At 49.5% G+C, this 42,654-nt stretch carries 35 protein-coding genes; 14 read left to right on the top strand and 21 right to left on the bottom strand.

Annotated features, from left to right (window positions below):
* Positions 1–326: 326 nt before the first annotated feature.
* Together Q0R57_RS11685 and Q0R57_RS11690 are read right to left on the bottom strand one after the other, a co-directional pair.
* Complete coding sequence (locus tag Q0R57_RS11685) at positions 327–2,048, bottom strand: hemin receptor (protein WP_294747802.1); 1,722 nt, start codon at positions 2,046–2,048, stop codon at positions 327–329.
* A gap of 62 nt (positions 2,049–2,110) precedes the next feature.
* On the bottom strand, positions 2,111–3,160 hold the full coding sequence (locus tag Q0R57_RS11690) for a hypothetical protein (RefSeq protein ID WP_294747805.1): 1,050 nt from the start codon (positions 3,158–3,160) through the stop codon (positions 2,111–2,113).
* A gap of 134 nt (positions 3,161–3,294) precedes the next feature.
* Here Q0R57_RS11690 and prmA point away from each other — a divergent pair, with 134 nt between their 5' ends.
* A complete protein-coding gene (gene prmA, locus Q0R57_RS11695) occupies positions 3,295–4,158 on the top strand; it encodes a 50S ribosomal protein L11 methyltransferase (protein ID WP_294747808.1) in 864 nt (287 codons plus the stop codon).
* 3 nt (positions 4,159–4,161) lie between these two features.
* Here prmA and Q0R57_RS11700 read toward each other — a convergent pair whose 3' ends face one another.
* From Q0R57_RS11700 to Q0R57_RS11750, 11 genes are all read right to left on the bottom strand, one after another.
* A complete protein-coding gene (locus Q0R57_RS11700) occupies positions 4,162–5,133 on the bottom strand; it encodes a F0F1 ATP synthase subunit gamma (protein WP_294747811.1) in 972 nt (323 codons plus the stop codon).
* A gap of 6 nt (positions 5,134–5,139) precedes the next feature.
* Entirely contained in the window at positions 5,140–6,726 is a 1,587-nt protein-coding gene (atpA, locus tag Q0R57_RS11705) for a F0F1 ATP synthase subunit alpha (RefSeq protein ID WP_294747813.1), read from the bottom strand.
* 37 nt (positions 6,727–6,763) lie between these two features.
* On the bottom strand, positions 6,764–7,303 hold the full coding sequence (locus tag Q0R57_RS11710) for a F0F1 ATP synthase subunit delta (protein WP_294747816.1): 540 nt from the start codon (positions 7,301–7,303) through the stop codon (positions 6,764–6,766).
* A 12-nt stretch (positions 7,304–7,315) separates the two neighbouring features.
* Positions 7,316–7,813: a F0F1 ATP synthase subunit B gene (gene atpF / locus Q0R57_RS11715; RefSeq protein ID WP_294747818.1), complete on the bottom strand. Its 498-nt coding sequence runs from the start codon at positions 7,811–7,813 to the stop codon at positions 7,316–7,318.
* A 43-nt stretch (positions 7,814–7,856) separates the two neighbouring features.
* On the bottom strand, positions 7,857–8,093 hold the full coding sequence (gene atpE / locus Q0R57_RS11720) for an ATP synthase F0 subunit C (protein WP_248615232.1): 237 nt from the start codon (positions 8,091–8,093) through the stop codon (positions 7,857–7,859).
* 52 nt (positions 8,094–8,145) lie between these two features.
* Entirely contained in the window at positions 8,146–9,195 is a 1,050-nt protein-coding gene (gene atpB, locus Q0R57_RS11725) for a F0F1 ATP synthase subunit A (protein ID WP_294747823.1), read from the bottom strand.
* Positions 9,196–9,487: 292 nt separating this feature from the next.
* Positions 9,488–9,721, bottom strand: a complete 234-nt coding sequence (gene atpC, locus Q0R57_RS11730) for an ATP synthase F1 subunit epsilon (RefSeq protein WP_294747826.1) — start codon at positions 9,719–9,721, stop codon at positions 9,488–9,490.
* 16 nt (positions 9,722–9,737) lie between these two features.
* The gene (atpD, locus tag Q0R57_RS11735) at positions 9,738–11,264 is read right to left on the bottom strand and encodes a F0F1 ATP synthase subunit beta (protein WP_294747829.1); all 1,527 of its coding nucleotides are present in this window, start codon (positions 11,262–11,264) and stop codon (positions 9,738–9,740) included.
* Positions 11,265–11,389: 125 nt separating this feature from the next.
* Positions 11,390–12,004, bottom strand: a complete 615-nt coding sequence (locus Q0R57_RS11740) for a DNA alkylation repair protein (protein WP_294747832.1) — start codon at positions 12,002–12,004, stop codon at positions 11,390–11,392.
* A complete protein-coding gene (locus tag Q0R57_RS11745; RefSeq protein WP_294747835.1) occupies positions 12,001–13,953 on the bottom strand; it encodes a dihydrofolate reductase in 1,953 nt (650 codons plus the stop codon). The genes Q0R57_RS11740 and Q0R57_RS11745 overlap by 4 nt, the downstream gene beginning before the upstream one ends.
* Positions 13,953–14,411 carry a helix-turn-helix domain-containing protein gene (locus Q0R57_RS11750; protein WP_294747838.1) on the bottom strand — a complete coding sequence of 153 codons (459 nt, stop codon included), beginning with the start codon at positions 14,409–14,411 and terminating at the stop codon, positions 13,953–13,955. Before Q0R57_RS11750 ends, Q0R57_RS11745 begins: the two co-directional genes overlap by 1 nt.
* A 174-nt stretch (positions 14,412–14,585) precedes the next feature.
* On the opposite strand from Q0R57_RS11750, the gene purU reads away from it, so the two are divergent.
* The 10 genes from purU to Q0R57_RS11800 all read left to right on the top strand — a co-directional run bounded on the left by purU (position 14,586) and on the right by Q0R57_RS11800 (position 24,409).
* Positions 14,586–15,449: a formyltetrahydrofolate deformylase gene (gene purU / locus Q0R57_RS11755; protein WP_294747842.1), complete on the top strand. Its 864-nt coding sequence runs from the start codon at positions 14,586–14,588 to the stop codon at positions 15,447–15,449.
* 24 nt (positions 15,450–15,473) lie between these two features.
* Entirely contained in the window at positions 15,474–16,061 is a 588-nt protein-coding gene (gene hisH, locus Q0R57_RS11760) for an imidazole glycerol phosphate synthase subunit HisH (protein ID WP_294747845.1), read from the top strand.
* Positions 16,058–16,792 (top strand): 1-(5-phosphoribosyl)-5-[(5-phosphoribosylamino)methylideneamino]imidazole-4-carboxamide isomerase, encoded by a 735-nt coding sequence (gene hisA, locus Q0R57_RS11765; protein WP_294747847.1) that lies wholly within the window; start codon positions 16,058–16,060, stop codon positions 16,790–16,792. Before hisH ends, hisA begins: the two co-directional genes overlap by 4 nt.
* The gene (hisF, locus tag Q0R57_RS11770; protein ID WP_294747849.1) at positions 16,759–17,517 is read left to right on the top strand and encodes an imidazole glycerol phosphate synthase subunit HisF; all 759 of its coding nucleotides are present in this window, start codon (positions 16,759–16,761) and stop codon (positions 17,515–17,517) included. The genes hisA and hisF overlap by 34 nt, the downstream gene beginning before the upstream one ends.
* A 39-nt stretch (positions 17,518–17,556) precedes the next feature.
* Complete coding sequence (gene hisIE, locus Q0R57_RS11775; RefSeq protein ID WP_294747852.1) at positions 17,557–18,204, top strand: bifunctional phosphoribosyl-AMP cyclohydrolase/phosphoribosyl-ATP diphosphatase HisIE; 648 nt, start codon at positions 17,557–17,559, stop codon at positions 18,202–18,204.
* A 76-nt stretch (positions 18,205–18,280) separates the two neighbouring features.
* On the top strand, positions 18,281–19,009 hold the full coding sequence (locus tag Q0R57_RS11780; RefSeq protein WP_294747855.1) for an ATP-binding cassette domain-containing protein: 729 nt from the start codon (positions 18,281–18,283) through the stop codon (positions 19,007–19,009).
* Entirely contained in the window at positions 19,006–20,322 is a 1,317-nt protein-coding gene (locus tag Q0R57_RS11785; protein WP_294747858.1) for an aspartate kinase, read from the top strand. The genes Q0R57_RS11780 and Q0R57_RS11785 overlap by 4 nt, the downstream gene beginning before the upstream one ends.
* Before the next feature lie 21 nt (positions 20,323–20,343).
* Entirely contained in the window at positions 20,344–21,501 is a 1,158-nt protein-coding gene (lysA, locus tag Q0R57_RS11790; RefSeq protein ID WP_294747860.1) for a diaminopimelate decarboxylase, read from the top strand.
* Positions 21,498–22,448: a hypothetical protein gene (locus Q0R57_RS11795; RefSeq protein ID WP_294747863.1), complete on the top strand. Its 951-nt coding sequence runs from the start codon at positions 21,498–21,500 to the stop codon at positions 22,446–22,448. Before lysA ends, Q0R57_RS11795 begins: the two co-directional genes overlap by 4 nt.
* Positions 22,445–24,409: a fructose-1,6-bisphosphatase gene (locus tag Q0R57_RS11800; RefSeq protein WP_294747866.1), complete on the top strand. Its 1,965-nt coding sequence runs from the start codon at positions 22,445–22,447 to the stop codon at positions 24,407–24,409. Before Q0R57_RS11795 ends, Q0R57_RS11800 begins: the two co-directional genes overlap by 4 nt.
* Before the next feature lie 134 nt (positions 24,410–24,543).
* Here the strand turns inward: Q0R57_RS11800 and dapA are convergent, their stop codons facing one another.
* Positions 24,544–25,431, bottom strand: a complete 888-nt coding sequence (gene dapA, locus Q0R57_RS11805; RefSeq protein ID WP_294747868.1) for a 4-hydroxy-tetrahydrodipicolinate synthase — start codon at positions 25,429–25,431, stop codon at positions 24,544–24,546.
* Positions 25,432–26,028: 597 nt separating this feature from the next.
* Between dapA and Q0R57_RS11810 the strand changes: the two genes are divergently transcribed.
* The gene (locus tag Q0R57_RS11810; RefSeq protein ID WP_294747870.1) at positions 26,029–27,408 is read left to right on the top strand and encodes a hypothetical protein; all 1,380 of its coding nucleotides are present in this window, start codon (positions 26,029–26,031) and stop codon (positions 27,406–27,408) included.
* 43 nt (positions 27,409–27,451) lie between these two features.
* On the opposite strand, the gene Q0R57_RS11815 is transcribed toward Q0R57_RS11810, so the two are convergent.
* The gene (locus Q0R57_RS11815; RefSeq protein WP_294747871.1) at positions 27,452–29,359 is read right to left on the bottom strand and encodes a PAS domain-containing sensor histidine kinase; all 1,908 of its coding nucleotides are present in this window, start codon (positions 29,357–29,359) and stop codon (positions 27,452–27,454) included.
* Between the two features lie 30 nt (positions 29,360–29,389).
* Positions 29,390–31,324: a PAS domain-containing sensor histidine kinase gene (locus Q0R57_RS11820; protein WP_294747873.1), complete on the bottom strand. Its 1,935-nt coding sequence runs from the start codon at positions 31,322–31,324 to the stop codon at positions 29,390–29,392.
* Between the two features lie 174 nt (positions 31,325–31,498).
* On the opposite strand from Q0R57_RS11820, the gene Q0R57_RS11825 reads away from it, so the two are divergent.
* Positions 31,499–32,122 (top strand): flavodoxin family protein, encoded by a 624-nt coding sequence (locus Q0R57_RS11825; RefSeq protein WP_294747874.1) that lies wholly within the window; start codon positions 31,499–31,501, stop codon positions 32,120–32,122.
* 9 nt (positions 32,123–32,131) lie between these two features.
* Here the strand turns inward: Q0R57_RS11825 and Q0R57_RS11830 are convergent, their stop codons facing one another.
* Genes Q0R57_RS11830 through Q0R57_RS11840 form a run of 3 tightly spaced genes read right to left on the bottom strand, consistent with a single transcriptional unit; the run spans position 32,132 to position 37,625 of the window.
* Positions 32,132–33,469, bottom strand: coding sequence for a TolC family protein (locus tag Q0R57_RS11830; protein WP_294747875.1), 1,338 nt, complete (start codon positions 33,467–33,469; stop codon positions 32,132–32,134).
* A gap of 36 nt (positions 33,470–33,505) precedes the next feature.
* A complete protein-coding gene (locus Q0R57_RS11835) occupies positions 33,506–36,589 on the bottom strand; it encodes an efflux RND transporter permease subunit (RefSeq protein ID WP_294747877.1) in 3,084 nt (1,027 codons plus the stop codon).
* 16 nt (positions 36,590–36,605) lie between these two features.
* Complete coding sequence (locus Q0R57_RS11840; protein ID WP_294747880.1) at positions 36,606–37,625, bottom strand: efflux RND transporter periplasmic adaptor subunit; 1,020 nt, start codon at positions 37,623–37,625, stop codon at positions 36,606–36,608.
* A gap of 161 nt (positions 37,626–37,786) precedes the next feature.
* Between Q0R57_RS11840 and Q0R57_RS11845 the strand changes: the two genes are divergently transcribed.
* Positions 37,787–38,665, top strand: coding sequence for a helix-turn-helix domain-containing protein (locus tag Q0R57_RS11845; RefSeq protein ID WP_294747882.1), 879 nt, complete (start codon positions 37,787–37,789; stop codon positions 38,663–38,665).
* Positions 38,666–38,686: 21 nt separating this feature from the next.
* On the opposite strand, the gene Q0R57_RS11850 is transcribed toward Q0R57_RS11845, so the two are convergent.
* Both Q0R57_RS11850 and Q0R57_RS11855 read right to left on the bottom strand, forming a co-directional pair.
* The gene (locus Q0R57_RS11850) at positions 38,687–40,780 is read right to left on the bottom strand and encodes a hypothetical protein (RefSeq protein ID WP_294747884.1); all 2,094 of its coding nucleotides are present in this window, start codon (positions 40,778–40,780) and stop codon (positions 38,687–38,689) included.
* Positions 40,781–41,182: 402 nt separating this feature from the next.
* A partial coding sequence (locus tag Q0R57_RS11855; RefSeq protein ID WP_294747886.1) for a DUF3987 domain-containing protein occupies positions 41,183–42,654 on the bottom strand: 1,472 nt, incomplete at its 5' end.

Raw genomic sequence — 42,654 nt, forward strand, 5'->3', positions numbered from 1 at the left:
TTTCTTGTTTCATTTTACGTTGACTTTGTGTCAACTTTTTCTAGCGTAAGACACCAAGGTGTAGCCAAGGTGTAGCCAAGCTAAAAAGGCTGACATTACCTTGGATAGAACCAGAGTACTGTTTGAATAGAATATGGATAGAATGAAGAAATAAGTCTGTTTCTCTGAAATGTTAAAATTACCGATGTTAAAAAAAAAAGGAATCGCATCACTGCGACCCCTTCCCTTTGAATATCCCTCTTTTAGATATTCTGAACGTAAATAATTATCGTAAATTACCAAATGCAATTCTACAATATAAATCGTTTATTATCAATTATATATTTTTAAAAAGTATATCCAACAGTAAACAACAACTGGTGACGATTAAAGTTCACATCGCTTGGTGTACAGATATTGGTTTCGTCAATAATGTTACCATCAACATTTGGAACGATGTCTTTAAATGTCATGTCTGGCTGGAACGGATAAAACGTGCCCTTAGTTGCGCTGTACTGATAAGCCACGTCGAAATTCCAACCTTCATATTTATAGCCGAGACCACAAGTGATGCGATGTGTAGCATCCCAGTTTGTATAATCAGCTGTTGATGAATACCAGTTTCCCATACTGTTAAGACGTGTGTCGCGGACACCGTTTTTCTCATACATTGGCGAAAGGTAATTATAACCCAAACGTACAGCAAGACTGGGATCGGGTTTGAACTCAGCACCAAGACGGAATGTAGAAACACCTTTTAGCGTATGCTCTGTGTGGTTGTTCATCACATTATCACTATAGCTATCAGGATTGCCATAAGAATCGTAACCATCATTGACGCGATTATCAGCAGTACTATAGTCGGTGTATTCAAAACCAGCACCCAATGCCAGATAATCATCAATAGTGTGGCCTAAACTTAAACCAAACTTCCAAGGTGTATAGTATTTAAATTCATATGTCTCTCCACTGTAGTACTCGTCGTAGCCCCAATTTTTAAATGTGGGATGAGAAGCGGCATAGTCAGTTGCATTAATCATCACAGAAGTGTTTTCTGACTTCAGATCATACCATGTAGGAGTCTGAATAGATACGCCAAAACGAAAGGGAGAATCTTCAAAAGGACGTACAATGGCACCTACCTTGATATCTGCACCAGTACCTGTGATTTTTCGCTCGTCGGCTAAAACTACATTACCTATACCCTGCCCCATACGGTCAACGAGGAACTCCTGATACTCGCTATAGCCCTTATAGTTGACGCTGTGAACACCAACGGTAATACCCAGGAACACACGATTGTTGATGTTTCCACTTAGCGTAAAATCATAGTCAGCAATCCATCCACTGTGTGCACGATCGAAATTATAATCAGAAGCCTCGAAGAAGGTGTTCCAGAAATAGATATCATTTGGGTCATAATAAGGCGAATTGACATCGTCAGGAGCCGGATCATTCACAGCATCCCACAATACACCATTCGTATAGAGATAATCCCATTGTGTGAAGGTATTAGCACGAATTTTTCCAGAACCATTCTGGTAACCATCCGCTTGTTTGCCATCATCTATAATATAATAACCGCCTTTATTCACATTACCAAGCGTGCTTTTGCCATAGGCTAACTTACCTAGTGAAGCACCTTGTCCATTATGACGGACCATGTTTTGATTGGCTATTGAGAGTATCTGATTAAAATTACGACTCTTATGATAGTTGAACGCAAAATTTAGGAAAGAATTGCGGGCCGTCTGTGAGGAATAGACAAAACCAATTTGATCAAAGCTTAGGTTTGTCTTACCCACTTTGTCAAACTTGTGGACATCATCCTGGTTGACAATACCAAAAGATGCACTGACAGTATTGCGGCGGAAAAGTCCGATACCAGCAGGATTGGTACCTGTGAGCGAGATGTCGGCTCCCAAAGCATCGAGTGCGCCACCCATACCCACATAGCGGGCAGTACCATTCAAGTCGCTACCCAGTAGACGGGCATTCTCGTAAGTATCTTGTGCAGCTGCTGGCAGCATAGCCAGTGAGAGGGCTGCAAGGAACAAATATTTCTTCATAACTCTCAGATAATATTTTGTATTCAAAAACTCATAACTCAATCTCCTAAATAGTAGTCGGCTTATCTGCGCCCACCACCAGAGCGACCGCCACCACCGGCACTACCACCTCCACGGCTTCCACCACCGCCTCCACCGAAGCTACCGCCTCCGCTACTACGGCTGCCACCGCCTCCTCCGAAGCTACCTCCACCTGAGCTATTACTATAGCTGCCACCAGTATTACCATTATAGACAGGTGTGGTGTTAGTATTGGATCTAACGGTAGAGCGATTAGTATTACGGTTGACACTAGTGCGAGTTGTTGATGCAGATGACGAACGTGAGTTCACCCCACCACCTGAAGATAAGCGTCCGCTATTGCCGTTGGCAGCACGTTGACGTGCACTGTCAAAACGACTGCTACTACCATAAGCTGTAGCGCGATTACGATTATAATTGGAAGTGCGAGCCATATCGGAATAACGACGCAAGGTGCCGGTATTTCCATTGGCATAATAACGTCCACCACCGCCATAATAGGTATAACCATAGTATGGACGATAGTAATACCATGAACGCCAGCCATAGCCCCAACCATAATCATAGTACCAAGGACTATACCAAGGGTCGTACCATCCATACTGCCAATACCAATGGTCGTACCATGGGTCGTACCAAGGATAGAGCCAAGAATGATACCAGGGCGAATGCCACATAACTTCATCAAGGCGACCATCAGCATATCCAGCCCAGTAGTTATCGCCTGGTACGTAGTCATCATACTGTACCATTTTCTGAGTCAACTGGAAGTCGCTAACAGAATCGGGATATACGCCTTGGATGGGATCGAACGAAATAATATCGCCCGTATCAGCAGGCAACGTTTCATAACTACTACCCATACGGTTGTACTCATCTACAGAGCGCTTGGAACCGACATAGTAGGTTGGAATCTCAGACTCACGGACTTGACGGAACCGTTCTCTGGCCTGAGCCCTTGCCTGCTCTTCGGCCTTAGCCTTAGCCTTTACCTTTTTGCTGGAAGCAAAGTACATGTCATCATCGTCCTGAGCCATCAGCGAGAGCGGCATCAGAGCGAAAACCAATGAGAAAAACATCCACTTCTTCATATGCTAATTACGTTTAGTTATTCTTTCACGATGCAAAAATAGTACATATTTTCATGCAAAGGTACGGAAAAACCCTAAAACGTGGTAGGATTTTCCCTATTTTTAGTAATTTTGCAGATAAAATTAACAATGACATGAAGTACTACGAAGTGATTTTTACAATAGAGGCGCCCCAAGAGCTGATGCAGGACACTCGTGATGTGCTCTCTGCACTGGCTGGAGAGGCAGGTTTTGAATCTTTTGAAGATACTCCTGATGGCGTCAAAGGTTATGTACAGCAAGCATTATATGAAGAGTCCCTACTCCACCAGTTGATAGGGGAGTTCCCCCTACCCTCGTGCAAAGTCACTTTTAGTGTGGAAGAGGCTGAAGACAAGGACTGGAACGAGCAATGGGAGCAGGAGGGTTTTGAACCTATTGTGGTCAACGACAAACTCGTCATTCATGATGGTCGACATCTACCATCAAACATCTGCCCTCAGACATCCATAGAAATCGACGCCCGTCTGGCTTTTGGTACTGGCACCCATGAAACAACTCGTATGATGGTGAGTCAGCTGTTGAATCTCCAATTAATAGGCTGTCGTGTATTGGATTGTGGCACAGGTACAGGAATCTTAGCAATTTCTGCGTTAAAACTGGGTGCTAGTGAGGCTGTGGGTTACGATATTGACGAATGGAGCGTAGACAATGCACGCCATAATGCTGTCATCAACATGGTGGACAGCCAGTTTACATCGCTGCTGGGCGATGCCTCTATATTAAAAGATGTGGAGGGTACGTTCAATGTTGTGCTGGCAAATATCAACAGAAATATTCTGCTCAACGATATGGAAGCCTTTGTAGAAAAGATGGCCCCCCACTCCACTTTGTTGCTCAGCGGTTTTTATCAGCAGGATATCCCGCTGCTGGAAGAGAAAGCCCTTACGTTAGGACTCATAAAGAAAGCCCAGCAGCACGATGGCGACTGGGCTTGCTTAAGATTCGAAAAGAGTTAAACGTCAGTTGTTCACCGAACCACCAACAATATCAAGAAGCTCGCTGGTGATAGCTTGCTGACGACTCTTATTATATTGCAGGTTCAATTGGCGTAGCAACTCATCGGCATTGTCGGTAGCAGTCTGCATAGCCACCATTCGAGCGGCATGTTCTGAAGCAACGCTATCGAGCAATGCGGTGTAGAGCATCAGATGACCCATCTTTGGAATGAGCTGCGACAGCACAGTGTGCATATCAGGCTCTACAATGAAGTTATCGTTTAGCGGGGCAACTTCGTTCTCCTGCACCTTCTTTGTTTTGCGACCTTTCTTCTTCAGATAATCCTGCACCTGCTTCGTCACTACATTCGATGTCAGGTCACGCTCATGGTCGGCATTCAACTCTGACTCAATGTCGATTGGCAGGAAGGTCTTATGCGTGAGAATCTGTGAGCCGGCACTCTTGAAGTGGTGATAAATCAGCTCCACCTTGTCAATCTCATTGTTGGCAAAGCGCTCGCCTAACTCCATAGCCAAGTCGATACATTGCTTCACGTTGGGATGGTCCACCAAATCAGCTAGGTCGCATTTCACATTATAGCCTAGTTTGCTGGCCTTCTCAGCCACCTTGCGACCTATGGGATAAACCTCCACATTGTCCTTGCCCAATTCGTTGGAGATCGCATCAACGGCCTTGGTCATTGTCTTAATGATATTTGCATTAAAACCACCACAGAGTGACGAGTTGCTACTGAAGACCACAAGGGCAACACGCTTCACAGGACGCTCCTGGTCGTAAATGGTCTGAGAACCCACCTCAGCTGCAAGAAACGACTTAAGGATATGCTCCAACATGGACTCGTAGGGCAGCATGTTCTGGATGGCCACCTGCGCATGGTGTAGCTTTGATGAAGCCACCATTTTCATAGCAGAGGTAATCTTTCGCGTGCTGTTAACCGAGGCTATGCGGCCTTTAATTTCTTTCAAACTTGGCATAAGCTATCAGGCATTATATGTTCCTGCAATATCGGCCATTACCTGTTCTATCTTTTCCGTGGTCTCGTTATCGATCTTTCCACTGGCAAGTGTCTCGATAACCTCAGGATGAGCTGAGCGCAACTTGTCAAGGAACTGATCCTGACATTGACGAACCTTGTCGATGGGCACCTGGCGCATCAGACCATTCACACCACAATAAAGTATGGCAACCTGCTCACCTACTGGCATCGGGCTGTACTGTGGCTGAATCAGCAACTGATTGTTCTTACGGCCCCTATCGAGGGTCATCGCAGTCACGGCATCCATATCGCTAGAGAACTTAGAGAAGGCCTCCAACTCACGATACTGTGCTTGGTCAATCTTCAGCGTACCAGCCACCTTCTTCATACTCTTGATCTGAGCCGAACCACCCACACGAGATACCGAGATACCTACGTTAATAGCGGGACGGAAGCCCTGGTTGAAGAGGTCGCTCTCAAGGAATATCTGACCATCGGTAATAGAAATCACGTTAGTGGGAATATAGGCCGATACGTCGCCTGCCTGTGTCTCAATGATTGGCAGGGCGGTCAACGAGCCACCACCACGTACGTGGCCCTTCATACACTCGGGAAGGTCGTTCATCTTCTCTGCCACCTCTTGCTGTTCGTTCATCTTAGCGGCACGTTCCAACAGACGAGAGTGCAGATAGAACACATCACCAGGATAAGCCTCACGTCCAGAAGGACGACGCAGAATCAGCGACACCTCACGATAAGCTACGGCCTGCTTCGACAGGTCATCGTAGACTACCAATGCTGGCAGACCACGGTCACGGAAATACTCACCGATGGCAGCACCGGCAAAAGGTGCGTAGTACTGCATCGCTGCAGGATCAGCAGCGGTGGCAGCCACCACGATAGTATAAGGCATTGCCCCATGTTCCTTCAGAGTCTGCACCAAGGCTGCTACAGTAGAGGCTTTCTGACCAATGGCTACATAGATGCAATAGACAGGCTTACCAGCCTCGAAGAAACTCTTCTGATTAATAATAGTATCGACTGCGATGGCGGTCTTACCCGTCTGACGGTCACCGATAATCAACTCACGTTGTCCACGACCAATGGGAATCATCGAGTCTACAGCTTTCAAGCCAGTCTGTAGAGGCTCTTTCACTGGCTGTCGATAGATCACACCAGGTGCCTTGCGGTCGAGGGGCATCTCGAACGAGTCTTTCAGGTCAATATCACCTTTGCCATCGATGGCCTGACCCAGAGGGTTGATGACGCGTCCCAGCATATTGTCGTTCACACGGATAGAGGCAATTCGTTTGGTACGTTTTACCACCATACCCTCCTTGATGCCCGACGTAGTGCCAAGAAGCACGCAACCCACGTTGTCTTCCTCCAGGTTCATCACGATAGCCATTGTGCCGTTCTCGAACTCCAGCAACTCGTTGGCCTCGGCATTGCGGAGACCATAGATACGAGCCACACCGTCAGAGACCTGAAGCACTGTGCCAATCTCGTCGAACTGGGCGCTATCAGAAATGCCCTTCAACTGATCGAGCAGTACCTGTGAGACTTCGCTTGGTTTAATTTTATCTGACATAAATTCAATGCTTAATTCTTAATGCTTGATGCATAAATTATTTCTGTAATTGAGTAAGTATCGTGTTGAGCTTTGACTTGACACTTGCATCCATACGGAAAGTGTCATATTCAAGGATGAAACCACCGATGATGTCAGGATCCACCTCAGTCTCAAACTCTACAGTACCTTGAGTGTTACTTTCTACCAGCGAGCGCATCTTCTGAACAGTATCAGCCGACACCTGAGCGGCAGTAGTAAGTTTTCCTCGGATGACGTTCTTCTGCTTACGATAGAGCGTGACGTACGAATTGGCCATGAACTGAATCATGTTCTCGCGATCTTCCTTCAACACCAAGGCGATGAAGGCTTTAGTCAAAGAAGAGGCACTATCACCACCTGCAGCGGTTTCAAGTAGCATCTGCTTCTTATCTTTGGCGAGCATCGGATTGTCTATCGTATGGCGAAGAACTGGTACCTCTATGTAGCTCTTAGCCAAGAGCTGCATGTCAGCATACACAGTATCTTCGATGTTCGCATCAGTAGCACTCTTTAGTAGAGCGCGTGCGTATCGAACCGATATGACTCCTATATCCATACGCAAAAATGGTTAGTTTTTAGCAGAGACATCATCCAGCATACGGTTGATGAGATCCATCTGTGAGGCATCATCTTTCAAATTGGCACGAAGCACCTTCTCGGCAATCTCCACACTCAAGGCAGCCACCTGACTACGAATGTCGGCGATGGCAGCTTTCTTCTCCTGTTCGATAGCCATACGAGCATCCTCAAGTAGACGTGCTCCCTCCTGACGGGCTTTCTCCTGTGCTTGTTCTACGATAGCCTCACGAGTCTCGGCAGCCTCTTTCAGTATCTGAGCCTGCTTCTCACGAGCCTCTTGTAAGATGGATTCACCTTCTTTCTGTATATTGGCCAGACGTTCGTTTGCATCATGAGCTTTGCGCAGTGATTCATCAATGAAAGCCTTGCGTTCGCTAACCATCGAGGTGATGACAGGGAACCCGAACTTCCACAGAATGAACAGCACCACGAAAAACGTCAGTGACATCCAAAACAGCAGACCAGTACTCGGAATTAATAAATCCATACGCTGAATATTCCTTTATTATGGTTTAGCTTTTCACTATTGTTTAGAGGCACATGAATGCAATCACGGCAGCGAACAGGGCAACACCCTCAATAAGAGCGGCTGCGATAATCATGTTGGTCATCAACTTACCGATAACCTCCGGCTGACGGGCCATAGCGTCCATGGCAGAGCCACCAATCTTACCAATACCAATACCTGCGCCAATAGCTGCGAGACCTGCGCCAACAGCAGCGCCAAACTTTGCAACACCTTCAATTGCTAATAATGTTGTAATCATAATTGTAATGTTTTTTAGTTATTTTTATGTTTATTGTTTAATGTCGAAACGATTAGTGCTCATGTCCTTCGGGAACGGCTCTGGCCATGCCGATGAACACGGATGAGAGAAGCGTAAACACCATGGCCTGAATGAAGCAGACCAGGCATTCCAGACACATCATGAAGATAGCCATGATAACACTCACGGCACTCATACTATAGAACACGCTTACTGACATCGACGCTACCAGGAAGATGATACATGGCATTGCTACAGCAATAGCATGACCAGCCATCATATTGGCAAAAAGTCGGATCATCAGTGCAAAAGGTTTCGTGAAAATACCCACGAACTCAATCAGGGGCATCAAGGGTACGGGACACTTCAGCAGGAATGGCACATCTGGCCAGAATATCTCTTTCCAATAGTGCTTGCTTCCCGAGAACTGCACAATGACAAAGGTACACAAAGCCAGAATAAATGTCACAGCTATGTTACCCGTCACATTACCAGAACCTGGTGGGAACGGAATGAGACCCATCACGTTGCAGGTGAAGATAAAGAAGAAGCAAGTAAGCAGATAAGGCGTATATTTCTCGTAGCCCTTGCCTACTCCAGGCTTGATGATATCATCAACCACATACATGACCAGCATCTCGATTAATCCCACAAAACCACCAGGAGCCTCGTCGGATACCTTATGACGCTTATACCAGCGGGCACTGAACAGAATACAGAACAGCAGTAAAGCCGCATTGATAAACATCACGGCAACTGTTTTCGTGATAGAGAGGTCGAGCACTGGCTCGCCATTCTCAACAATCTGTCCTTCATGATCACCCTCAGCAGCAATCTCCAATCCGTAAGGTTTGGGGGCATGACCCTCTGCAGCCTCTTCAAAACGAGCAGAACTGAAGACATGCCATCCTGTGGAGCTCTTCACGATGACAGGCAGCGGGATGACAATGCTATTCTCGCCTTCACCATACACATGCCATTCGTGTGAATCCTTGATATGCTCAAGCACCACCTCCTTGGCGCTAAAGTCTGCTGCTGTGGCAACAGGCGTCAGCGCTAACATCAGTAATGCTGAGATAATCAGTCGTTTGATGTGATACATTGATAAATATTTGTCTTTAATATTAATGTCTTAGCCAGAGAGAAACAACCACCGTAATCGCGTACATTATTAAATATATGATAGCGAACATCATGGCGTCTTCCCTGTTCTCCTTGAGTAGAATCACTATTCCCGCCAGTGTGCCTACAAGCACCAATCTGATGACTGTCATTGCCAAACAGAACTGAGGCAGAGATGTTGGCGAATGCTTCTTGACAAAGTCAAATCCCATCACATGGGCCGTACCCAACAGGGATAGAAGCAGCGCAGCGAGGATATATTCCATGAGCGGTTAAACAGCCTTCTCGATACAGATAGACACTTCGTTCTTCTGTACTTCCACGAAGCCGCCAAGCACCTCAAGCTGATGCCCATCATACTCCACTATACCTTTCTGTAATGTAGAGATAATGGGGGCATGACCGTTAAGGATCTCAAACTGTCCGATGGTGCCAGGCACTTTAACCCGCTCCACTTCGCCCGTGAATTCTACTCTCTCAGGAGATACTATCTTTAGTTTCAGCATAATTATCAATTATCAATTATCCCTTAGCTGCCTCCAGAAGCTTCTTAGCCTTAGCCTTGGCATCCTCAATAGTGCCAACACTCATGAATGCCTGTTCTGGCAGATCGTCAACCTCACCATCCAGAATGGCGTTGAAGCCCTTGATAGTGTCTTCGATGCTGACCATCACACCTGGCAGACCAGTAAACTGCTCGGCTACAGAGAATGGCTGAGAGAGGAAGCGCTGAACGCGGCGAGCTCGGTTCACGGTAAGCTTGTCCTCGTCAGAGAGCTCATCCATACCCAAGATGGCAATGATATCCTGCAACTCTTTATAGCGTTGCAGAATCTCCTTCACACGCTGAGCACATTCATAGTGAGCCTTACCAACGATCAGCGGGTCAAGGATACGTGATGTAGAACCCAGGGGGTCAACAGCAGGATAGATACCCAACTCCGCAATCTTACGGTCAAGCACTGTGGTAGCATCAAGGTGGGTAAACGTCGTAGCAGGAGCCGGGTCAGTCAAGTCGTCGGCAGGCACATACACAGCCTGAACAGAAGTGATTGAACCAGACTTCGTAGAGGTGATGCGCTCCTGCATGGTACCCATCTCAGAAGCCAGCGTCGGCTGATAACCTACAGCTGACGGCATACGACCCAGAAGGGCTGACACCTCAGAACCGGCCTGTGTGAAACGGAAGATATTGTCGATGAAGAACAGGATATCTGCAGCGCCGCCATCCTCACCACCAGCATCGCGGAACTCCTCTGCTACAGTCAGTCCACTCAGTGCTACTGATGCACGGGCACCAGGGGGTTCGTTCATCTGACCATAGACCAGTGTGGCCTGACTCTTCTTCAGTTCCTCGGGGTCAACGAGACTCAAGTCCCACTTACCCTCTTCCATAGCCTCACGGAACTTCTCGCCATAGCGGATAACACCACTTTCAATCATTTCTCGAATCAAGTCGTTACCCTCACGAGTACGCTCTCCTACTCCGGCAAATACTGAGAAGCCGTTATGACCCTTGGCGATGTTATTGATAAGCTCCATGATAAGCACTGTCTTTCCCACGCCGGCACCACCGAAAAGTCCAATCTTACCACCTTTCATGTAAGGCTCCAACAGGTCAATGACTTTGATACCCGTTGATAAGATTTCTTTCTTCGTAGAGAGCTCCTCGAAGGTAGGTGCCTGACGATGAATGGGATATGCGCCCGACATGTCGAGATCCTTCATGCCATCGATAGGTTTGCCTATCACATTGAGCATACGCCCTTTGATTTGTTCGCCTGCAGGCATCAGTATTGGTGAGCCCACAGGGATTGCCTCCAATCCACGCTGCAGTCCGTCGGTATTGTCCATGGCCACACAACGAACAGTATCCTCGCCGATGTGCTGTTGCACCTCAACAATCAGTTCCTGTCCGTTGCCACGCTGAATACGAAGGGCTTCATGAATTTTAGGCAGCACTTTCTCTGCATCCAGACCTTTAGTGTCGAAGAACACATCGATAACGGGGCCGATGATTTGGGAAATGCGTCCTGTAATCTGTGACATAATAATTATTTAAAGTTTGTTTTTAATTTTAAATTGGTAGGCGCAAAGGTACAAAAAAAATACCAACCACGAAAAGGTTTCGTGATTTTTTTTGAGAAAAGACGTACTTTTAATACTTGTTTTGACTAAACGAAGTCCAGTCCAATGCTTTTAACGGCAGAATGTGCCAAACGCTGGTGCATCAAGCCCAATTCTGAAAAGCGAATGACAGCCTGCATAGCAGCTTTACGGAGCGTCACATTAGAGCTCTGCAAGGCAACCAAGGCTTGGTCAACAAACTCGTTGATGCCTCGCTCATTGGGCTCCTGCTTATTCATAAACAGACGTGATAGAATATGATAGCCACAGATCTGCGGCAGTTCTTCTGGCGCGGCCAGCCATTGATAGGCTTTCTCTGCAGCATAAGGCAGATGCTGATAGAGGTTAAAGGCTGCCTGTTCTGCAATCTCAATAGAATCTGTTTGCTCCATCCAGATATCCACGACCTCCGGTAATATTTGGTCAGCAGGCATAATCATCGTAGCCAGAATCTTACATTCGCGTACATTTTCTTTCCAAAGAGCAATGGCTAAATCGTAGTTCTGTCCAATCTCATCGGCCTTTTGACGTAAGCGAGGCAGAGTGGCACCCCAATTCAAATGATAGTTGACTCCCTTGTCACGCATAGATTGCGCAATTGAACCATCCATCATCTGGCGGAACGACAATTTGATTTCCTTTATTTGTTCAGCGATATTCATATCAATGTGGCATATTCTGTGCTATAGCGCAGCATCTGGTGTTCGTAGCTTTCTGAATAGTTGACCTGAATGTCAGTAATTTCTCCCGTTTCATCGTAAACCGGCAACAGCCATGGGTTAATAAATCCCTTATAGGGAGCTAGGTTCAGTTTGGCATAACGTTCCAAAACCTCTGCATGAAGATCTGGATCAATGTTTACGGCATAGGTCTCAACCAATTGACGGGCTGCTTCATAGTCGCCTTCACTCTTGATGCGCTGTATTTCTGCCAGCAATTCAGCCACAAGCGTTCTCAGTTCCTCAAAGGATTTGATTTCCAACTCATATATGCCATTCTTGTGAGTCAAGACCATCTGTTTTGCATGAGCCAAACACCATCTGGCTATCAAGGCGCGGTTACGCATATGGGCTTCTTCTATCTGATGACCGACCTGGATACGCACAAGTTGTGTCATTAGTCCGTTCAACATATACGTGTAGTAATTCGCCTTATATGCTTCATTATCAGGAAGTAATCCAAGTTCGATGAGTTTCTCGTCTGCCATGTAATAGAGACCAAACAAGTCCGCCCTTGCCTCCTCGATAGTACTGCCGTAGGCTTTCAGTGCATCAGGATCTACACCAGGCAACAGCTGCCCACTGCCATGACCCAGACATTCGTGAAGGTCTGTATGCAAGTTATCACATACATCGGCATATTTTTCGGTTAATCCGAGCATTTCTTTATCCCTCACAAACTCCTCTCGGAAGCCATTGCCATGGGCTGCTTTGTTGTAGGCATCGGTAATATTACTGATGGTAATGCTCTTTGAGCCATATTGTGCACGAATCCAGTCGGCATTGGGTAAATTGATACCGATGGCTGTTGACGGATATTCTTCACCTCCCAACATAGCCGCACAGATGACATTAGCCGAAACACCCTTGACCTCTTTCTTCTTAAATCGGGGGTCGACGGGAGAATGATCCTCAAACCACTGGGCATTGCTACTTATCAACTGGGTGCGATGCGTAGCCTTTTCGTCAATATATTCCACGAGACCCTCCCACGAGCCTTTCAGTCCTAACGGGTCACCATAGACCTCAATAAAACCATTGATGAAGTCAATCTTGGTATTCAGACATTTCAGCCATTGAATTGAATATTCATCAAACAGCTTTAAATCTCCTGTCTGATAATAACTTATCAGTTTCTCAATAACCGATTTTTGTTCATCGTTCTCTGCTACCGATTTTGCTTTCTCCAACCAATTTACAATATGTCGGATGGCATTAGAATACATTCCGTCCGACGACCAGACATGCTCTTTGATAACACCATCTTCCTTAACCAAAGTAGAGTTAAGACCATAGGATGGTGGTTGATTGTCGTGAGGATTCTTCTGCTGCGCATAGAAGTCCTCAGCCTCCTGCTGTGTGACACCTTGATAGAAATTGCAAGCAGATGTCTTCACAAGATCAACCCCATCAGCCTTGTTTACCCTTTTGGAGAGGACCTCTGGGTTGAAGATGGCTGGAACCAGCTCGTCAATAAAGTCATCTACGGTCTGTTCCTCTCTGAGTGGCAACTTCTGGGCATCAACCACATGAAGCGACTGTCTTAGATAGTCTTCACTAAATCCCGGTACAAACTTCTCACAACCATAGTGATGATGGATGCCATTGGAGAACCAAACACGCTTCAAATAAACTTCTAAGGCATGGAAATCCTCACATTGGCGGTCAATATTCATATCACAATAAATAACCTCCAGCATCTTTCGAATGCGAAGGTTATAATGTCCAAACTGGTCGAAAGTGATGTCGCGGCCGAAAAGTGTGGCCTGTGACAGATAATATACGAGCCGTTTTTGCTGAATTGTCAGGCTATCGAAACCATTCAGGCGATAGCGTAGCATTTGAATATCCGCAAAACGCTCATCTTTATAACAGAAAGCGTCGTGTGTCATTATTTTGTTTTCTTCTTGGCCTTGGCCTTATCCTTATCCGTCTTGACGGTAGAGTGCTTCAGTCTATATGCTCTTGGCGTGATGCCAATCAACTTATAGAACGAAGCATAGAACGACTGTCGGTTAGAAAAACCAACCATATCGCTCACTTCCTCAATACGCAAGTCCTGGTATCTCTTGTCAATAAGGATAGACATGGCCTCTTCTATACGATATTTGTTTACAAAAGAGGTGTAATTCATGTGAAACTTGACGTTAACGACGGCTGATACGTATCGGGTGTTAGTTCCAAGCTCCATAGCGAGTTTTTTAGCAGAATAGTCTTTGTCTTTGTATTTTTTCTGCATGACAATGACATTCAAAATCTTCTCTTTCAGCTCGTCCATTAACATAGGACTTACAAGGTTGCGATATGTCGCCTCCTTGTCTTTCTTGTCGGTAATATTATACTTTGCCATGACCTTATTTTTCTTTAAAGTGGTCGTACGTCCGAATATTTTCTGCAAATATAGTAATTTTTTTTCAAATTACGAACAACTTCGGGCAAAAATTATCAAAAAAGTTGGAAAATGACACTAATAACAATATTTTTTTGTATCTTTGCACGTCAATTGAAGAGAATTTGTATGGAAATGAAACCAACAGCAATTTTACTTCTGCACTGTCCCGATCAACAGGGAATCATCTCAGAAGTAACAAAATTTATTACGGACAACAAGGGTAATATTGTTGACCTGGACCAATATGTAGATCATCAAGATGGTATGTTTTTTATGCGTGTTCAGTGGGAACTTGATTCCTTCCTCATACCACGTGAAAAAATTAAAGAATATATCCAAACATTATACACTCAGCGTTACCAGATTGAGTTCAGTTTGTATTTCAGCGACCAGCGTCCCCGCATGGCAATTTTCGTATCGAAGATGAGTCATTGTCTCTATGACCTGCTGGCACGTTGGAAGGCAGGTGAGTTTGCTTGCGACATTCCTTGTATTGTCAGCAATCACGAAGACTTAAGATATGTCGCAGAGCAGTTCAACATTCCTTATTATGTATGGTCAATCAAGAAAGACCACAGCAACAAGGCCGAAGTTGAGGAAGCCGAGATGAAACTGTTGAAGGAAAACGGTATCACTTTCATCGTCCTGGCCCGTTACATGCAGATTATCAGCGATGATATGATTGCGGCTTATCCTCACCATATTATTAACATCCACCATTCGTTCCTGCCGGCATTCATTGGTGCCAAGCCCTATCATCAGGCCTGGGAGCGTGGCGTGAAGATTATTGGTGCCACCAGCCATTATGTGACGGCAGAGCTTGATGCCGGTCCTATCATCGAACAGGATGTGGCCCGCATCACACATAAGGACACACCTGAGAGTCTGGTGCTGAAAGGCAAGGATCTTGAGAAGATTGTCCTGTCACGTGCTGTCAGCAAGCACATTCAGCGTAAGATACTGACTTATAAGAACAAAACCATCATTTTCAGTTGATGGTTTGAGATTTGAGGTTTATTTATGCGTGTAGCAGTAGTCAAATATAATGCTGGCAACATCTATTCGGTGATGAACGCACTGAAGCGTTTAGGTGTTGAGCCGCTCTTGACAGACGATGCCGAGCAACTGCGTCAGGCCGACCGAGTGCTGTTTCCCGGACAAGGTGAAGCCCTGGGGGCAATGACCTATTTGCGTGAACATGGTCTCGACGAGGTTATTCGTTCCCTGAAGCAGCCGGTTTTGGGCATCTGCATCGGCCAGCAATTGCTTTGCAAACATTCAGAAGAAGGCGACGTGGATTGTCTGGGCATCTTTGATGTGCCCGTCAAGCGCTTCCTCCCTACCCTTCACGAGGACAAGGTGCCTTGTATGGGATGGAACATGCTGTATGACACGAAGTCGGCTTTGATGGAAGGTGTGGAATCACAATATGTCTATTTCGTTCATAGCTATTATGTACCCCTATGCCAGGAGACCATCGCTGTGGCCGACTATATCCAGCCTTATAGTGCCGCCCTCCATAAAGATAATTTCTACGCCACCCAGTTCCATCCGGAAAAGAGCGGTAGCGTAGGCGAACGAATCATCAAGAACTTTTTGGAACTATGATAGAACTGATTCCCGCTATTGATATTATTGACGGACACTGCGTCAGACTGACGAAAGGCGACTACGACCAGAAGACCGTTTATGGCGATCCGCTGGAGATGGCCCGTCAGTTTGAGGCCATAGGCTACAAGCGCTTACATGTCGTTGACCTCGACGGTGCCAAGTCAAAGCATATCGTCAATGATGAGGTACTGAGACGTATCACCAGTCAGACATCCCTCATCGTTGACTTTGGAGGCGGCATCAAGACCGATGATGACTTGAAGAAAGCCTTCGATGCCGGTGCCAGCATGGTAACCATCGGCTCTATAGCTGTTTCTAATCCCGAGCTCTTCGAGAAATGGCTCAACCAGTATGGGCCTGAGCGAATCATCTTGGGAGCCGACGTGAGGAATGGCTATATCAGCATCAATGGTTGGAAGGAAGATTCTAAAGAGGAGCTCCTACCCTTCCTGAAGCGCTATGTGGCAATGGGCGTAAAGAACGTGCTCTGCACAGAGATATCGAAGGATGGCACCCTGTCTGGACCTGCCACCTTATTATATAAAGAGGTGATGGCTGTCTACCCCAACCTGTATCTCATCGCCAGTGGTGGTGTGAGCAGTATGGACGATATCAAGGCCCTGAATGCTGCAGGCATCCCGTCTGTAGTCTTTGGCAAGGCCATCTATGAAGGAAAAATCAATCTGAAAGAACTATGGGACTGGCAAAACGAATCATCCCCTGCTTAGATGTCAAGGACGGTGAGACCGTGAAGGGCGTCAACTTCGTAGATCTTCGGAGTGCTGGCGACCCTGTGGAACTCGGCAAGGCCTATAGTGAGGCTGGTGCCGATGAATTGGTGTTTCTTGATATCACCGCCAGCTTCGAGGGTCGTAAGACCTTTACCGATATGGTTACCAAGGTAGCCCAGCAGCTCAGCATCCCCTTCACCGTTGGAGGTGGCATCAACGAGCTGACCGACGTGGAACGTATGCTCTATGCCGGTGCCGACAAGGTGAGCATCAATAGTGCCGCCATCCGTCGCCCTGAGCTTATCGAAGAGGTGACAACCCGTTTCGGCAGTCAGGTATGTGTGGTAGCCATCGATGCCCGCTTGGATGAGGATGGCTGGCATTGCTACCTGAAAGGAGGACGCGAGCGTACAGAACGAGGCCTCTTTGAGTGGGCCCATGAGGTACAGGAACGTGGTGCTGGCGAGATTCTCTTCACCAGCATGAATCATGACGGCGTGAAGGCAGGCTATGCCAATGAGGCTCTGGCGCAGCTGGCCGACAACCTGCAGATACCTATCATCGCCAGCGGTGGTGCTGGTTGCAAGGAACATTTCCGCGATGTCTTTATCAAAGGACATGCTGATGCTGCACTTGCTGCAAGTGTCTTCCACTTTGGCGAGATACCCATAGTGGAATTAAAAGAATATCTCAGAGATGAAGGCATCAATGTGCGCTTGTAAATAGTCAAATAGTAAATAGTCAAATAGTAAAATATAACAATGAAGATAGATTTCGAAAAAATGGGAGGACTGGTACCTGCCATCATCCAAGATGCAGACACACGTAATGTGCTGATGCTGGGCTTCATGAACGAAGAAGCCTATCAGAAGACGCTGGAAACGGGAAAGGTGACTTTTTGGAGCAGGACACGCCAGACCCTTTGGACCAAAGGCGAGACCAGCGGTAATTTCCTGAACCTGGTCAGTATGGACATCGACTGCGACAACGACACCCTGCTGGTCAAGGTGCACCCCATTGGTCCAACCTGTCATAAGGGTACCGACACCTGCTGGGGTGAGACCAACGAGAAACCTGCCATTGCCTTCCTTTCGGAATTGCAAGATTTCATTGAGAAGCGTCATCAGGAGATGCCCGAAGGCAGCTATACCACCAAGCTCTTCCGCGATGGTGTGAACAAGATGGCCCAGAAGGTGGGAGAAGAAGCACTCGAAACCGTTATCGAAGCCACCAATGGCACCAGCGAGAATCTGGTTTACGAAGCATCCGACATGCTCTATCACCTCATCGTACTGCTCACTAGTAAGGGTCTGCGTATTGAGGACCTAGCAGAGGAGCTCCACCGCCGTCATGATCCCAATTGGGATGCACAGCGCAGAAAGGCTAAGGCTGCCGGAACCATGGATTAAGGAAAATAGTCCAATTGTCAAATAGTAAGATTGTCCAATTGTCAAATAGTAAGATAGTCAAATAGTCCAATAAAAGATGCTGATAGAATACAAGAAGGCAAAGATCTGCCAGAAAGATGGTATTACCGTATTAAACGATGTTGACTTCCATGCCGACAACGGTGAGTTCATCTATATCATCGGAAAGGTGGGCTCGGGCAAGAGCACGCTGTTGAAGACAATATATAACGAGCTCGACATCGACGAGGCAGAGATGGCGCAAGTGCTTGACTATGACATGCTGACGCTGCGGCGCAAGTACGTTCCTGCACTTCGCCGTCAGATGGGTATCGTGTTTCAGGACTTCCAGCTCCTGAGCGATCGCACTGTTTACAAGAACCTGCGTTTTGTCTTGAAGGCTACTGGCTGGAAGAACAGCCAGGAGATTGACGAGCGTATCGACCAGGTGCTGACTGATGTCAACCTGCTTGACAAGAAAGACAAGATGCCCCACGAGCTCTCTGGCGGAGAGCAGCAGCGCATCGCCATAGCGCGTGCTATTCTCAACTCTCCCAAACTGATCCTGGCCGATGAGCCTACAGGCAACCTCGACCCCCAGACAGCCGATGGTATCATCCAGTTGTTGCGCCAGATATCCCAAACGGGTACTGCCGTCATCATGACAACCCACAACATCGCCTTGCTCGACAAGTACCCCGGCATTGTATATCACTGTCACGACGAGCAGCTGCAGGAGGTTACCAGCGATTACAACAAGGTGATTATTACAGATGAATCAGAAACTAAAAACGAAATAGAATCATGAAAGTAATGAAATTCGGCGGAACCTCTGTAGGCACGCCACAGCGAATGAAAGAAGTGACTGCTCTAGTCACCAAGTCAGGAGAACCCGTATTTGTTGTTCTGTCGGCAATGTCTGGCACAACAAACTCACTCGTTGAGATTTCAGATTATCTTTACAAGAAGAATCCTGATGGTGCCAACGAGGTCATCAACGGCTTGGAGCGTAAGTACATGAAGCATCTCGACGAGCTCTTTGCCCAGGAAGACTATCGCACACAAACGGCAGAGTTCCTTCGCGAGGAGTTCAACTACCTTCGTTCGTTCACAAAGGAGCTCTTCACTTCGTTCGAAGAGAAAGCCATCGTAGCCCAGGGCGAGATGATGTCCACCAACATGGTAGTCAACTACATGAAAGAGCAAGGCATCAACGCCGTTCTTCTCAATGCCCTCGACTTCATGCGTACTGACAAGAATGCTGAGCCCGACCCTGTATATATCAAGGAGAAGCTCGCTGCTCAGATGGAGAAGAATCCTGATGCCCAGGTTTATATCACCCAGGGTTTCATCTGCCGTAATGCCTATGGCGAGATCGACAACCTGCAGCGCGGTGGCTCTGACTATACCGCATCGCTGATTGGTGCTGCCCTGAATGCTGAGGAGATTCAGATTTGGACCGACATCGATGGCATGCATAATAACGATCCCCGTGTGGTGGACCACACCCAACCCGTACACCAGCTGCAGTTCGAAGAGGCTGCCGAGCTGGCTTACTTCGGTGCTAAGATCCTCCACCCCACCTGTGTGCAGCCTGCCAAGTATGCTGGCATCCCCGTTCGTCTGCTGAACACCATGGATCCTGATGCTGAAGGCACCACGATTTCCAATGCTACCGAGTATGGTAAGATCAAGGCCGTTGCTGCTAAGGATAATATTACCGCTATCAAGATCAAGTCATCTCGCATGCTGCTGGCTACTGGTTTCCTGCGTAAGGTGTTCGAGATCTTTGAGAGCTATCAGACACCTATCGATATGGTGTGCACCTCAGAGGTCGGTGTATCCATGAGTATCGATAACTCTTCGCACCTGGGCGAGATTATGGACGAGCTAAAGAAATACGGTACTGTCACCGTCGACACCAACATGTGTATCATCTGCGTCGTTGGCGACCTGGACTGGCAGAACGTAGGCTTCGAGACCAAGGTGATGGATGCTATGAAGGATATCCCTGTTCGCATGATTTCCTATGGCGGCTCCAACTATAACATCTCGTTCCTGATTCGCGAGGAAGACAAGAAACGTGCACTCCAGAACCTGAGTGACCAGCTGTTCAAATAACCCAACACACAAACACAAATTATGAAAGGTATTTTCCCGGTAGATAAGTTTGCAGACATGCGGACTCCTTTCTACTATTATGATATAGATCTGTTGCGTAAGACGTTGGAGGCTATCAACGATGAAGCCCGCCGTCACGAAGGCTTCTGTGTGCACTATGCCATCAAGGCCAATGCCAATCCCAAGGTGCTGCGTGTCATCCGACAGGCTGGTCTTGGTGCCGACTGCGTGAGCGGTGGCGAGATTGAGGCTTCCATCAAGGCAGGCTTTCCCGCCTCGAAGATTGTTTATGCAGGTGTTGGTAAAAGCGACTGGGAAATAAACCTCGGACTTGACAACGACATTTTCTGTTTCAACGTAGAGAGCATCCCCGAGTTGGAGGTCATCAACGAGTTGGCTGCCAAGAAGGGTAAAGTGGCAAATGTGGCATTCCGTCTTAATCCTAACGTCGGTGCCCACACCCATGCTAATATCACCACGGGTCTTGCCGAGAATAAGTTCGGCATTGCCATGCGCGATATGTTCGACGTCATCGAGAAGGCTGACAGTTTGAGTAATGTCAGCTTTGTGGGACTGCACTTCCACATCGGCTCTCAGATTCTCGACATGGGCGACTTCCAGGCACTCTGCAACAGGGTTAACGAGTTGCAGCAGCAGTTGGAGAGCCGTCGTATCATTGTCAAGCATATCAACGTCGGTGGCGGACTGGGTGTCGATTACGAACATCCCAACCGCGTGCCCATCCCCGACTTCAAGGCCTACTTCGACACCTTCGCCAAACGACTCAAGCTGCGTCCAGGACAGACGCTCCACTTTGAGTTGGGTCGTGCCGTCGTAGCACAATGTGGCAGTCTCCTTACGCGTACCTTATATATTAAAGAAGGAGCCACCAAGAAGTTTGCCATTGTCGATGCCGGCTTCACCGACTTGATTCGCCCTGCGCTCTATCAGGCCTACCATAAGATTGAGAATATCTCCAGCGACGAAGCACCCGAGACCTACGATGTGGTAGGTCCCATCTGCGAATCCACGGATGTGTTTGCCAAGCAGATCGACCTGAATGCCACCAAGCGTGGCGACCTGCTGGCTATCCGTTCTGCTGGTGCCTATGGCGAGATTATGGCGTCGCAATACAACTGCCGCCCCTTGCCTGTAGGTTATATTAGTGATGAGTTATGATGAAAGTTCTGCACATCTTTCCCAAGGACGACCACACCAATGCACGTTATGTGGCCCTTCTGGCAAAAGCCTTACCAGAAAGTATAGAATCGCTGTTGGCTGACGACCCCGTCATCGCCAAGAAGATGTGCAAGGACCATCACCCCGACATTGTACATATCTATGGCAATGGACGTTATGAGGTAACGGGCCGTAGGGTCATTTCGCCCTGCGGCACCACCTTCGACCCTCAGCAGTCCTACTATGCCGTCATCGCCCGCAGTCCGTTGGAAGCCGAATCGCTGTTCGAACAAGAGGTGAAACGTGTGGAGATTATCCGTAATCCTCTCGTCACTAAGACTGCAAGCTTTGATGAGACGGCCCAGAAGATGGCTTATGTCTATCAGAAAGTGATGGACTCCAACCCTTGGCCCCTCATCGACGATGCCACCCGTTCGCTGCTGTTCCTGCTGCTGAAGGTGGCTATTTGTGGCGACAAGCGTTGGGTTTCTGGATCTTCCGTATCAACTCAGGATGTCAATTTCCGTCTGCTGTACCACTATGCTGAAAAGGAAAACATTCTTTCCATAGTGCAAAAGGGACTTGCCATCATGGGCATAGACGAACCCCAGCATCAGAAGATAGCCTGTTATATGCCCGACAGCTACACCGTGCCTGTAACGATGGCAGGTCAGGATATTGTAGCGATGCTCCACGATATTCAGAAACATGGGCTCTCGCTGCTCAGGATAGTCAACGTGTTCGAGGCGCTTCATGATTCTCGTCTCAACGAAGACCAGCTACTGAATATGCTTGAAACGGAAGAACTACTCATGCTGTTCCGCAGCATCCTGTCCATAGCCCAAGAACTGCTGTCGCTGGAAGAAGGATTTATGCCCTGCGAGCCCTTAGATAATAACGAAACCCGCAAACTGAAAGACAACATCATCAATCACTTACGACTATGAAAACCGACTTGCGTTACCTTCATCTACTATCAAACACCTATCCCACCGTTGCCGATGCGGCCAGCGAGATCATCAATCTCGAAGCCATACAGAATCTGCCCAAAGGTACTGAGCATTTCCTGGCCGACCTTCATGGCGAGCATGAGGCCTTCATCCATGTGTTGAAGAATGCCTCAGGCAACATCAAGCGTAAGGTCTCCGAAATCTTTGGTAATACCATTCGCGAAAGCGAGAAGAAAGAGCTCTGCACGCTGATCTACTATCCCGAGCAGAAGCTCGAGCTGATCAAAGCCGGTGAGGAGGATTTGGACGACTGGTATCGCATCACCATTCATCAGTTGGTGCGGGTGTGCCGTGATGTGTCAAGCAAATACACACGTTCTAAGGTTCGTAAGAACCTGCCCGAGGAATTCTCTTATATCATCGAGGAGCTGCTGCACGAACGTACTGACGACCAGGACAAGGCTGCCTATGTAGCCGTCATCGTCGATACCATCATCTCTACGGGGCGAGCCGACGATTTCATCATTGCTATCTGTAATGTCATACAGCGTCTGGCCATCGACCAGCTGCATATCCTGGGTGATATCTTCGACCGAGGCCCTGGTGCCCATATCATCCTCGACACCCTGCGCCAGTATCACTCGTGGGACATCCAGTGGGGCAATCACGACATCTTGTGGATGGGTGCCGCCGCTGGCAACGATGCCTGCATCTGCAATGTGTTACGCCTGTCGCTGCGCTATGCCAACCTGGCCACCCTCGAAGAGGGTTATGGTATCAACTTGGTGCCGCTGGCCACCTTTGCACTCGAGACCTACGGCGACGATCCCTGCGAGGAGTTCGAACCCGTATTACTCAAGGACGACGGTAAGCTCGACGAGAAGACCCGCCACCTCATAGCCAAGATGCACAAGGCCGTCTCTGTGCTGCAGTTCAAGACCGAGGCCCAGATATTCCATCGCCGTCCTGAATGGCAGATGGAAGACCGCAACCTGATAGAGAACATCGATTTCGACAATCAGGTGTGTACTGTCGATGGCGTGAAGCATCCTATGAAGTCATGCCTGTTCCCCACCATCATCCCTGACAACCCGTCGCAGCTCACTGCTGAGGAGGAAGCCCTGATGCGTAAGTTACATCACTCGTTCCGTGTCAGCGAGAAGTTGCGCAAGCATATCCGCACCATCCTGAGTCATGGCTGCATGTACACCATCTGCAATCAGAACCTGCTGTTCCATGCTTCTATCCCTCTCAACGATGACAGCACCCTCAAGCCTGTGACTATCATGGGAAACAGCTATACGGGTCGTGAGCTGTTGGATGTCATTGGTCAGACCATCCGTTCTGCCTTCCAGAACGATACCCCTGCCGATCAGAAGGCTTACGCCAAGGACTACTTCCTCTATCTGTGGTGCGGCAAGGACTCTCCTCTATTCGATAAGTCGAAGATGGCCACCTTCGAACGCTATTTCCTCTCCGACAAGGAAACGTATCATGAGGAGAAAGGCAACTACTTCAAACTTCGTGATTCTGCCGAGGTGTGCGACCGTATCCTCGATGCCTTCGAGGTGAAAGGTCCCAATCGTCATATCATCAATGGCCACGTACCCATTCATGTGTCGAAGGGCGAGAATCCCATCAAAGCCAGCGGACGCCTGATGGTCATCGATGGCGGCTTCTCCGAGGCCTACCATAAAGAGACAGGTATTGCAGGCTACACACTCGTCTATCATAGCCGTGGCTTCCAACTCGTACAGCACGAGCCGTTTACCAGTGCCCGAGATGCCATCATGAGAGGCACCGACATCAAGTCCACCACACAGATTGTGGAGATGTCTGCCCACCGCATGCTGGTTGCCGACACCGACAAAGGCGAGGAGCTCCGCACCCAGATTGCCGAACTCAAGGACCTCCTCTACGCCTATCGTCACGGCATCATCAAAGAAAAGCGCATATAACAAAAATATAAGGAGACCAATCGGTCTCCTTTTTTTTTCCTTTTTTACCTTTGGTCTATCCTCCTTCCACTTTCCTCTTTCCTCCCTTCACCTTTCACCCTTCTCCTTTGTTCTGTCCTCCCTTCACCTTTCACCTAAATTTTGAGTTCCCTCATCAGTTCACTCATGCGCTGCAGCGTAGAGATGCGAGTGGGCACCAACGGCAGTCGCAGCACGTTCTCTATGAAGCCCATCTCGTGCAGCATCGCCTTCACACCGGCAGGATTGCCATCGACGAAGAGCAGCGAGAACAAATCAGTAAATCTGTGGTGAATAATGCGGGCAGGATCATATTCTCCCTTCATCTGCAGACGAATCATCTTCGAGAACTCCTTAGGCAGCGCATTGCCAATCACCGAGATAACACCCACTGCACCACAGCTCACCATGGGGAATGTCAGCGAGTCGTCACCAGAGATCACGTCAAAGTCCTTCGGCTTGTTCTTGATAATCTCATCCACCTGCTCCAGATTGCCGCTGGCCTCCTTGATGGCTACAATATTCTTGCAGTCACGAGCCAGGCGCACCGTTGTCTCTGCCTTCAGGTTCACACCCGTTCTTCCTGGAACATTATACAGAACTACGGGCAATGATGTTGCAGCTGCTATGGCTTTGAAATGCTGGTAGAGACCCTCCTGCGAAGGTTTGTTATAATAAGGACAAACACTCAGAATGCCGTCGATACCCTTGAAGTCGCCAGTCTGCAACTCCTCTATCACGGCACGGGTGTTGTTTCCGCCGCAACCCATCAGAATAGGTACGCGAGCCTGCACCTTGTCTACCACTAAATCCTTGATTTTCTGCTTCTCCTCCTTGGTCAGAGTGGGCGTCTCGCCTGTTGTTGCCAGAATGCAAAAGAAGTCTGCACCGTTTTCCAACTGATAGTCAACCAAGCGCAATAATGCTTCGTAATCCACGGAGCCGTCCTGCTTAAACGGTGTCACGAGCGCTATGCCCAAACCCTTGAAGATATTATATACCATAGTCTTACGTCAAATTCGCATGCAAAGGTACTATTTTTTTTCGGAATAACATAGAAAAATGCAAAATAATAACAAATAAACACCACGAATTGAAAGTTTATACAAGAAATACAACCTCTTCCTCCAAGGCTACATAATATTATTGAAAACGAGCCATAATCTCACAAACGAGATTATAGCTCAATTTTTACTATTTGGGAACTCTGCGTTCACATGGTAACAGCTGTAAACGTAACCAGTTTATTGAGGGATACGCTGTTGATTTCTGCTGTGATTCTGATAACCACCTGCAATGTCATTGAGCTGTTCGTCATTGAGCTCCACTTTCTTCTTGTTCTCTTCTGTTTTCATGTTTGTAATGCTAAATTGATTTCTGTTGACAAAGATACAAAGAAGTGGTGAAATTACTTCTACGAAAGCGTTAAACAATCTTAATTGATGGTTGAAATTGGAAGAAACATTAGTGTTTGTTTAGGTTTGTTTGTACTTTTGCAGTAGTAAATTCTAATTTAAAATCCAAAGAAAATGAAGAACTATCTATTACCTGTTGCGTTAGCTTTTGGAACTGTATTAAACTTTATGTCATGTTCCAAGGAAATGACTACAATCACTTATGAAGACGTGCAGAAACAGACCTACGCTGCCAATTTCGTAGCAAAGTATGGTGAAATCAAGTCAGACCAGTCGTGGGACTTCTCTACAGGAGACCGCATGTTGGCTACTCGTGGTTTCACAGCCATCAAGACGCAGGTCTTGGATCAGGGTATCGACTTTGGCGACGTGTCGAATATCCAGTCGGTAGTCAAGGATAGAAATTGGCTTCATACTGAAATTCAGATTCCTGGTAACGTAGAGAAAAACGCACAGTTGCTCAATGCTATGGTGAAGGCTCTGCCCGAGGCTAAAGCGAAGACAGGAAAGCCCGCTGTACTGGTGGCTCCCTCCAATGGTTTCTATATCTTCCCATTTTTCAGTGGTGGCTGTCTGACCTATGACCTGATGGTGAAGGTTGGTGATGAGGAACCCGTTAAGGTGTTTAGCAAGGACTGGATTAACTTCCAGACCATCAACGGCATGCCGAAGGATACTGTCTATGCCGATGGCGGCACTGTCAACATGAAGGGCATCTATATTGAGGCTCCCGTGGGCACACGTGTGGAGGTTTATATCGACAATATTTTCTGCCACACATCAGCTGCAGGCAACGCATACGAGAAGCCCTTCCCCTCGCCTGCTGGAACCACTAACGGACGCGCTATCTATGTGGAACTTGACGAGGACGTGATGCCTGAGTTGGATGGCATCGAGCTGAAGGAGAATGCCGTGGTGAAGTACATCGGTATTGAGGATATCGCAGAAGGCAGACCTAACGGAATGAATTCCGACAACGACTTCAACGACGTGGTTTTAGCTGTTGTGGGTAATCCAGACGTGCCCCAGGAGAAGGTTATCACCAAGGATAGGTACGAGGTGAAGACCTGCAAGACCAAGCGCTATATGATTGAGGACCTCGGTGCCACCGACGACTTCGACTTCAACGATGTGGTGGTAGATGTGGAGGACTACACCGTAGAGATCCACCAGGTGACCCGCGAGAATGGTGTTATCAAGACCGACGAGGTGATTGAGACCACTTCTGCTCCCAGCCAGGCCATTATCCGCGCCATGGGTGGTACCATTGACTTCGAGTTGACTATCGGCGAGACGAAATGGGTGAAGAGCGAGAACAACTTCGACGTGAAGACGATGTACAACACGCAGGGCGATGTGGACTACAACAAGGAACTGGCTGTGTTTGAGGTTAAAGGCTACGACTACAATGCCAATAACGTAGGCATCAGGGTGAAGGGTCAGGACGGCCTGCTGTTCGACATCAAGTTCCCCAAGGCTGGCGAGGCTCCGATGATCATTGCCGTTGACCCCTCACAGCAATGGATGAAAGAGCGCGTCAGCGTGCCCAGCGAATGGTTCTATTAATTCGTACAGACAATTCACAAAAATAAATCCTGGTGCAAAAGCATCAGGATTTATTGTTGAGTGGTATCCACATCCAGAACACGGAGCCCTTACCCTTGCCTTCTGATATCACGCCGATATCGCCATGACAGGCGTCGGTGAAAGCCTTACAGATAGAGAGTCCTAGACCGGTGCCCTGCACAAAATCATCGACCTTGAAGAAACGTTCGAAGATCTTGGCTTGAGACTCTGGTGAGACGCCATCGCCCGTATCCTCACAGTAGACATACAAGCCCTCACGTCGCACGCCCTCACTGGTTCTGGCCTTCGTGCTGTAGCCCAGTTTAATATATCCCTCGTGGGTATATTTCACGGCGTTGGTGACGAAGTTGGTGATGACCTGCGACACACGTTCGACATCGACAATGATTGGAAGCGTGTCGTAAGGATTGTCTTTCAGGAACTCCACACTCGGATTCTGCACCCTGGGCTTCAACGACTCGAACAGCTCGTTGAACGTCTTGGCAAAGTCCACATTGACGGGCCTGATATCCATTTCTCCCGACTCCAGCGATGAGGCTGTGAGGATATCGTTCATCAGGCGCAGCAGCATGTCGCAGTTATTCTTGATAATCTGGATGATTTCTTTTTTCTCGTCAGCGGCAGTCAGCGACGTCAGCACTTCCGAGAAGCCCACAATGGCATTGATAGGTGTGCGAATCTCGTGCGTCATATTAGCCAGGAACAAACTCTTCATACGTCCTGACTCGTGGGCACGGTTTGTCTCGTTGCGCAGCTGGTCCTGCTTACGCAGCAGGTCGTTAATATTACGCCATACGCCAAAGGCACCCAACAGTTTGCCGTTCTTGTCGAATTCGGGGATACAGTTGATCTGCACCCACTGCAAGTCTGAGCTCTGCGTCACTACCGGATACAGCTGACCTGTATAAACCAGTGGCTTCTTCAGGGTCTCAGAGAGGTTGGACAGCGCCTTGACAAAATCATGATTCTGATCAACGAAGATATTCTGCAGCTGACTCAAGTCGATGGAACGCACCACGGTGTTCAGACCATTATAGAACTCCAGGGTGTTGCGCTCCAGACTGATACGCCAGGTCATCATCTTCGAAGCCTCCAACATATAGCGCAACTCGGCCTCATAGTTCTTGATGGCCTCGTTCATCTTCTTCATCCTGGCATCGTTCTCCATCACGTTGAGATACATGTTACGCTCCTCAGTCACATCGTTGGCTGTCACCGAGATATACATCAGTTTGCCATTCTCGTCGTAGATGGGGTGCACGCTGATTTCCAGATACACACGCATCTCTCGCTCAGGAACGATACTCAGCGAGCAGGCCCAGTAGTCGTCAGGATGGTCACGGTCGAGCACCTCGTTAAAGGGCATGACGTCGAAGAGGTTCACGTTAGAGAAAAACTCGTCGCGTGTGTCGCTGTCGAAATGACATATCTTACGCATGATGCGGTTGGCATCCAAGAGCCAGCCTTCAGGCGAATAGAACGACATGCCGATGATGGAGTTCTCGAAGATGGACCTGTAGCGCTCCGACAACTGCTCCACCTCGCGTTCCTTCTGTTTCACCTCTGTCTCGTCAGTCAGCGTGGCGATGATGTTCACCGGCTTGCCATCTTCATATTCGGCTATGGCGCGTCCATACATATCGTGCCATTCGGGCTCGCCCGTTCCCGAATAGTTGTAGTCCCAGCGATAATGGCACTCGCCAACTTTGTCGGTGCCGTCTTTCAGTCGCTCAACGAAGGTGCGGAACCGTTCTCTGTCGTCGGGATGTATATAGGTGTAACACTTCTCTATACCCACATTATTGCCGAACATCGCCTTTCCGTGCAGGTCATACACGATGTTGTCCTTCAGGTCAAGACACATCACGTGATTGCCGCTGATGTTGAGCGCCATCATCATAGCCTGCTGCTCGTCAAACATGATATTCATATTCAATTCTCAATTTTCACCTTTCACCTTTCAATTCTCTCTCTTCCTTTCAATGACAGTGGCTGTGCAAGGTATCGACACCCACACGCTGGTGCCCTTACCATAGTCTGACTGCAGCTCGATGGTGCCGCCCATCTGCTGGGCCAGCAGCTTCACGATGGCCAGGTCGAGGCCAGAGCCCAGCAGTCCCCCACCCTCACGACGTGTGAAGTGGTCGAAGATGTGGGTCGCCACCTCTGACGTGAATCCGCCACCTGTATCTTCGATGCGGATGGTCAGCTCGCCGCGGTGATACTCATAGCTGGCAGTAATAGTACCATGCTTGGTCGTCATGCAGGACAGATGGCACAGGCGCTGGATGATCATAGCCACATGATGGGCGTCGATTTCCAATACCAGCTTGTTGTAGCGCTGCGGGATGACAGGCTGCACGCCAGGTTGTTTGTCTGTCAGACCATTATGGCAATAGGCCTCGAAAGCAGAGGCAAAGTCCACCGTTTCCTTCTTATAGTCCTCCATATTGGCCTCCAGTCGCGAGATGTAAAGGATGTCGTTCACCACCAGCAGCAACTCGTCGGTGCTACTCTTGATCTGTTCGATGAAGAAGGGCTCGTCGCTCTCGTCATGCTCGCTTGTAAAGAGTCCCGCATAGCCAATGATGTTGTTCAGCGGCGTACGAATCTCATAGCTCATATTTGTCAGGAAGGCCTGCTTCAGCAGCTCTGTCTCCAGCGCCTTCTTCGTCTCCACAGCCAATCGCTGCTCGGTCTCCACCACGTCGGTAATGTCGCGATAGGTGCCAAAGTAGCGCTCCACCTCTCCCTTCTCATTGAGCATGGGCACCATGTTGAACAGCAGCCATATCTGCCGACCCTTCTTGTCGCGAATCTCTATCTCGATGGCCTGCATAATGCCGTGGGTGGTCAGGTGGTCCATCCTGTTCAACGCGCTGTTCACCGTTCTGCGGAAGCGCGGCGTGGCCAGTCGGATACAGCGCAGCTGCGACATGCGCAGCTTCTTTTTCGACTCGCGGTTGATGAGCTCGAAGGTATAGGAATGGGGATAGTAGTTCACCAGCTGCACACCGCTCACACTCAGGGCGTAATCGATGTTGGCGATATATTGCTTGATGCTGTCGGTACCCTGCTGCAGCTTCTTCAGACTGTCCTGCAGGCGATGGTAAGAGCCCACCATCTCCGTGATGTCGTGGCCCGACATATAGACACCCTCCAGCTCACCCTGTTCGTTGCGAATGGGGTTGATAGTCGACTCATAATACATCTTTCCCTTCAACCCGAACTCATCCAGACGGTATTGAGGGCGGTTGAAGTCGTTGAAGTCGATGACGCTGCTGGTCAGCGTATTGGTCATCTCTTCCAGAGGCACCGGCGTGAAGAAGGGGCTGTTCTTCAGGAGGAAGCTGCCGTCGAGCACCTGCTCACGATCTTTCACGTTAAACGACATGCAGGCACGTTCGTTCACTTCGGTCAGCACACCGTTCTTGTCGTAGTACAGCATGTCGAGCAGCGACGAGTTGAATATGGTATGATAACGCACCAGCAGCTGACTGATCTTCTGTCGGCGTTCATACTCCTCAGTCACGTCGTGCTGTATAGCCATCAACGAGGTGGGCAGTCCGTCGGCGCCTCGGCTCATCACCGAGAACGATATCTCATAATGTCGGCAGTCCGAATCCTTTTTCTCCCTACTCCTGCAGTTCACCTTTGCCGTATCCATCTTGCCTTCGCAGATGTCGAAGATCGTGGCACGCATGCTGTCCACGTCGTCGCGATGAAAGAACAGGGCAAAATCGGCAGGATTATATTCACGCTCATAGTCGCCCTCCTCCGACAGGTAGCAGAAATGGCGTGTCGTAGGGTCATAAAACCAGAGGCGCAGTTTACTGGTTTTCATAATCAGCGCCAAGCGAGCCTTCTGTTTCTTATTGTCAATATCTTGATTCATAAACAGGCTAATAGTTGTTCAGGTTTTACTTTTACTCGACAAAAATAAATGAAATTGAGCACATTTCAACTAAATACGACAAATTTTTAAGATTTGTTCACGTTTAAACAACCCTCAAATGGTGAGATTTTGCTATATTTGCACCCACAATAACTAAATAAATGCATTTGGAATATGGCAAAGGTTCTTTTGATTAACGGTAGTCCCAGAGACAACGGCAACACGATGACGGCGCTGAGCGAGGTGGCAAAGACACTTAACAGCGAGGGTATTGACACCGAGATTATCAGCATAGGCAAACAGGCCGTGCAGGGTTGCATAGCCTGTGGTATGTGTGGCAGAAACGGTGCGAAGTGCACGTTCCGCGACGACCTCTATTACAAGGTGTGGAGAGCCGTGAAGGACGGCATCGATGGCTTGGTGATAGGCTCGCCAGTATATTACGGAGGCCCTAATGGTTCGCTCTGTGCCCTACTCGACCGTGTGTTCTACTCGCTGGGGGCCGACCTGCGTTTCAAGCCTGGCGCCAGCGTGGTGGTGTGTCGCAGAGGTGGCGCCACGGCAGCCTTCGACCGTCTGAACAAATACTTCTCCATTCTGAATATGCCTATTGTCAGTTCGCAGTACTGGAACATCGTGTACGGACAGACGCCAGGACAGGCCGCAGACGATGAGGAAGGCATGCAGACCATGCGCACCTTGGGTCGCAACATGGCTTGGATGATTCGCAAGCTGAACATCGCCGAGGATGGTCACCCGCAATTAGAAAGCCCCGTGAGAACGAACTTCATCAGATAAGTAAATCCGTCACTGTCCAATGGATTGTCTGTATTCCAGCAATTTGTTCTGGTATTCGGCAAAGGCATCGGTATGCTTGTCGCACGCCTGCTGGTAGAGCAGCTGGGCTTCGAGGAGGTCGGACATTCTCGAGGTGCCGGCACGATAGTAGTCGCGATTCAGACGCAGGTTCTCTTCGGCCTGCTCTATGCTGCGTTGCGCCAGCTGTAGTTGTTGGTAGGCTTCCTCCACCTTGTTCTTCGAGTTCTGCATACGTATCTCCAGCAGTTCGGCATTGTCGGCCAACTGCTCTTGCGCCTGTTGATACGCTATCTTACGACGTTTTACAGCATGACTGCCGCCCCACCATTCTGAGATTGGCACGCTGACGGTGGCGAAGACCATGCCAAATGAGTGGTCACGTTCCAACAGATTATGATAGTTATAACCTGCACCCACGGCTACCGTCGGCAGGTTCTTACCAACAGCTAACTTCTTTTGGAGGTTGGCGGCCTCGACCTGTTTGTCTAACAGTTGATACTCAGGAGTCGTGTTTACATTAAACATTAAACATGAATCATTAAACTTTTCAGGCAAAGATGTTTGGAAGGTGATGATATACGACGTGTCGCGAAGGCCACAGTACTGCGATAACAATAGCTTGACGATGGAGATGCCGTTTTGCAGTTTCAGGCGCTGGCTCTCGATGTCGTTCTGTCGTAGTTGCACCTGCAGCAGGTCGTTACGCATAGCCACACCAGCCCGCACAGCCACATCCACATCTTTATAAATATCGCGCAGCAGCGTATCTACAGCATCGATGGTCTTCATCTTCTCCTGTAGCGAGGCCAACTGCCAGAAATACTGCTCGGCAGTCTTTTCCACCTCGTTTTCAGACAGTTGCAACTGCAGCCGACTCACCTCCTCGCCTACTTTGGCGAGTTTGTTGCCGTTGATAATCTGACCACCTGCAAAGACGGGTTGCACTGCCATCAGCGAGCCAATGGTGCCGTTTTTCATCATCGAGATGCTGATGGGGTTATTCAAGGCTGCAAGGGCTTCTACAGGTAGCATCTGTGCCAGAGTAGCCCCTATCTCTGGGGAAATCATACCCGACGGATCGATGTCCATCTGTGCCATACCCTTGTTGGCATTAAACCACAGGCCTGTGCCGCTGACGTTGGGGAAGTACTTTGTAAATGCCTCCTTGCGCTGCTGTTGTGCAACTTCTACGTCGTATTTTGCGCTGCGCAAGGCAAAGTTGTTGTGCAGGGCAGAGTCCTTGATCTGCTCCAATGTGTATGGTTGCTGGGCTGCAACAAAATCGCAGCATACCGAACAAACTATGATTGCAAATATCTTTTTCATCGCGGTAGCAAATTTTTCACTTTTACTATTCACTTTTCACTTAGTATTTACCTTCCAATAAACAACAGGCAGCATGGTGACTACCATGATGAGCGAGCCGATACCACCGGCGAAGATAGTAACACCCACTGGCATCCAGAACGAGCTCTGGGCGATAATCATTGGCACCACACCAACGGCAGTAGTGGCTGTGGTGAGGAAGATGGGCACCATGCGGCGCTTGCCTGCCTCATAGGCCGCCTGCTTCACAGGCACACCTTTCTTTGTCAGATCATTGGCATGTTCGAAGATAAGTATCTCGTTACGCATAATCATTCCCATCAGTGTGATGACACCCATCACGGAGGTAAGTCCCAACGTGCGGTCCATAAGTCCTAGACCAATGAGGGCACCAGGAATCATAAGTCCGAGGGCGGCGATGCAGACCAACGTGATGCCGTACTTCTTGAAGTTGAACAACAGGAAGAAGAACACGATAATCATCGAGATGGCTACACCACCAAAGATCTGCGGCAACGACTCCTTATTGTATTCTATCTCGCCACCCACCTCGGCTCGTACGCCTTGGGGCAGGTCTATCTCATTCTCCATGATTTCTGCCACACGTGTCTCCACAGGAGCAGCATAGACGCCCTGAGCAAACTGCGCCGTCACTGTGATGCAGCGTTCTCCACCACGATGCATGATGCGACTCTCCGTCCACTCGGGCTGCACCTTGGCAATCTGACGAAGAGGAACCGTGGTGTTAATTGAGAATTGAGAGTTGAGAGTTGAAAGTTGAGAAGCGGCCATCGACAAGGGCGATGCAATGCCCAGGTTCTCGACATCCGAGAAGTTCATGTTGGCAGTATCTTTGACGACGATAGGCATCTCGTAATCATCAGCCCACACCTGTCCTACGCGCAGGTCGCCAGTGGCGCTGTTGATGGCAAGGGATGCTGTGGCTCGGGTGATGCCCAGTTGCGAGGCAGCCACAGGGTCGAGCTCCACATTCATCATCGGATAAGGCTGCAGGAAGTCGGTATGTACCCACTCCAGCTCCGGCATCTGGCGCATGCGGTCCATCAGACGCTCTGCTGCTACATGTAGCGAGTCGAGGTCTTCGCCATAGAAACGATACTCCATCTCGGGCACCATCAGGTAGTCGAGGCGTTTGAAGCGTACATAGGCCTCGGGGAAAGCCTCGCTGAGCATGGGCTGATAGCGGGCCAGCAGTTGGAGCGTAGCATCCTGCGACTGGGTGTTGACGATGAGCTGGGCGAAGTTCTTTCCTGCCATCTGGGGCGCATAGCACACCATGAAACGGGGTGATGAGCAACCCAAGAACGATGTGATGCATTTCACCTGTTCGTCGCGTTCCAGCACGTGGCGTACGGAATCGGCCACCTCTCGTGCATCAGCCAGTCCCTTTCCGTCGGGCAGGAAAATCTCTACGGCAAACTGGTCGCGGTCAGCGTATGGAAACTGACGTATCTTCAATGAATTCACAATCAAACTTGATAACGCTATCACGCAGAGACCACCACAGATGGTGAGCCACGGGCGACGGAAGGTAAAGTTAAGCACATGATTATAAGTACCTTGTACCCACTTGGTTATAGCATTTCCTCCAGTCTTTACTTTATCGGGTTTTATAATCAGTACCTCGAGGAACGGGATAACTGTTACAGCCAGGAAGAGCGACACCATCAGGTTGATAGTAACTGTCCAGGGGAAGTCCTCAATGGCATCGTGGAAGGCTCCCTTCATCGTGATGAGCAGAGGGAAGAAAATGACGCTGATACATAGCGTGGCCAGCATCATTGGCATGAAGTACTGACGGGCCGAATCGATAGCAGCACGCTTGGGTTCGTAGCCCTTACCTAAGTACTCCAGATAACCGTCTATGACTACGATAGAGTTGTCGACCACCATTCCCAGCACAACGATAAGGGCTGCCAGCGTGACGGTGTTGAGTTCGATGCCTGCCGCATACATCACAGCCACAGAGATAAACGTACTCAGCGGAACGGTGATGGCCGCCACGATGGCGCTTCTGATGGGGAACAGCACCATCATCACAAGGATGATTATCAACATTGAGATGAGCAGGTCGCGCAGGAAGTCACTCACACTCAGTCCTACCACCTTCGGCTGGTCGGCGATGCGGGTCAGCGTGACGTCATCAGGCAGTTCCGTAGCCCTGTATTCGTTCAGCACCTTATCCACATCCTTGCCATACTGCACGATATTGTTGCCAGGATTCATCTCCAGCGAGAGCAGGATACAGCGATGTCCGTCCTGTTCGATATAACCGTTAGAGGTGTCGTATTCTCGCACCACACGGGCCACATCGCGAACACGTACCACCTTGCCCGTCACGGGGTCGCTGAAGATAATCTGATTGGCTATCTCCTCCTCCGAGTTATCTGTCGCCTCAATATGGATGGGTGTCTGCTGGCGGTCGGTATTGATGCTGCCACTCATGGTGGTCAGACCCTGTGCCTGCAACTGTGTAAAGAGCATCTGCTGTCCAATGCCGTAGGCCTGCAAGCGCTGACGGTCTATGTAGAGCGAAATCTGTTCTTTCTGTTCACCAAACACCTTCACGCTGGCCACCGAGGGGATGCGCCTTAGGCGGTCTCCCAACTGGTCGGTATAGCCCTTCAGCTCACGGTAGCTGCGCTCCGGACTCTCGATGGCGATAAGCAGTGCCGAGGTGTTGCCAAAGTCGTCGTTGGCGATGAGTGCCAGCACGCCTCCAGGCAACTGCTGTTTGAAGAGGTTCAGGCCGTGCTTGATCTTCGACCACACCTCGTCCTTGTTGTTCACGTCGTCATTCAGCTCCACCATCACGATACACATGCCGTTCTGACTCTGCGTGGTGGTCTTGTTACGCTTCACCTCCTTATAGGTAAAGAGATAGCGCTCCAGCGGACGCGCCACCTGCTGCTCCACCTCTTCTGAAGTAGCGCCAGGATATACCGCCACCACCACGCCCTGGCGGATGGTAGCCTGTGGGAACTCATCCTTTGGCATATCCCACATGCCGAAAATGCCCAGCACAAACAATATGCCTACAATGAGTAATGATATCGAGTAATGCTCCAACGGCCATCGGAGCCAATCCATCTTCTTCATAACTTTCAACTTTCCACTAGAAGATCACTTTCGTGTTTTCACTCAGTTTCTGATACCCCTCAGTCACAATGCGATTACCATCGCTGATGCCATCGGTGATGATGATGCGGTTGCCTGCAGTCTCGCCAGTAGTCACCGCCGTGCGATGCGCCGTACTGTCGCCGCTTATCGTCCATACAAACAGGCTACCATCGGCCTTCCTCTGCACCGCCGTCACAGGCACCGCCAACTGTCCCGTATGCTGCGACTGAGTCGCAGCGAACAGGACGCTGGCCACCATCCCTGGCAACAGCTTCCGCTCGCCATTTGCCACATTAATTCTTATATCGTAGGTGTGCGTCAGCGCATCGGCCTGTACGCCCTTTTCTATCTTGCCTCCAGAGAAAGTGCCATTCACAGCCTCTACCTTTATAGTAGAAGAGGTGTTAGCGCTAATGCCGCTTATCTCAGCCTCGGGGATAGCCACCTTCACCTTCACTGTCGATATGTCGAGGATGCTGACTACCGCCTGCGAAGGCATAGCCGTCTCGCCAGCACCTACTAAGCGCTTACCAACGATGCCGCTAACGGGAGCCACGAGTCTGCAGTCGGCAAGGTTCTTCTTTGCTACTTCGAGTTGCGACTTCGCCTGAGCCACCTTGCTCTGAATATCCACCCACTGCACCTCGGGCAGCGAGCCTGCGTCGTGCAACATCTTATAACGCTCCAATGCATCGTTGGCCTGCGCCATCTGCGCCTCGGCACCACTCAACAGGTTGCGGGCCTGCGTGTCATCCATCTCGGCTATCAGCTGACCTTTGGCTACAGCCTGTCCTTCGTTCACCAGCATACGTTTCACCACACCCATGCTGGTAAAACTCACCGCGGTAGCCTCGCACTCTTCCACAATACCCACATACGTTTGTCCGTTGGTACTTGTGGCTGTCTGCACCACCTCTGTCTTCACTCTAATAGGAGCCTTCGTGGCTTGTTCCTGTTTGCTTGTACAGCTGCATATCAGCATCACGCCCAGCAGCATCAAAATACTCTTCTTCATAACTAAACTATAATTTTGGGGACAAAGATAGTGTAAAATCAGACATAATCGATGTTTAATTTCGTCTATTTTGTTATCGTTTTGACGTGAATAGGTGAAATATAACATAAATAATTCCAAATAAGACATTGTTTTTGTGGAATAATGACTACATTTGCAGCATGAAACAGCATGAAGAAGTAACATTTCAGACATTAGCCAACAATGAGGACATCCAGATTGGCTATTCCGACAACGACATTGTGGTGATTGATAGCATTCAGCAATTCAACGAGGTCAATACCGCTCATGTGGCCATGAACGCCATCGTCATCTGCACCAACGGCAAGGTACAGGCACGTTTGAATGGCATTCAGATGGAACTGCACAAGAACCAGGTGGCCATCGTACCCCAGAATGTCACGGCGACGGATGTGATGGTCAGTCCCGACTTCAACCTGAAGGCTATGTTTCTCACCAACCGCATCCTACAGAGTTTCCTGCATGAAAAGATGAATGTGTGGAACGACATGATGTATGTTCATCGTAATCATATCGTCACGATGGACGAAGACGAGATTCTCTTCTACACCCACTTCTACGACATGCTCACGCTGGCCATCGAGCGAGGCAAGGAGAATCCTTATCACACAGAAATCATCCAGGCCCTGCTGCGCTCTGCCATCCTCGGCCTTTGCGGTGCCATGAAGTGGATGCTGTCGTCAAACCATCACGAGACGCATACCACAGACACCCACTTCCAGCGTTTCCTCGACCTACTCCACTCTACCGACGTGAAGCATCGCACCGTTGAGGCTTACGCCAACGACCTGTGTATTTCTCCCAAATACTTGACAGCGATATGCAAGAAACATTCGGGCAGAACGGCCAACGAGTGGATAACGGAACATGTGCTGGAGGACATACGCTACTACCTGAAGCAGACCGACCTGAGCATGAAGCAGATTTGCGACCAGCTGGGATTCCCCAATCCTTCGTTCTTCGGCAAATACGTCAAAGACCATTTCGGCATGACTCCGATGGAATTCAGAAACAACTGAACCTCCACCCGGGACATTATATTACTTTATTACCACCTTTTTATTTCCGTAGATATACAATCCTTTCTGCGTTGGTTTCCCTTCGAGTTTTACACCATTTATAGTATACCAGGCGTTAGCCCTTTCTGTGATTTCTGTGATTTCTGTGTGACCTATTTTCGTCTGTGTGCCTTGCTCGTCAAAATTCAGGTTGATATCTCGCACCTGGGCCGAGGCACCATTCAGGCGGAACAGGGCGCGGCAGGAGCCGAGTGTCATGTCCGCGTTGGGATAATACAGCGTGTTGGCAGCTCCGAGATAAAGCACGCTCTTGTCGTTAGCGTCGAGACTGACGGGGCTGTAGGAGCCGACGAAGCGGACGGCACCGTCGCTGCTCTCCACAGGTGTGGGCGAGGCGTTGCTGACGGTGATGCCAGTGAAGAGGGGATTGGTGAGGTGGCTGTCGGGAGTGGGCACGTGGCCCTGCAGGCTCAACTCGGCGAGAGCAAAATAATCATCAGACGCTACGAAGTGGAAGTACTGATAGAGGCCTGGATTCTGCACGTTGTAACCTTTGGCCGCATAACTGCTGTTGGGCAAAGCATCGTTGCCATTCGAGTTTGCGTTGCGGCTGTCAATGGCCGTCCATCCGTCACCCGCATTTTTCTTGGCATAGAGCGTCCATTCCGTAGGATTTATATAACTATCGATATAACCAGTGGTGAGCGTGTAGCCTGTCACATAGACGGGTGTACCGGTCTGGAAGTCGCAGTAGTTACCTTTCTTTCCAATCCAATAAGAACGTTTATCCCCATCCAACAGATAGTTTGCTGGGCATAGCGACGTCTCAGAATACGTTCCTCCCGTGTAGCTCAGTCCGGGCGACGTCACGTCCTCGCTCGTCTGCAACTTCTTCACGATGTACGGCTTGCCGGCCTCGATGCCGTCGGAGGCCTTGAAGTTGAGGTAAAGCGTGCCGTCGCCGTCGAGGTACGAGGCTGAGCCGTCCAGCTCCATCACGGTGAAGCCTTCCAGCGGCGTGCCCGTGAGCGAGGCCAACGAGAAGGGCAGACACAGCGTGTTCCAGTCGCCGTCACGGTAGAGGGTACGCCCGTAGAGCGAGACACTGGTCGTGGCAGCAAAGCCGCTGATGTCGTTGTCGGCGGTGTCGTAGAGGATGTCTGCACCCGTCAGCGTCACGTCGTTCAGCACACTCGCGTCGGCGATGGTGCCGACATAGACGTTTCCGTCGCTGCCGAGGAATGATTTGGCGAGGGTGACACTGCCGCCGTAACTGCTGGAGGTGATGCTGGTGGCGGTGTTCGCCCAGCTGAGGTTGATGCCGTTGTAGCCGTACATTCCCTTTTTGTCGGTACCGCCCGTGGCCGTGACGTTGCCGCCCGTGACGCTGAGCGTGCCCATCGAATAGATGCCGTTGCCGTTGAGCGTCGAAGTGCCGCTGACCGTGCCGCCTGCGATGGTCAGGTTGCCGTTGGCCTGTATGCCGTTGCTGGCGCGGCCCGTGGACGTGACAGTACCGCCGTAGATGCCTAGGGCTTTCATGGCGTAGATGCCCGCATTGCCCGCGTTGATGACGAGCTGCCCCCTACTGCCCAACTGTCCATAGATGTTCATGGGCTTATCTACTTCTATGCCGTCGGTCTGCGTCGTGGTCTCGATGGTGAGCTTCGCGCCGTCCAGCAAAATAAGGTTCACGGTCTTGTCCAGGAACTTGAGTTTTGTCAGGCTGACGTCGCCATAGACGGCGTACCATCCATCATACGAGGAATTGCCTAGCGTCACGTTACCGCTACTCACGATGAACTTGTAGTCCGAGCAGCTGGCCGTCTGGCCGTTGGTGCCGATATAGCTGATGGTGCCGTAGTCCTCGCTGCAGCGGGTGCAGATGTGGTCTTCGCCGTAGATGTGGCCGAGGGCGGCGACTTCGTTGTACCGCTCCGTCGCGCCGCAGCGGTTGCAGGTGTGCTCGTCGTAGCTGGCCGTGGTGCAGGTGGCGTCGGTGTGCGTCGCGTCGCCCCAGTCGTGGCCGAGGGCGGGAATAGATACATTATTATTAGCTTTATCGCACCTCAGGCACTTAAAATCACCAAACCCACTCCTAATACAATTTGGCATCGCATCTACTCTTAAACCTCCTGTGTAATCATAAGACCTGTCTGAATAATAATTAGTTGAATAATTGCAGTATTCACACGTCAAATAAACTTTGAATGCCTTGGCCGTAGCGGCGAAGGCGATTAGTAAAATGGTACCAATAAGTCTGTGAATTGTTTGTAAATTTGCCATTATGGTTGTTGTTTAAATTGTTAATGGTCGGGTTGATTAACCTGATCACATGTTGTCTTTTCCATGTGTGTAAATAACACACAGCTTTCGGTCTGCAAAGGTACGAAAAAATCCCACACCTTTCAGCAGATGTGGGACAATTTTAAGAAGAATTAGGAAATCACCCGTCACCCGTCACCTTTCGAAAAACGTTAATGACACGTGACACTCATGACACACATGACACGCGGATTATGTTTTCCTATACCTCTTCGATTCTAACAGGGCAATCAGACCTTGGTTCTTCCAGTTCTTCAACATCTGACGCACGCTGTTACGTGATACCGTTGCGCCTTTCACGGCTACGCTCTGCTGCATGGCCTGCTCAAAGGTAAACTCCACGTCGAGACGCTCAAAGATGCTGTCGTTTCTGCCGTTGCGCTTGCGCTCACCGTTGCCGGCATAGTCGCGACTGGCAAAGGCGTTCTCTATGCGGTCGCGGAAGAAGAAGAGGGCGTTCTCCATCAGCGAGTCGGCTATCACGTCGTAGGCCTGCAACAGCTGTGGTGTCTGTGTCTTCAGCAGCTGTTCCTTCCACAGGTCCGGATATTGCTTTAGCTGGCTTTCGGCACCGCTGAGTCCGTATTTCCGAATCAGCGTCTCGCACACCTTACAAAGCATCAGGCAACATGTCATTCGCTGGGCGGTGACGCAGATGCGCATACGCTGTCGGGCCTTGGTACGGTCGTCGTTCATCATCGCCTCCAGACGAATCTTCTCCAGCCATTCCCTACCCTTCGCCTCCAGCTTGGGCAACACCACCTCGCCCTGCATCAGCGGCAGCAGATGGGCTATCTGCTGGATGCGCTCCTCTTGTTGCGGCGTGAGGTTGCTGGGGTTATCGTCCAGCTTCGTATAAGTATTGTCGGGCGTGCGGGCTACGGCCACACGGCTCTGGAAACCGTCAGTATAGTTGTTGATGACGCGATACAAGGCATCGGGTGTGCCACACATCACCACGTTCCATAGCAGGTGCTTGATATGCACATTGACTGCATCCACGCTCTTGGCTCGGCGTTCATACTTGCTGCCGTCGTAGCTCTGGCGCAGCATCACCGAGAAGTCACTCACACTCGATTTCCATTTCTGCGCCACCGTGTCGGCCTCGGGCGTAAACGAGAAGGCGTGCTTGCCCTCTGTGTTTGCCAGCTGTTGAGCCAGATTGGCTACGGTGTTGTTCAGCGTCAGGTTGCGTATGGGCAGCATAGGTTCCTCGGGCTGCTCCTTCTTGTTCACCGACGCCTTTTTCTTCCTACGCCATTCGTCCTCTTGGTTGGTGTACATATCGTCCATTGCCTGCACCTCGCTCATCCACGCTTCTATCACGGGGTCTATGTCGCCCTTTCCGCTGGCAAAGTCACCGGCGATATAGGCAATCAGGTTCAGGCCGCGCTTCTTACCGTGCACGTCGAGCACCACGCCTGTGGCCAGGGCTCCGATGGCGGGACAGATGGCCGTCAACATCGGCATTGTAAGCGCAGGACCAACAGCCTCTATGCTCTCACGAATGCCCTGGGGCATTTTGCGAGTTGAAAGTTCTTCGCCGAGCGAAGCGGCAGAGCCGAGCGGAGAATTGAAAGTTGAAAGTTGCTCATCTTCTGCGCTTTCCACATCTTCCATCTTACCTCTTCCATCAGACATCGATAGTGCATTCAGCACATTCC

This window comes from uncultured Prevotella sp., from assembly GCF_946407605.1.
In the GTDB taxonomy this organism is placed as follows: Bacteria; Bacteroidota; Bacteroidia; order Bacteroidales; family Bacteroidaceae; genus Prevotella.

Coding starts and splice junctions, on each gene's coding strand:
- purU (WP_294747842.1), top strand. CDS start 14,586: ATGAAACCAACAGCAATTTTACTTCTGCACTGTCCCGATCAACAGGGA.
- atpC (WP_294747826.1), bottom strand. CDS start 9,721: ATGCTGAAACTAAAGATAGTATCTCCTGAGAGAGTAGAATTCACGGGC.
- Q0R57_RS11810 (WP_294747870.1), top strand. CDS start 26,029: ATGACTACAATCACTTATGAAGACGTGCAGAAACAGACCTACGCTGCC.
- atpD (WP_294747829.1), bottom strand. CDS start 11,264: ATGTCACAGATTACAGGACGCATTTCCCAAATCATCGGCCCCGTTATC.
- Q0R57_RS11785 (WP_294747858.1), top strand. CDS start 19,006: ATGAAAGTAATGAAATTCGGCGGAACCTCTGTAGGCACGCCACAGCGA.
- Q0R57_RS11840 (WP_294747880.1), bottom strand. CDS start 37,625: ATGAAGAAGAGTATTTTGATGCTGCTGGGCGTGATGCTGATATGCAGC.
- Q0R57_RS11780 (WP_294747855.1), top strand. CDS start 18,281: ATGCTGATAGAATACAAGAAGGCAAAGATCTGCCAGAAAGATGGTATT.
- Q0R57_RS11830 (WP_294747875.1), bottom strand. CDS start 33,469: ATGAAAAAGATATTTGCAATCATAGTTTGTTCGGTATGCTGCGATTTT.
- Q0R57_RS11825 (WP_294747874.1), top strand. CDS start 31,499: ATGGCAAAGGTTCTTTTGATTAACGGTAGTCCCAGAGACAACGGCAAC.
- Q0R57_RS11740 (WP_294747832.1), bottom strand. CDS start 12,004: ATGAATATCGCTGAACAAATAAAGGAAATCAAATTGTCGTTCCGCCAG.
- hisF (WP_294747849.1), top strand. CDS start 16,759: ATGGGACTGGCAAAACGAATCATCCCCTGCTTAGATGTCAAGGACGGT.
- Q0R57_RS11710 (WP_294747816.1), bottom strand. CDS start 7,303: ATGGATATAGGAGTCATATCGGTTCGATACGCACGCGCTCTACTAAAG.
- hisA (WP_294747847.1), top strand. CDS start 16,058: ATGATAGAACTGATTCCCGCTATTGATATTATTGACGGACACTGCGTC.
- atpF (WP_294747818.1), bottom strand. CDS start 7,813: ATGGATTTATTAATTCCGAGTACTGGTCTGCTGTTTTGGATGTCACTG.
- Q0R57_RS11685 (WP_294747802.1), bottom strand. CDS start 2,048: ATGAAGAAATATTTGTTCCTTGCAGCCCTCTCACTGGCTATGCTGCCA.
- Q0R57_RS11750 (WP_294747838.1), bottom strand. CDS start 14,411: ATGGCAAAGTATAATATTACCGACAAGAAAGACAAGGAGGCGACATAT.
- Q0R57_RS11795 (WP_294747863.1), top strand. CDS start 21,498: ATGATGAAAGTTCTGCACATCTTTCCCAAGGACGACCACACCAATGCA.
- atpB (WP_294747823.1), bottom strand. CDS start 9,195: ATGTATCACATCAAACGACTGATTATCTCAGCATTACTGATGTTAGCG.
- prmA (WP_294747808.1), top strand. CDS start 3,295: ATGAAGTACTACGAAGTGATTTTTACAATAGAGGCGCCCCAAGAGCTG.
- Q0R57_RS11800 (WP_294747866.1), top strand. CDS start 22,445: ATGAAAACCGACTTGCGTTACCTTCATCTACTATCAAACACCTATCCC.
- atpE (WP_248615232.1), bottom strand. CDS start 8,093: ATGATTACAACATTATTAGCAATTGAAGGTGTTGCAAAGTTTGGCGCT.
- Q0R57_RS11835 (WP_294747877.1), bottom strand. CDS start 36,589: ATGAAGAAGATGGATTGGCTCCGATGGCCGTTGGAGCATTACTCGATA.
- Q0R57_RS11700 (WP_294747811.1), bottom strand. CDS start 5,133: ATGCCAAGTTTGAAAGAAATTAAAGGCCGCATAGCCTCGGTTAACAGC.
- Q0R57_RS11845 (WP_294747882.1), top strand. CDS start 37,787: ATGAAACAGCATGAAGAAGTAACATTTCAGACATTAGCCAACAATGAG.
- Q0R57_RS11850 (WP_294747884.1), bottom strand. CDS start 40,780: ATGCCAAATTGTATTAGGAGTGGGTTTGGTGATTTTAAGTGCCTGAGG.
- lysA (WP_294747860.1), top strand. CDS start 20,344: ATGAAAGGTATTTTCCCGGTAGATAAGTTTGCAGACATGCGGACTCCT.
- dapA (WP_294747868.1), bottom strand. CDS start 25,431: ATGGTATATAATATCTTCAAGGGTTTGGGCATAGCGCTCGTGACACCG.
- atpA (WP_294747813.1), bottom strand. CDS start 6,726: ATGTCAGATAAAATTAAACCAAGCGAAGTCTCACAGGTACTGCTCGAT.
- Q0R57_RS11820 (WP_294747873.1), bottom strand. CDS start 31,324: ATGAATCAAGATATTGACAATAAGAAACAGAAGGCTCGCTTGGCGCTG.
- hisIE (WP_294747852.1), top strand. CDS start 17,557: ATGAAGATAGATTTCGAAAAAATGGGAGGACTGGTACCTGCCATCATC.
- Q0R57_RS11690 (WP_294747805.1), bottom strand. CDS start 3,160: ATGAAGAAGTGGATGTTTTTCTCATTGGTTTTCGCTCTGATGCCGCTC.
- Q0R57_RS11815 (WP_294747871.1), bottom strand. CDS start 29,359: ATGAATATCATGTTTGACGAGCAGCAGGCTATGATGATGGCGCTCAAC.
- Q0R57_RS11745 (WP_294747835.1), bottom strand. CDS start 13,953: ATGACACACGACGCTTTCTGTTATAAAGATGAGCGTTTTGCGGATATT.
- hisH (WP_294747845.1), top strand. CDS start 15,474: ATGCGTGTAGCAGTAGTCAAATATAATGCTGGCAACATCTATTCGGTG.